Origin of the sequence: Rhizobium sp. BR 317 (genome assembly GCF_047445835.1) — a bacterium.
Classification (GTDB): Bacteria; Pseudomonadota; Alphaproteobacteria; order Rhizobiales; family Rhizobiaceae; genus Rhizobium; species Rhizobium paranaense.
The window spans coordinates 1-57671 of the sequence record NZ_JARWLB010000021.1 but is presented as its reverse complement, the minus strand read 5'-3'; the positions used below and the strand labels follow the sequence as shown (position 1 = coordinate 57671).

The 57671-nt window shown below is 60.5% G+C and carries 52 protein-coding genes and 1 riboswitch (1 of these 53 running past the window's edge); of the genes, 29 read left to right on the top strand and 23 right to left on the bottom strand.

The genetic code is table 11. The annotated features are described in order from the left end of the window. From QD357_RS26025 to QD357_RS25990, 8 genes are all read right to left on the bottom strand, one after another. A protein-coding gene (locus QD357_RS26025) for an ABC transporter permease (RefSeq protein ID WP_183938266.1) crosses the window boundary here: on the bottom strand, positions 1 to 811 show its 5' portion. 17 nt of this gene lie to the left of the window's left edge; only the first 811 of its 828 coding nucleotides appear in the window; it begins with the start codon at positions 809 to 811; its stop codon lies beyond the left edge, outside the window. Next, a complete protein-coding gene (locus QD357_RS26020) occupies positions 808 to 1815 on the bottom strand; it encodes an ABC transporter permease (RefSeq protein ID WP_414125347.1) in 1008 nt (335 codons plus the stop codon). The genes QD357_RS26025 and QD357_RS26020 overlap by 4 nt, the downstream gene beginning before the upstream one ends. A gap of 97 nt (positions 1816 to 1912) precedes the next feature. Next, a complete protein-coding gene (locus QD357_RS26015) occupies positions 1913 to 3502 on the bottom strand; it encodes an ABC transporter substrate-binding protein (RefSeq protein WP_414125346.1) in 1590 nt (529 codons plus the stop codon). 127 nt (positions 3503 to 3629) lie between these two features. Beyond that, the gene (locus QD357_RS26010; RefSeq protein ID WP_414125345.1) at positions 3630 to 4412 is read right to left on the bottom strand and encodes a carnitinyl-CoA dehydratase; all 783 of its coding nucleotides are present in this window, start codon (positions 4410 to 4412) and stop codon (positions 3630 to 3632) included. Positions 4413 to 4417: 5 nt separating this feature from the next. Continuing rightward, the gene (locus tag QD357_RS26005; protein ID WP_414125344.1) at positions 4418 to 6475 is read right to left on the bottom strand and encodes an acetate--CoA ligase family protein; all 2058 of its coding nucleotides are present in this window, start codon (positions 6473 to 6475) and stop codon (positions 4418 to 4420) included. Between the two features lie 4 nt (positions 6476 to 6479). After that, complete coding sequence (locus tag QD357_RS26000) at positions 6480 to 7640, bottom strand: acyl-CoA dehydrogenase family protein (RefSeq protein ID WP_183938261.1); 1161 nt, start codon at positions 7638 to 7640, stop codon at positions 6480 to 6482. A gap of 12 nt (positions 7641 to 7652) precedes the next feature. Further along, entirely contained in the window at positions 7653 to 9143 is a 1491-nt protein-coding gene (locus QD357_RS25995; RefSeq protein WP_183938260.1) for a carnitine 3-dehydrogenase, read from the bottom strand. A gap of 7 nt (positions 9144 to 9150) precedes the next feature. Continuing rightward, positions 9151 to 10053, bottom strand: a complete 903-nt coding sequence (locus QD357_RS25990) for a 3-keto-5-aminohexanoate cleavage protein (RefSeq protein WP_183938259.1) — start codon at positions 10051 to 10053, stop codon at positions 9151 to 9153. Positions 10054 to 10151: 98 nt separating this feature from the next. Between QD357_RS25990 and QD357_RS25985 the strand changes: the two genes are divergently transcribed. Beyond that, positions 10152 to 11147 carry a GlxA family transcriptional regulator gene (locus tag QD357_RS25985; protein ID WP_414125343.1) on the top strand — a complete coding sequence of 332 codons (996 nt, stop codon included), beginning with the start codon at positions 10152 to 10154 and terminating at the stop codon, positions 11145 to 11147. On the opposite strand, the gene QD357_RS25980 is transcribed toward QD357_RS25985, so the two are convergent. After that, positions 11122 to 11997 carry a LysR substrate-binding domain-containing protein gene (locus QD357_RS25980; protein WP_414125342.1) on the bottom strand — a complete coding sequence of 292 codons (876 nt, stop codon included), beginning with the start codon at positions 11995 to 11997 and terminating at the stop codon, positions 11122 to 11124. The two genes, QD357_RS25985 and QD357_RS25980, sit on opposite strands and share 26 nt — an antisense overlap. 116 nt (positions 11998 to 12113) lie before the next feature. Between QD357_RS25980 and QD357_RS25975 the strand changes: the two genes are divergently transcribed. Beyond that, a complete protein-coding gene (locus tag QD357_RS25975; protein WP_414125341.1) occupies positions 12114 to 13022 on the top strand; it encodes a DMT family transporter in 909 nt (302 codons plus the stop codon). 244 nt (positions 13023 to 13266) lie between these two features. Here QD357_RS25975 and thiD read toward each other — a convergent pair whose 3' ends face one another. Both thiD and QD357_RS25965 read right to left on the bottom strand, forming a co-directional pair. Beyond that, positions 13267 to 14070, bottom strand: coding sequence for a bifunctional hydroxymethylpyrimidine kinase/phosphomethylpyrimidine kinase (gene thiD, locus QD357_RS25970; protein ID WP_414125340.1), 804 nt, complete (start codon positions 14068 to 14070; stop codon positions 13267 to 13269). 184 nt (positions 14071 to 14254) lie between these two features. Next, positions 14255 to 14351: riboswitch (TPP riboswitch) on the bottom strand. Positions 14352 to 14398: 47 nt separating this feature from the next. Continuing rightward, positions 14399 to 15874 carry a DHA2 family efflux MFS transporter permease subunit gene (locus QD357_RS25965; RefSeq protein WP_183938254.1) on the bottom strand — a complete coding sequence of 492 codons (1476 nt, stop codon included), beginning with the start codon at positions 15872 to 15874 and terminating at the stop codon, positions 14399 to 14401. A gap of 434 nt (positions 15875 to 16308) precedes the next feature. Between QD357_RS25965 and QD357_RS25960 the strand changes: the two genes are divergently transcribed. The 3 genes from QD357_RS25960 (at position 16309) to QD357_RS25950 (ending at position 21272) form a co-directional block, all read left to right on the top strand. Continuing rightward, positions 16309 to 16455, top strand: coding sequence for a DUF1127 domain-containing protein (locus QD357_RS25960; protein WP_183938253.1), 147 nt, complete (start codon positions 16309 to 16311; stop codon positions 16453 to 16455). Between the two features lie 650 nt (positions 16456 to 17105). Continuing rightward, entirely contained in the window at positions 17106 to 18734 is a 1629-nt protein-coding gene (locus QD357_RS25955; RefSeq protein ID WP_414125339.1) for a hypothetical protein, read from the top strand. 507 nt (positions 18735 to 19241) lie between these two features. Then, positions 19242 to 21272 carry an acyltransferase family protein gene (locus QD357_RS25950; RefSeq protein ID WP_331371114.1) on the top strand — a complete coding sequence of 677 codons (2031 nt, stop codon included), beginning with the start codon at positions 19242 to 19244 and terminating at the stop codon, positions 21270 to 21272. Positions 21273 to 21327: 55 nt separating this feature from the next. On the opposite strand, the gene QD357_RS25945 is transcribed toward QD357_RS25950, so the two are convergent. The 4 genes from QD357_RS25945 to QD357_RS25930 all read right to left on the bottom strand — a co-directional run bounded on the left by QD357_RS25945 (position 21328) and on the right by QD357_RS25930 (position 27516). Beyond that, a complete protein-coding gene (locus tag QD357_RS25945; RefSeq protein ID WP_414125338.1) occupies positions 21328 to 22935 on the bottom strand; it encodes a DHA2 family efflux MFS transporter permease subunit in 1608 nt (535 codons plus the stop codon). A gap of 1 nt (position 22936) precedes the next feature. Continuing rightward, complete coding sequence (locus tag QD357_RS25940; RefSeq protein ID WP_414125337.1) at positions 22937 to 24082, bottom strand: HlyD family secretion protein; 1146 nt, start codon at positions 24080 to 24082, stop codon at positions 22937 to 22939. A 174-nt stretch (positions 24083 to 24256) separates the two neighbouring features. Continuing rightward, positions 24257 to 25642, bottom strand: a complete 1386-nt coding sequence (locus tag QD357_RS25935) for a sigma-54-dependent transcriptional regulator (RefSeq protein ID WP_414125336.1) — start codon at positions 25640 to 25642, stop codon at positions 24257 to 24259. Then, positions 25639 to 27516, bottom strand: coding sequence for a sensor histidine kinase (locus tag QD357_RS25930; RefSeq protein WP_414125335.1), 1878 nt, complete (start codon positions 27514 to 27516; stop codon positions 25639 to 25641). Before QD357_RS25930 ends, QD357_RS25935 begins: the two co-directional genes overlap by 4 nt. Positions 27517 to 27737: 221 nt before the next feature. Here QD357_RS25930 and QD357_RS25925 point away from each other — a divergent pair, with 221 nt between their 5' ends. After that, positions 27738 to 29063 (top strand): dicarboxylate/amino acid:cation symporter, encoded by a 1326-nt coding sequence (locus QD357_RS25925; protein WP_183938248.1) that lies wholly within the window; start codon positions 27738 to 27740, stop codon positions 29061 to 29063. Positions 29064 to 29401: 338 nt separating this feature from the next. Further along, on the top strand, positions 29402 to 29800 hold the full coding sequence (locus QD357_RS25920) for a hypothetical protein (RefSeq protein WP_246451209.1): 399 nt from the start codon (positions 29402 to 29404) through the stop codon (positions 29798 to 29800). Between the two features lie 15 nt (positions 29801 to 29815). Here the strand turns inward: QD357_RS25920 and QD357_RS25915 are convergent, their stop codons facing one another. The 4 genes from QD357_RS25915 to QD357_RS25900 form a co-directional block, all read right to left on the bottom strand. After that, positions 29816 to 29959 carry a hypothetical protein gene (locus QD357_RS25915; protein WP_183938247.1) on the bottom strand — a complete coding sequence of 48 codons (144 nt, stop codon included), beginning with the start codon at positions 29957 to 29959 and terminating at the stop codon, positions 29816 to 29818. 15 nt (positions 29960 to 29974) lie between these two features. Beyond that, positions 29975 to 30307 carry a BON domain-containing protein gene (locus QD357_RS25910; protein ID WP_183938246.1) on the bottom strand — a complete coding sequence of 111 codons (333 nt, stop codon included), beginning with the start codon at positions 30305 to 30307 and terminating at the stop codon, positions 29975 to 29977. 35 nt (positions 30308 to 30342) lie between these two features. After that, positions 30343 to 30705: a hypothetical protein gene (locus QD357_RS25905; RefSeq protein WP_414125334.1), complete on the bottom strand. Its 363-nt coding sequence runs from the start codon at positions 30703 to 30705 to the stop codon at positions 30343 to 30345. A gap of 77 nt (positions 30706 to 30782) precedes the next feature. Then, on the bottom strand, positions 30783 to 31508 hold the full coding sequence (locus tag QD357_RS25900; protein WP_183938244.1) for an MgtC/SapB family protein: 726 nt from the start codon (positions 31506 to 31508) through the stop codon (positions 30783 to 30785). A gap of 134 nt (positions 31509 to 31642) precedes the next feature. Here QD357_RS25900 and QD357_RS25895 point away from each other — a divergent pair, with 134 nt between their 5' ends. From QD357_RS25895 to QD357_RS25845, 11 genes are all read left to right on the top strand, one after another. Beyond that, a complete protein-coding gene (locus QD357_RS25895; RefSeq protein ID WP_183938243.1) occupies positions 31643 to 31870 on the top strand; it encodes a hypothetical protein in 228 nt (75 codons plus the stop codon). Positions 31871 to 32047: 177 nt separating this feature from the next. After that, a complete protein-coding gene (locus tag QD357_RS25890; RefSeq protein ID WP_183938242.1) occupies positions 32048 to 32482 on the top strand; it encodes a CBS domain-containing protein in 435 nt (144 codons plus the stop codon). 36 nt (positions 32483 to 32518) lie between these two features. After that, a complete protein-coding gene (locus tag QD357_RS25885) occupies positions 32519 to 33166 on the top strand; it encodes a protein-L-isoaspartate(D-aspartate) O-methyltransferase (RefSeq protein ID WP_183938241.1) in 648 nt (215 codons plus the stop codon). A gap of 193 nt (positions 33167 to 33359) precedes the next feature. Further along, positions 33360 to 34373: a substrate-binding domain-containing protein gene (locus tag QD357_RS25880; protein ID WP_414125333.1), complete on the top strand. Its 1014-nt coding sequence runs from the start codon at positions 33360 to 33362 to the stop codon at positions 34371 to 34373. 4 nt (positions 34374 to 34377) lie between these two features. Further along, positions 34378 to 34911 (top strand): NUDIX hydrolase, encoded by a 534-nt coding sequence (locus QD357_RS25875; protein ID WP_183938239.1) that lies wholly within the window; start codon positions 34378 to 34380, stop codon positions 34909 to 34911. 291 nt (positions 34912 to 35202) lie between these two features. After that, positions 35203 to 36087: an AraC family transcriptional regulator gene (locus tag QD357_RS25870; RefSeq protein WP_183938238.1), complete on the top strand. Its 885-nt coding sequence runs from the start codon at positions 35203 to 35205 to the stop codon at positions 36085 to 36087. Positions 36088 to 36300: 213 nt separating this feature from the next. Then, a complete protein-coding gene (locus QD357_RS25865) occupies positions 36301 to 37386 on the top strand; it encodes a sugar ABC transporter substrate-binding protein (protein ID WP_183938237.1) in 1086 nt (361 codons plus the stop codon). Between the two features lie 93 nt (positions 37387 to 37479). After that, positions 37480 to 38301 (top strand): ATP-binding cassette domain-containing protein, encoded by an 822-nt coding sequence (locus QD357_RS25860; RefSeq protein ID WP_414125332.1) that lies wholly within the window; start codon positions 37480 to 37482, stop codon positions 38299 to 38301. Next, positions 38298 to 39548, top strand: coding sequence for a sugar ABC transporter permease (locus QD357_RS25855; protein ID WP_183938235.1), 1251 nt, complete (start codon positions 38298 to 38300; stop codon positions 39546 to 39548). Before QD357_RS25860 ends, QD357_RS25855 begins: the two co-directional genes overlap by 4 nt. Before the next feature lie 25 nt (positions 39549 to 39573). Beyond that, positions 39574 to 40302, top strand: a complete 729-nt coding sequence (locus QD357_RS25850) for an SDR family oxidoreductase (protein WP_414125331.1) — start codon at positions 39574 to 39576, stop codon at positions 40300 to 40302. Positions 40303 to 40304: 2 nt separating this feature from the next. After that, positions 40305 to 41918, top strand: coding sequence for an FGGY-family carbohydrate kinase (locus tag QD357_RS25845; RefSeq protein ID WP_414125330.1), 1614 nt, complete (start codon positions 40305 to 40307; stop codon positions 41916 to 41918). A 150-nt stretch (positions 41919 to 42068) separates the two neighbouring features. Here QD357_RS25845 and QD357_RS25840 read toward each other — a convergent pair whose 3' ends face one another. Then, on the bottom strand, positions 42069 to 43073 hold the full coding sequence (locus QD357_RS25840; protein WP_414125329.1) for a LacI family DNA-binding transcriptional regulator: 1005 nt from the start codon (positions 43071 to 43073) through the stop codon (positions 42069 to 42071). A gap of 219 nt (positions 43074 to 43292) precedes the next feature. On the opposite strand from QD357_RS25840, the gene QD357_RS25835 reads away from it, so the two are divergent. From QD357_RS25835 to QD357_RS25795, 9 genes are all read left to right on the top strand, one after another. After that, complete coding sequence (locus QD357_RS25835; RefSeq protein WP_183938231.1) at positions 43293 to 44432, top strand: sugar ABC transporter substrate-binding protein; 1140 nt, start codon at positions 43293 to 43295, stop codon at positions 44430 to 44432. A gap of 80 nt (positions 44433 to 44512) precedes the next feature. Continuing rightward, a complete protein-coding gene (locus tag QD357_RS25830) occupies positions 44513 to 46051 on the top strand; it encodes a sugar ABC transporter ATP-binding protein (protein WP_414125328.1) in 1539 nt (512 codons plus the stop codon). Then, complete coding sequence (locus QD357_RS25825) at positions 46048 to 47043, top strand: ABC transporter permease (protein ID WP_183938229.1); 996 nt, start codon at positions 46048 to 46050, stop codon at positions 47041 to 47043. The genes QD357_RS25830 and QD357_RS25825 overlap by 4 nt, the downstream gene beginning before the upstream one ends. After that, entirely contained in the window at positions 47040 to 48023 is a 984-nt protein-coding gene (locus tag QD357_RS25820; protein ID WP_414125327.1) for an ABC transporter permease, read from the top strand. The genes QD357_RS25825 and QD357_RS25820 overlap by 4 nt, the downstream gene beginning before the upstream one ends. Positions 48024 to 48121: 98 nt before the next feature. Then, complete coding sequence (cobF, locus tag QD357_RS25815) at positions 48122 to 48898, top strand: precorrin-6A synthase (deacetylating) (protein ID WP_414125326.1); 777 nt, start codon at positions 48122 to 48124, stop codon at positions 48896 to 48898. Positions 48899 to 48976: 78 nt separating this feature from the next. Then, a complete protein-coding gene (cobG, locus tag QD357_RS25810) occupies positions 48977 to 50383 on the top strand; it encodes a precorrin-3B synthase (protein WP_414125325.1) in 1407 nt (468 codons plus the stop codon). Positions 50384 to 50385: 2 nt separating this feature from the next. Beyond that, complete coding sequence (locus QD357_RS25805) at positions 50386 to 51018, top strand: precorrin-8X methylmutase (RefSeq protein ID WP_183938225.1); 633 nt, start codon at positions 50386 to 50388, stop codon at positions 51016 to 51018. Then, positions 51015 to 51752, top strand: coding sequence for a precorrin-2 C(20)-methyltransferase (locus QD357_RS25800; RefSeq protein WP_183938224.1), 738 nt, complete (start codon positions 51015 to 51017; stop codon positions 51750 to 51752). Before QD357_RS25805 ends, QD357_RS25800 begins: the two co-directional genes overlap by 4 nt. Continuing rightward, the gene (locus tag QD357_RS25795) at positions 51749 to 52513 is read left to right on the top strand and encodes a precorrin-3B C(17)-methyltransferase (RefSeq protein ID WP_414125324.1); all 765 of its coding nucleotides are present in this window, start codon (positions 51749 to 51751) and stop codon (positions 52511 to 52513) included. The genes QD357_RS25800 and QD357_RS25795 overlap by 4 nt, the downstream gene beginning before the upstream one ends. Here QD357_RS25795 and QD357_RS25790 read toward each other — a convergent pair. Beyond that, positions 52477 to 53247, bottom strand: coding sequence for a cobalt-precorrin-6A reductase (locus QD357_RS25790; RefSeq protein ID WP_414125323.1), 771 nt, complete (start codon positions 53245 to 53247; stop codon positions 52477 to 52479). The two genes, QD357_RS25795 and QD357_RS25790, sit on opposite strands and share 37 nt — an antisense overlap. Here QD357_RS25790 and cbiE point away from each other — a divergent pair. Both cbiE and cobM read left to right on the top strand, forming a co-directional pair. Continuing rightward, the gene (gene cbiE, locus QD357_RS25785) at positions 53231 to 54478 is read left to right on the top strand and encodes a precorrin-6y C5,15-methyltransferase (decarboxylating) subunit CbiE (RefSeq protein ID WP_414125322.1); all 1248 of its coding nucleotides are present in this window, start codon (positions 53231 to 53233) and stop codon (positions 54476 to 54478) included. The two genes, QD357_RS25790 and cbiE, sit on opposite strands and share 17 nt — an antisense overlap. A gap of 16 nt (positions 54479 to 54494) precedes the next feature. Continuing rightward, positions 54495 to 55253, top strand: coding sequence for a precorrin-4 C(11)-methyltransferase (gene cobM, locus QD357_RS25780; protein WP_183938220.1), 759 nt, complete (start codon positions 54495 to 54497; stop codon positions 55251 to 55253). Positions 55254 to 55372: 119 nt separating this feature from the next. On the opposite strand, the gene QD357_RS25775 is transcribed toward cobM, so the two are convergent. Both QD357_RS25775 and QD357_RS25770 read right to left on the bottom strand, forming a co-directional pair. Then, positions 55373 to 56185: a TIM barrel protein gene (locus tag QD357_RS25775; protein WP_183938219.1), complete on the bottom strand. Its 813-nt coding sequence runs from the start codon at positions 56183 to 56185 to the stop codon at positions 55373 to 55375. Between the two features lie 266 nt (positions 56186 to 56451). After that, positions 56452 to 57480, bottom strand: a complete 1029-nt coding sequence (locus QD357_RS25770) for a LacI family DNA-binding transcriptional regulator (protein WP_183938218.1) — start codon at positions 57478 to 57480, stop codon at positions 56452 to 56454. Between the last annotated feature and the right edge of the window lie 191 nt (positions 57481 to 57671).

Below are 57671 nucleotides of genomic sequence, written 5' to 3'. Positions count from 1 at the left end.
CTCCCTTGAGGCTGGAGGTGCGCTTCAAGAGCCAGTCGACCACCAGATTGACACAGACTGCGAGCGCCGCAATCGCGGAGCCCGGCACGAGAGCGGCGGAAATGCCGAAGATGATACCATCCTTGTTGTCCTTGACCATGCCGCCCCAATCGGCTGACGGCGGCTGGATGCCGAGCCCGAGGAAGGAGAGCGTCGACAGGAACAGGATGGAAAAGGCAAAACGCAAGCCGAACTCCGCCAGCAACGGCGAGAGTGTGTTCGGCAGGATTTCGCGGAAGATGATCCAGACCTTGCCTTCGCCGCGCAGTTTGGCGGCTTCCACGAATTCCATGACTGCCACATCCAGCGCGACGGCGCGGCCGAGACGATAGACGCGCGTGGAATCGAGGATCGCCATGACGAGGATGAGCACGACGAGATTCTGCGGCAGCACCGCCAGTACCACGAGTGCGAAGATCAAGGTCGGGATCGACATCATCAGGTCGTTGAAGCGCGAGAAGACCGTGTCGACCAGCCCGCGCGAGACGGCGGCGGTGAAGCTCAGGATGATGCCGAGCGAAAACGAGATGATCGTCGCCGCCAGCGCCACGAACAGCGTGGTGCGGGCGCCGTAGATCAGCCGCGACAGGATATCGCGGCCAAGATTGTCGAGGCCGAAGAAGTATTGCGCGTCGGCGGGTTGCCAGACGTTGCCGACGACTTCGGTTTCGCCGTAGGGCGCGATCAGGGGCGCAAAGACCGCACAGATGAAGGCGAGCAGTATGCCGATGATGCCGACCCAGGCGGTGATGGGGATGTCTCTCAATCTCATCGCGGATGCCTCAGGCGCGGGTTGGCAACGATCGCCAGGATATCGGCAACCATGTTGAGCAGGATGTAGACGGCAGCGAAGATCAGCCCGCAGGCCTGGACCACCGGCATGTCGCGCACGGTAACGGCATCGACCATGTACTGGCCCATGCCGGGATAGACGAAGACCACTTCGACCACCACGACGCCGACGATGAGATAGGCGAGGTTCAGCGCCACGACGTTGATGATCGGTGCCAGCGCATTCGGAGCGGCATGTTTGACGATGGCGCGAAAGGCGCTGAGGCCCTTCAATTCCGCTGTTTCCATATAGGCGGACGACATTACCGAGAGGATCGCGGCCCGCGTCATGCGCATCATATGGGCAAGGACGACGAGCACCAGCGTTGCCGTCGGCAGGGCGATGGCCTTCAGCCGGTCGATGAAGGCCATGCCGTCGTAGACGGTCGCGGGGAATGTCGCGATCCCGAATTTCACGCCGAAAAACAGGATGAGCAGGTAGCCGATGAAGAATTCCGGCAATGAAATCGCCGCCAGCGAGATCACGTTGATGATCTTGTCTGGCAAACGGTTTCGGAAATGCACGGCCAGCATGCCGAGCCCGACCGCCAGCGGCACCGAGATGAGCGCCGCACAGGCCGCAAGGAAAAGCGAATTGCCGAGACGCTTGCCGATCTGCTCGCTGACGGAATTCTTGCTCGCCCAGGATGTCCCGAAATCCCCCTGGACCGCATTCCCCAGCCATTCGAAGTAGCGGGTGGTGACAGGCCGGTTGAGGCCGAGTTCGGTGCGGATATTGGCGACGGCCTGCGGCGTTGCCGACTGGCCGAGATAAGTGGTCGCGAAATCGCCCGGCAAGGCTTCGAGGCCGCCGAAGATCAGGACCGAGACCGCGAAAAGCAGCACGAGGCTGAGCAAGAAGCGCTCGATAATGAGGGACAGCAGCGGAAATCGCTGCTTGAACCGCAATCCGGGCAGCACTGCGCTGGGTTGTATATTGGACATTGCTGATGCCTCGCGCTGAAACGTCAGGAGGACCGCGGAGGTTTTCCGCGGTCCCGGCTCCGTTAGAGATGAGGGCGTTGCCGCCCTGCTTCGGGCATCAGGACTCCAGCCAGACGCGAGTCGCGACGTAGCCGTTCGACATGTCGTTGCCGATGTCGTGAACATAGCCCTTCACCTGCTTGGTGGAGGCGTTCACGAAATCGTTGAACATCGGCAGAATGACGCCGCCCTCGTCGCGGACCATCATCGCCATAGTGTGATACAGCTCCTTGCGCTTGGCCTCGTCCAGTTCGGAGCGGGCCTGAAGCAGAAGCTTGTCGAAGTCCGGACGCTTGAAGCGGGTGTCGTTCCAATCGGCCGTCGAGAGATAGGCGGTGGAATACATCTGATCCTGCGTCGGCCGGCCGCCCCAATAGGAGGTCGAGAAAGGCTGGACATTCCAGACATTGGTCCAGTAGCCGTCGCCCGGCTCGCGCTTGACCTCGATGTTGATGCCGGCCTTCTTGCAGCTTTCCTGGTAGAGCACAGCGGCATCGACGGCGCCGGGGAAGGCCACTTCCGAGGTACGCAGCAGCACGGAGCCGCTATGGCCGGATTTCTTGTAGTGGAAGGCGGCCTTGTCCGGATCATAGACACGCTGCTCGATGCCTTCGGGGAAGAGGGCATAGGTGCTGTTGATCGGGAAGTCGTTGCCGACCTTGCCGTAGCCGCCGAGGATCTTCTTCACCATGGTTTCGCGGTCCATGGCATATTTCAGCGCCAGGCGAAGATCGTTATTGTCGAACGGCGCGGTGTTGCAATGCATGATGAACACGTAGTGCCCGCGGCCGGCGGTCGACAGGATTTCGACATTGGGTGCGCGCTTCAGCAGGTCCACCGTCTTCGGGTCGACGCGGTTGATGTAATGCACCTGGCCGGAAGATAGCGCGGCGATACGCGCGGTCGCATCGTTCATGCCGATGATTTCGACCGAGTCGACGAAACCGCGATCGGTCCGCCAGTCGTCCTTGTTCTTCTCGAACGTCGCGCGCACGCCGGGCTCGAAACTGACGAGCTTATAGGGGCCGGTGCCGATCGAGGCGAGGGGATCGTCGTTGCCGCCATTCGGTTGGATGACGAGATGGTAGTCGGAGAGCAGCAACGGCATATCGGCGTTGCCTTCGGTCAGCGTCAGGACGAGATTGTCGCCGTCGGCCTTGATGTCCTTGATCGATTTCATGACGCCAAGCGCGCCCGATTCCGACTTGCTGTCCGTGTGGCGCTTGAGGGTGGCAACGACGTCGTCGATCGTCATCTCCTTGCCATTGTGGAACTTGACGCCCTTGCGGATCTTGAAGGTCCAGGTGGCGGCGTCCTCCGACGGCTCCCAGGATTCGGCAAGTGCCGGTACGGCGGCACCGGTCAGCGGATGGGATTCGACCAGCATGTCGCCCCAGCAACGGCCGACGCAGAACATGAACTGTGACAGGAATTTCGCCGGGTCCTTGGAATCGGTGGCGGCACCGCCTTCAAGGCCGAGCTTCAGATGGCCGCCGCGCTTCGGTTCGGCTGCCATTGCGCTTTCCGTGAAAAGCTGGTCGGCGAGTGCCAATGTCATGCCGGCCGCCATGGCGCGCCCCATGAATTCGCGACGGCTCAGGCCGCCCGAGGTCACACGGCCTGCCAAGTGTTTTGTGTAATCTTTCATTCCCCTGTTCCTTCTTCTTGACGTGTTGATAGAACGTTCGGGCAAGGCTTCGGATGCGGTTTCCTCTCCGCCGGAAGCTTGATTGCCCGCGATCATGCGGGAAAATAATGCCGTTGTCGCCGCTTTCTCACTTTCCTTTCCAGATTGGGCTTCGCTTCTCTGCAAATGCCCTTGCGCCTTCCAATTGATCCTCGCTCGAATAGAGGGCGTCGACGGTGGCAAACTGCCGTTTGGTGATCTTGTTCATGGCAGTTTGGAACGTCGTTCCCTCCGCTTCGCGGACAATTTCCTTGATGGCTGCGTAGACGAGCGGCGGGCCGCTTGCGAGAAGGCGGGCAAGTTCCCATGCTCGGCTCATCAACCGATCTGCAGCGACGATCTCATTGACGAAGCCCCAACGATGCGCCTCGGCAACGTCAAGCCAGCGGCCGGTCAGGAGCATGTCCATAGCGATATGATAGGGGATGCGCTTTGGCAACTTGATCGATGCAGCGTCCGCGACGGTCCCCGAGCGGATTTCCGGAAGGGCGAAAGTCGCGTGTTCGACGGCGATGATCAGATCGGTGGAAAGGGCAATCTCCAAGCCGCCGCCGCAACAGATGCCGTTGACGGCGCAAATCACTGGCTTGTTGAGATCGCGAAGCTCCTGCAGGCCGCCGAACCCGCCGACGCCATAGTCGCCATCGACCGCATCGCCGGCGGCGGCTGCCTTCAAATCCCAGCCGGCCGTAAAGAACTTCTCGCCGGCACCTGACACGATCGCGACGCGCAGGTCGGGGTCGTCACGGAAATCGCGGAAGATCAGGCCCATCTCGCGGCTTGTCGCAAGGTCGATGGCGTTTGCCTTCGGCCGGTCGATGATGACCTCCAAGATACCGTTGTCACGCCTGGTGCGAATGGGGCTTTGCAACTTCCCTACCTCCTCAGCCGGATAAGGGCGTCTGCGGCGACGACGCCACGATTTTCTGGCAGAACCATCAATGGATTAATGTCCAGTTCCTCAAGCCGCGCGGCATTTTTTACGACATATTCTGCCGTTGATAGGATGGCGTCGGCAACTACATCGAGGCTGCTCTTTGCGCCGCCGCGATAGCCTTCGATCAACTTCCGGACTTTCAGCCGCGAAATGGCTTCCAAGACATCAGCCCTTGTTGCGGGAAGGGTTAAAATGGCAGAATCTTCAACCAATTCAACCAGGATTCCGCCGGCGCCGATCGTCAATGTCAATCCGACGACGGGATCGCGAACGGCGCCGACGATCAGCTCGGCGACGGGGCGCTCGATCATCCGTTCGACCAGGTATCCGGAGGCGACGGAGGCCATGCGCTCTGCCGCATTTCGTACTGCATCCCTATCCCACAAGTTGAGTACGACGGCTCCGACCTCGGACTTGTGTTCGACGCCCAAGGCCTTCAGCGCGACGGGAAAGCCAAGGCGTTGCGCCTGCTCGGCGGCGTCATTCGGGCTGGATGCCGTTGCCCCCAATGGAACGGTGAGGCCGGCGGAGGACAGCTCCGCCTTGGCGACTGCTTCGCTTAGGGTTTCGATCTCGCCCGTGGTCGATGGCATATCAAGCAAGGGCAGTGGCGGCGGGGCGTGCCAGACCGCGCCGATGCGGCTTGCAACTTCCGCTGCGGCAATGGTTTCACTGATGCCGCAGAGGGGCACTATGCCATCCGCGATGAGCTGCGTGGCAATCGCCTCCGGCATGTTTTCCGGCAGCGTCGCCAGAATGCCGGCACGGGCGCCGGTCAGCTTTGCCGCGGCTGCGACCGCGGCAATCGTCGTCATCCAGTCCGCTGCATCGCAACGATCGTCCCGGGGAAAATCGAGGACAATGAGGTTGAGTGCATAGTCGCCCTCGAACATGGCCGTGAAGGCTTCCGTTTGGCGGGAAAGATCGCCCCAAACGAAGGTGTGATAGTCGAGAGGATTTGAGAGTGTGACCATGTCGCCGAGACTGCGCCGCAGGGCGGGCAATTGCTCGGCTTTCAAGGCACGGAAATCCACGGCCCGGCCGGTCGCCGCATCAGCCATCAGCGAGGCCTCGCCGCCGGAACAGCTCATAGACGAGATCGCATTGCTTTTAAGCGGGCCGGTCACATGCAGCAGTTTCAGCGTTTCGATGAGTTCCGGCAGCGTTGCGACCCGGCCAATGCCGAGACGGGCGAGAACCGCATCGGCAACGCCATCACTGCCGGCAAGGGACGCCGTATGCGAAACGGCTGCGCGCTGCGCCTGTTCGGATTTGCCGACTTTCAGGGCGACGATGGGTTTTCGCAGCTCCCTCGCACGCATGGCAAGCTTTTGCAGCGTCTGGACGTTGCCAAAACCCTCGATATGCAGGCCGATCGCGGTCACACGGGGGTCTTCCAGGACGGCAAGGGCGAGATCCGACAGTCCGATTTGCGCCTGGTTGCCGGCGGTCATCAGATAGCTGATGGGTAGGCCGCGCCTTTGCATGGAAAGGTTGATGGCGATGTTGGAGGATTGGGTGAGAATGGCAACGCCACGCTCGACCCGCACCATTCCGTGCTGGTCGGGCCAGAGCAGGGCGCCGTCCAAACCGTTGATCACGCCATAACAATTCGGCCCGATGATCGGCATGTCGCCGGCAGCACTGACCAAAGCTTCCTGCAGTGCAACGCCATCGGCCAGTTCGGCGACCGCTTCGCTGAAGCCGGACGCGTAGCAGACAGCACCACCCGCGCCTCTGGCCGAGAGCGCGCGCACGATGTCGATGGTCAGCATACGGTTGACGCCGACGAAGGCCGCATCCGGTGCGGCGGGCAGGTCTTCCACCGATCGATAGCAGCGACGTCCAAGCACGGCATCCAGCGTCGGATGCACTGGCCAGATCTCACCGGCAAAACCCATGCGATCGCATTGTTCGATGACCCGGCGCGCTTCACGGCCGCCGAAGACGGCGATCGTTTGCGGTCTGATCAGGCGATCGAGGGGGCGTTGCGTCATCCGATCACGCTCCGAATGGCCGCAGCAGATCGCGGCTGATGATGTGACGCTGGATCTCCGAGGTTCCGTCCCAGATGCGTTCGACGCGGGCATCGCGCCAGAAGCGGGCAAGCGGCAGATCGTCCATCAACCCCATGCCGCCAAAGATCTGGATCGCCTCGTCGGTAACGCTGGCAAGCATTTCCGAAGCGTAGAGCTTGGCCGATGCGATCTCGCGATTGGCGGGAAGACCGGCATCGAGCCGCCAAGCAGCGGATAGGGTCAGCAGATCGGCGGCGTCGATCTCGGTGATCATATCGGCGAGCTTGAACGATACGCCCTGATTGGCGCCGATCGGCCGGCCGAACTGCTTGCGCTCCGCCGCATAGGGTAGCGCCAGATCGAAGACACGGCGAGCACGCCCGACACAGCTCGCAGCGACCGTCAGGCGCGTGCCGTAGAGCCACTCATTGGCAATATCGAAGCCGCGATGCACCTCACCGAGCACCTGCGACTTGGGCAGGCGGCAGTCCGTGAAGCTCAGGATGACGTTGTGATAACCCCGATGGGAAACCGAGTCATAGCCTTTGAGGATTTCGAACCCCGGCGTGCCGCGATCGACCAGAAAAGCCGTGATCTTCTTCTTGGTGCCCTTCGCCGTTTCCTCCTCGCCGGTTGCGGCAAAGACGATGACGAAATCGGCGATATCGGCATGGGAAATGAAATGCTTGGTGCCGTTGAGAATGAAATCGTCGCCATCCTGCCGCGCTGCGCATTTCATGCCGCGCATGTCGGAGCCAGCAGCGGGTTCGGTGATGGCGAGCGCGTCGATCTTCTCGCCGCGGACCGCCGGCAGGAGATATCGTTCGCGTTGCTCGCCTTCGCAGGCCATCAGAATGCCGGAAGGACGGCCGAAGAAGACGGTGAGCCCCATCGAGCCGCGGCCGAGTTCACGCTCGACAAGGGTGAAGGTCGCGTGATCGAGGCCGGCGCCGCCAATCTCCTCGGGGAAATTGCAGGCATAGAAGCCGAGCTCGATGCACTTGCGCCGGATTTCCTCGCCAAGTTCGGGCGGCACGATGCCGGTGCGCTCGACCTCGTTCTCATACGGATAGATCTCCGTCTCCACGAAGTCCCTGACCGTCTTGACGATCATCTCCTGTTCTTCGCTGAGCCCGAAATTCATGACCGCTTCCTCCTAGCGTTTTTGTCCAACATGGCGTCCAACGCCGTCAGGCACAGGCAGCTTTACATGGGCCTCGGCAATCAGCCTTATTTTGCTCAGCACCTCCTCCGGTGCGGGAGCGGCTTTTCCGGCCTTGGCATCGACATGCAGCAGTATCTGTTCGGCGGTGGCGATCGCTTCGCCGCGTGCCGTGTCGTAGATCGTGTGGAACACATGCAGCCGCTTTTCGTCAGACCCGAGGATCTGCGCGGTCGAATGAATGGCCTGTCCGAGCTTGGCTTCGCCGAGATGGCGGATATGCGTCTCTACCGTATAGTAGCTATGACCACGCTCGACATAGGCGAGATCGACGCCGATCAGGCGTAGCAGCGCGTCCGACGTGTCGCCGAACACCTGCAGATAGCGGTGCTCGGTCATATGGCCGTTGTAGTCCACCCATGCCGGGCTGACTTTGGTGTCGATCAGCCGCAGCGGCTGCGCGACATCCATCGGCTTTTCGCCGCCGCCGGCGGACGCCCAGAGGTTTTGCTCGAAATCCTTAAGCAGCTTGCCTGCACCCCAGCCCTTGCCGCCATGGCTTCCCTTCAGCGTCTGCAGGATGCCGACGAGGTTTTCATCGCGAATGCGCTCCAGCTCGCGGATCGACAGGCCATCGGCCTGCTCGTCCGACTGCTGGCCGATCTTTTCGACCAGTGCATCGTCGAGATCGACGACATCCATCAGCTTCGTCCAGTTCCATTGCAGGGCCGGGCCGAACTGCGCCAGGAAGTGCCGCATGCCCGCTTCGCCGCCGGCAATGCGGTAGGTCTGGAAAAGACCCATCTGCGCCCAGCGCAGGCCGAAGGAATAGCGAATGACGTCGTCCAGCGTTTCGACGGTGCAGATGTCATCCTTGATCAGCCAGAGCGCTTCGCGCCACAGGGCTTCCAGCAGGCGATCGCCGACAAAGGCTTCGATCTCCTTGGCGATGTGCACGCCTTTCATCCCGATCGGCGGCAGCCGTTCCATCGCGGCCTTGATCGTTTCCGTCGAGGTCTTTTCACCCCCGACGATTTCGACGAGCGGCAGCAGATAGACGGGGTTATAGGGATGGGCGACGAAGAAGCGTTCCGGATGACGCATGTCGCGTTGCAGATCGGTCGGCAGCAACCCCGAAGTGGATGAGCCGATCAGGGCATCCGGCCTTGCTACGGCATCGATCTGCGTCAGGACTTTACGCTTGAGGTCGAGCCTCTCGGGCACGCTTTCCTGAATCCAGTCGGCATCGCCGACGGCCCCCTCAAGCGTGTCCCTGAATGTGAGCTTGCCGCGCGGCGGAAGCGGCGCGCCGGTCAGCATCGCATAGGCCTTTTCGGCATTCGCCAGAACCTCGCCGACGATGCGGGTCGCTTCCGGATGCGGGTCGAAGACATCGACGTCGATGCCGGCCAGCAGGAAGCGGGCAATCCATCCGCCGCCGATGACGCCGCCGCCGATGCAGGCTGCCTTGTTGATCCTGGTCATCGGAGCCTCAGCGCTTTTTCAGTTTCAATTTCTTGCGGACATCCTCGGGGCCGATGATGCGCGCGCCCATGCCCTCGACGACCTGCACCGCCTTTTCGACGAGCTGTGCGTTGGTGGCGAGCAAGCCCTTCCCGGCATAGAGGTTGTCTTCCAGACCGACGCGGACATTGCCGCCGGCAAGCACGGCCGCAGCCGGGTAGGCCATGGCATTGCGGCCGATGGAAAAGGCCGAGAAGGTCCAGCTCGAGGGAACGTTATTGACCATCGCCATGAAGGTGTTGAGGTCATCGGGCGCCCCCCAGGGGATGCCCATACAAAGCTGGATGAGGATGGGGTCCTCAATAAGACCCTCCTCGGCAAGCTGTTTGGCAAACCAGAGATGACCGGTATCGAAGGCTTCGATCTCGGGGCGGACGCCGAGAGTGGTCATCTTCTTCGCCATCGCCCGCAGCATGGAGGGCGTATTGGTCATCACATAGTCGCCGAGACTGAAGTTCATCGTGCCGCAATCGAGCGTGCAGATTTCCGGCAGGCATTCGGCGACATGGCTGACGCGTTCCGTCGCACCGGCCATGTCGGTACCCCGGACGTTCAGGGGCAGGGGGCTTTCAACATCACCGAAGATCAGGTCGCCGCCCATGCCGGCGGTCAGGTTCAACACGACATCGACATCGGCGGAACGGATACGGTCCGTGACCTCCTTGTAGAGATCGTTGCGGCGGCTGGCAGCGCCGGTTTCCGGATCGCGGACATGGCAGTGGACCACTGCCGCCCCAGCCTTGGCGGCGTCGATCGCGGATTCCGCGATCTGCTTGGGAGTGATCGGAACATGGCTGGATTTCGAGACCGTATCGCCGGAGCCGGTGACGGCGCAGGTGATGAAAACATCGCGGTTCATCGCAAGAGGCATTTTCGTTCTCCCTCGTATTGAGGACATTACGAGGCAAGCGGCGCCTTCATGCTTTGCATTATCGGAAACAAACGATACATTATCGGAAATACCGGAGAATGCCTGTGCTCACCTCGTCCAACACGCCGCTCGATATCGATCTGCTGGTGCTTCCGGAAACGAACCTGATCCTGATCGCGTCGGTGATCGAACCCTTGCGCGGGGCCAATCGCATTTCCGGTGCGGAGATCTATCGCTGGCGCTTGTTTACGCCTGACGGTTCGCCCGTCGAAACGACGAGCCACGTCCCGGTTCCCGCGTCCGGCGGCTTCAAGCCGACCGACTCCGCTCCGCTCTTCGTGCTCGCGAGCTACAATTGGCGGCGCAGCGCGACGCAGGCGCTGAAAATGCAGATATCCCAGGCGGCGCGCTATCGTTCGATGATGGCTGGCATCGAATCCGGCAGTTGGCTGCTGGCGGAAGCAAGCCTCCTCGACAATGTATCGGCGGCTGTCCATTGGGAGGATTTCGACGATTTCGCGCTGGCCTATCCGCAGGTGCGTGCCGTCAAGGACCGTTTCGTGATCGACGGCAAGCGCATTACCACCGCCGGCTCATTGCCGACCGTCGACCTGATGCTGGAGATCATCCGGCGCCGACAGGGCTATTCGCTCGCACTCGAAGTCAGCCGGCTTTTCATCTACGAGCCAGCCAATACGCAGAGCGCAGCAGAACTTTCGCCGTCGACCGCCGGCTTGCGTATGCGCGATCCGCGCGTCGCACAGGCCGTGCGGCTGATGGAGGAAAATATCGAGCAACCGCTGATCCTGGCGCGCCTTGCACGACGCGTCGGCCTCAGTGCCCGTCATCTCCAGGGGCTCTTTCAGGAAAGTATCGGCGCGCCTCCGCATGTGCACTACCTGGCTCTCCGGCTCAACGCCGCGCGACGCAAGGTGATCGAGACGAAGGAGTCCTTCGCAGAGATCGCTGCGGCAACAGGTTTCAACTCGGCCTCGGCCTTTTCCCGCAGCTATCGCGCCAGCTTCTCGGAAAGTCCCTCGGGCACGCGGCGGCGCTTGCGCGGGCGCTCTACGGCTGCAGCGGAGCCGACATAGGCTGAAAGGCTTCGCGCACCATCTCCGCGAGCTCCTGGATCGCCTCGCTGGAATGATAGGGATTGCGGCGAAGCACGACGCGCGAGGAATCGACCGGCGGAAAGCCGTCGTCGCTCGTCAGCTCCCGGCAACTGTGCGGAATGTTGCTGCGGGACAATGTGGTGACGGCGAGGCCGGCGGAGACGGCGTTTTTCAGGCCGGAGCTGGTATCGGCAATGAAGGCAATGCGATAGGGCCGCGCCTGCTGCTCCAGGGATCGCAGGGCAAAGTCGCGCGCCCAGGTCGAGTTGCGGTATGTCGCGATGGGCAGCGGTGTCGCGTCATGCAGGCGATGCACCAACGATGTCACCCAGACGGTCGGATCGATGCAAAGCACCTCTCCCGTGGTCTGCTTGCTCCAGTCGAAGACCACGGCAAGATCGAGTTCGTCCTTCTCCAGGGCGGCAAGATTGCGAGCGGTGTAATCGCAAGAAACGGTCACTTCGACGGCAGGGTGCCGGACAGCGAAGGCGGCCAGCGCCGCCGGCAGGACGGTCTGGCTGTATTCTTCCGGAATTCCGATCCGGACAGGTCCGTTCAACGGCTTGGTGCGGATGGTCGCAGCAGCCTCATTCAACAGATCGACGATCCGTCGAGCATAGGGAAGCAACTGATTTCCGGAGCGGGTCAGCACGACCCCACGGGCGCTTCTTTCGAACAGCGCCCCGCCGACAATTTCCTCCAGGCGCTTGATCTGGGCGCTGACGGCCGATTGGGTGCGGCCGATGCGTTGCGCGGCAACGGAAAAATTCAACGTCTCGCTAATGACGAGGAACGTCCGGAGCAGATCGCTTTCGATGGGTTCGCGCATGGGCAAGCCACAAAAATTTCCGATGGCACATATCTCTACTATTCGTTTGTCTGATGTCAAATATCGGCGCACACAAGTGTAATCCGTCCAGGTGCTTCGTTCCCGAGATACCGCACATGACCATTCAGACCCCGGCTCGATCCTTCGCCGCCAATGAATACGAAAAGGGCGTCGCTCTCGTCGTTGCGGCAACGCTCGCCTGGAGCGCCAGCGGCGTCTATACGCGGCTGCTGACGACGGATATCTGGACGGCGATCGCCTGGCGCTCCCTGTTCGGCGGATTGTTCCTGCTGATCCCGAGCTTCTTTCTCGAAGGCGGCTTTTCGCGTCGCCAGTGGAGCTCGATCTTTCACCCGTCTGGGCTTGCGATGATCGCCTGCCAGACCTTCAGCCAGGCCTGCTTCATCGGCGCGCTCTATAGGACCACGGTTGCGAACGTGACTATGATCTATGCCACAGCGCCCTTTATCGCCGCCTTGCTCGGCTGGGCGATCCTGAAGGAGCGTGTGCCGAGGCGAACCCTTGTTGCCGGCGGGATCTGTTTGGTCGGCGTGGCGATCATCGTCGCTGCCTCGATCGGCGGCGGCACGGGCCTCGGCGATCTCTTGGCGCTCGGCATGACGGCTTCGTTCGCCCTGATCATCATCATTCCGCGCATCGATCGCAGCGCACCGAGCCTGCCGCCAACCATCGTCAGCGCCTTCCTGACGCTCGTTATCTTCGCGCCGTTCAGCTCAGTTGGGTCGCTCGATCTGCACAATTGGCTGGTGCTTGCCGCCTTCGGGGCAACCAATTTCTCCTTTGCCCTCGTCCTGTTTCTTGCCGGCGCGAAGCGCATGCCGCCCGCGGAAGCGGCTCTTATCGGCACCATGGAAATCGTGCTGACTCCTTTCTGGGTTTGGCTGTTCTTTTCCGAAAGGCCGCCGCTTGCGACGTTTTTCGGCGGCGCCATCATCCTTGCGACGGTCCTCTGGCACACGTTCATCGACCTCAGGCATAGCCGGCGCAGGCACGAGCCGAGCTAGAGCAAGCTACCCATAAAGCCCATATTGTAACGAAGATATTCGCCTATAGGCTGCATGTTATTCAGCTATCGTTCATTTAGTGGAAGGCAAATAAACAATCGCCGCAACGCCTTGCGGTTGATTGAGGCTCGGTCACCGATACAGCTGCACGAGGCAGGTGGCCGGGCCTCTCAGGTCTCCCGGGGAAGGCGTTGCCAGCGAAGCAGATAGGCCGACTATGGATCTGTCCGCTCCCGTTCCGCACTTATGCTGACCAAAGCGCGTAGAAGTGCTGGACCGGTCCGTGACCGGTTCCGACCGACAGCGTTTCGGCCGCCGCAACCGCGCCTGCGAGATACTCTTTGGCTGCGGCGACGGCTTTCGGTAGCGTCGAGCCCTTGGCAATCTCCGCCGCCAACGCGCTGGAAAGTGTGCAGCCGGTTCCATGCGTATTTCTGGTCGGTACACGGCCGGCCTCGAACCAGGTCAGGCCCTCCGGGCTTGCGAGCACGTCCGGGCTTTCATCGCCGGCGAGATGCCCGCCTTTGACCAGAACGGCCCGCGCGCCGAGCCTTACAAGGGCTTCCGCCTGCCGGGCCATTGTCTCGCGATTTTCGGCCTCCGGTTCATGCAGAAGTGCGGCAGCTTCCGGCAGATTGGGCGTCAGCAGCGTGGCCAATGGAAGAAGTCGCTCGGTCAGGATATCGACGGCATCCGCGGCAAGCAATGCAGTTCCGCCTTTGGCGATCATGACTGGGTCGAGCACGATCGGAACGCCTTCATGGGGAGTGAGCGCATCGGCAACCGCTTCGGCGATTGCGGCATTGGCAATCATGCCGATCTTGACGGCATCGAGGCGCACATCGGCAAATATGGCTCTGATCTGTTCGGCCACGAACTCCGCAGGAACAGGGTGGACGCCGGAAACGCCCTGCGTGTTCTGGGCCGTCAACGCGGTCAGCGCTGCCATGCCGTAGACGCCACGGGCAGAAAATGCCTTCAGGTCGGCCTGAATGCCGGCGCCGCCGGAAGGGTCGGAGCCGGCGATGGAGAGGACATTTCGGATCATGGGCGTGCCTTTCTGCTCCAGCCGATGGACAGTGCACCGGAGATCGCGGCGAAGTTGGTGATGCATCGCACCAGCGGAGGGTTTGGCCGCGTGGTCGTTAGCAGCGAGCCGGCAATGGTGTTGTTTTTGCATATCGCGCCTTTCGGGCGGGGTGAGACGCGAAGGGATGACGGTAAGAGCACGCCGAGATCCCCGAGCGACTTCCTCCGCCAGCATTATCTGGTTCAGGTTCAAAGGGTACTTCTCAGCCCATCATGCGACGGGCGCCCCTGTCTCTCATCGCCATCTTTCTCGCAGAGAACGGCCACCCTGTCATCAGCTAATCGTTCTAGTGGTGGTGCCCCATATCCGGCCCGTGTTCCTGCTTCCTGATAAACAACGCCGCTACGATCGCTCCCAGTGAGATGACCATCCCGCAGAGAAAGGCGGCCTTGATCCCGCCGGTCGTTGCGGCAAGCGCACTGGCGCCGGCGGCGGAAAGACTGGTGGCTCGCAAGGTCATGATCGCGACGAACAGGGCGGTGCCGGCCGCGCCGGCGACCTGTTGGGTGGTGCCGAGCATGGCGCTGCCGTGCGAATAGAGGTTTGGCGGCAGCGATCCCAGGCTGACGGTGAACAGCGGCGTGAACATTAGTGCGAGACCGATGCTCAGCACCATATGGGCAATCAGCAGCATCCAGAACGGCGTATCCTGCTGTATGAAGACCAGCCCGCCCATTACGGTGCTGAGGATGATCGCTCCTGGAATGATCAGCGGCGCCGGACCGTATTTGTCGAAGAGACGCCCGACCGTCGGCGCGCAAAGGCCCATGATCAGCCCGCCGGGCAGCAACAGCAGCCCGGTTTGCAGGGTCGACAATCCCAGCACGTTTTGGAGATAGATCGGCAGCAAGATGAAGACGCCGAACATCGACATCATCAATATGGCCATCATGGCCGCGGCGATCGTGAATGTCTTTGTGGTCAAGGTGCGCAGATCGAGCAGCGCTCTCTCCTGTTTTTGCAATTGCAACTGCCGCACGATGAAAACCGCGATGACGACGGCGCCGGTCAAAAGCGGAATCCATGGCGATACCGCCGGCGTATGAAGCGCTGCTTCGCCCAATCCGCTAAGGCCGTAGACGAAACCGCCGAAGCCGATGGCGGAGAGGAAGATCGAAAGAATATCGATCGGCGCCGTGGTTGGAACCGTCACGTTCTTGATCCGCGAGGCGCCGAGCGCCAATGCAGACAGGGCGATCGGCAACACCAGGAGGAACAGCCAGCGCCATTCCAGCGCGGAAAGAATGAGGCCGGAAATGGTTGGCCCGATGGCCGGAGCCACCGATATGACGACCGAAATATTGCCCATGGTCCTGCCGCGCGATTCCGGCGGCACCAAGGTCATCACCGTCGTCATCAGCAGCGGCATCATGATTGCTGTGCCCGAGGCCTGCACGATGCGGCCAATGACAATGACGGCAAACCCCGGCGCCAGCGCCGATATCAGCGTGCCAGCGCTGAACAGCGACATGGCGAGAATGAAGACCGGTCGCGTGTTGAGCCGTTGCAGCAGGTATCCGGTGACCGGGATGACGACGGCCATGGTCAGCATGAAGGCCGTGGTCAACCACTGAGCGGCACTTGCGGTAATATCGAGATCGGCCATCAGATGCGGCAGCGCCACACCCATAATGGTCTCGTTGAGAATGACGACAAAAGCCGACACCAATAGCAGGGCTATGACGAGTTTGTTACGGGCACCATGGTCTTCCACGGTTGGGACATCCTGTTCCGCATCGGCAAAAGTCTCGCTGTCGGTCATAATCGTGCTGCCTTGGGTCGAATTTGGACGGAACAATTGATATTGCCCGGGACGGCAAATCGCTTGGCTTTTTCATATGACGAGCGGCTGCGTGAGATTACGACACGGGCAGCGAATTATTTTCGCGCTGGCGACTGGCAGAACGATCTGCGCAGTTGCAATTCTCCAGTTCGCTCACGCCCAAGAATGGCAATGTGTTGACGAAGGTCAACCCCAAAGACGTTTCGAAGGGATCGGCAGTTGGCTGTCTGAGATTTCACGCTGCGCCCGAAAGGTTAAGATCCCGCTGAATAACCCATGCGCTACCTGCATGGGTGCAGTGATACCTTGGCGCTGCAATATCAGAAGGTCCCGTATTATATACAAGCCATCGAAGCGAAGGGAGCGCCACGGACGGCAGCTCAGCTTCGAATGCCCAAGGAAAGGGGATCATTATGAACGTAGCACGCTCTTTCAACAACTGGCGCAAGTATCGTCAAACGGTCGCCGAACTGGGCCGTATGTCCACGCGCGAACTGAATGACCTTGGCATCGGCCGCGGCGACATTCATAACATCGCTCGCGGAGCGGTCGTTCGCTAACGGCTCACAACGCCATCCATACTTCGACATTTCGACAGCGCCTGCTTCCTCCCGAGCGGGCGCTTTTGTTTTGCGCTTTTCGCAAGCGGCTCCCACCCTTCCAATGAAGGCCGGTCCCGATAGAGCTTCCAGCTTTTCGCATAACGCATGCCTGCCCTGCAAAGAAATGCCTATGAACTGAGCAAATAAAAAGTATGATGTATTTATCGAAGCGATGCACCTCCTCCCGCATCCTTCGAAATGCAGATGACCTACTCCTCCTCCCAAGGTCGTCTGCGGGAACAGTAGCACTCCTCCTCCCAGCTACTGTTCGGTTCTTTACGAAAGCCTGCCGCACCTCCTCCCGCGGCAGGCTTTTTCGTTTAGGACTCAAGCAGGCCAGATGAGCCGGGCTGATCGATTCTCGCTTCATTCATGACGTCTGCGAATTTCCTGCCGGTCGAGAGACGGCGCTACACGCGCCGGACGACCCATTTGTTGGGAAAATCTCGAACAATTGTCGGCGCCATCATCCCTATCCATCGCCAAGTCAGCTTCGCTCCACCTTATTTGTCCTAATGTTCCATGCCCGAAACCATCTCGCGGGCGAAATGGAGGTCGCGGCGCTCAAAAGCGCTTCGATTTCAGGACCGTAAGAGGAATGTTTCCGCATGCTGAAGACCCTTGACGACTGCGCCCCCGGCCTTGCCCCGAACGGCAAAATGGCTGTGACCGAAGGTGGGCCGTTGAAGGTGTCCGGCGCGGGCAGGGATGCACTTCTCAATTGCCTGATCTCCGGTGGAGACGAGAGATTGGAGTGCGAACCGGCGACCGGCCTCAATATGTATGGCCACGGGCCATCGCCCCGGCCGCGGGACTTGGCCTTCGGCTCCTCGACGGCATCGACCATTTCCGCACCGGCTTTCGCGGCAGTCGGCGCGTACCATGCTGACCTTGTGCGGGAAATGGAAACACGGCCTGCGGCCGAGATCTACGCGCGGGAGATCGCGCGGATGCGCGCGAAACTGCTGCGTCTGCTCGGCCTAGATCGGAGCGCAGGGCCATCGCAGGTGGATGCCATCATGGCAACGTCCGGCACCGATATCCATCTCTTCGCTGCGTCGCTGCTGGCACGGCAGGACGATCGGACCTTGATGACTATCACGCTGATGGGCAACGAGACCGGGAGCGGGGTGATGACCGCTGCATCCGGGCGCCACTTCATGAGCTGCGTCGGTGGCCATCGTCCCGTTGGCAAAGGCGAAGAACTGAGCCCTGGACATGCCACGCGCAATACGACGGTCGCGGTGCGTAATGCCGACGGCACGTTGCGGAGCGAAGACGAGATAGAATTGGAATTGAGAGGGCTGATCGAACTCGCCCGCGCGGCTGAACTCAGGTGCCTTTTGGTCGTTACGGATGTTTCCAAGACCAGCCTGCTGGCACCGAGCCTCGAAACGGTCTTTCGCCTGAAAGAACGCTTCGGCGCCATGCTCGATATCATGATCGATGCTTGCCAATTTCGCGTTTCCGCCGCAACGATCCGCGCCTATCTGGCCCATGATTTCCTGGTGGCCGTCACCGGCTCCAAATTCCTGGCCGGTCCGATTTTCAGTGGCGCGCTGCTATGTCCGCCTCGAATGTCGGATCGCCTGAAGCAGCGATCCTTGCCGCCGGCGCTTGCCGATTATTGTGCGAAAGCGGATTGGCCGGAGGGCTGGATGGCCCGGGATGTGTTGCCGGATCACGCCAATTTCGGCCTCTTGCTGCGATGGAAGGCGGCGCTGTTCGAACTCGAGCGCTTTGTCGGCTTGTCCGAGGACAAGGTGATCGCCGTGCTCTCCGCTTTCGCCGAGGCGGTTGGAAAGCGGCTCAAGCAGGACAGCGCCTTCGAGATGCTTGACAGTCGGCCGATCGACCGGAACCGCCTGTGGGGCGAACGGCAGGCTTCGCGCTGGGATGAGATACCCTCGATCTTTTCGTTCTATCTACGCAATCCTCATCGAGGCGGCATTCTGACGGCGACGGAGAGTGCAGCGGTCTACGAGAACCTAGCCGTCGAGCAGGGCGGCCTTGTGCCGGTACGTCTCGGTCAGCCCGTTCGCTGCGCCGATTTCGGCGACATGCCTGCTAGCGCCTTGAGGATATGCCTGAGTGCGCCGTTGATCGCTGGGGCCTGTGAAAGTGCCGATGCTCTTGATGGCATGATCTCACAGGCAATGACCGTGCTGGATCGAACCGCTGACATGGCGGCGCAATTGACATCGCAGCCGAGCATCGCCCGCGCCTCGGGCGTCTAAAGTCAGCATCCCGATCGCGGCATAGGCCGGCAATCTCAGGCGGCGGCGCTATGCTCGCCTCTGATTGCCGTCCAGACCTCGCGTGCGGCGTCGGCGTTCATGGCGGCGATCAGGTTCGGCTAGGCGGTAGTCCAGACAAATGTGGTCAGGAGACCGGCTGCGGTGCTGAACCGATGGACAAGGGCACCACAAACTCGACACAGAAATAAGCGAGCTTGAAAAGCGTCATACGTTTGACGACGTTGCGGAGTGTAATGCCCGCTCTCTCCTCGCCGACCGTGCTTATCAGAAGCTATCAGGTCTCCCTTGCAACTCGCTGACATCAGCTAAACCGCAGCTCTGCGACCGAAAAAGGCGAATACAGGCTGGACCTAAGTCCTGGCGGCCTATTTTTCAGCCCAGCGTCAGCTCACCGCTATAACTGCTTGGCTAGACTAGCCCCAGAACTCTCGTGGCTTTCGGAGAATAAGTTTGAATCTTATATTGCGTAATTCTCCTTCGGAGCTCGTGCACCGACTTACTCCAGGCCATTTAAGGTATCGAGCCGACATTGACGGGCTTCGCGCCTTGGCGATCCTGCCAGTCGTGCTCTATCACGCCGGCATTGCGGGGTTCAGCGGCGGCTTTGTCGGGGTCGACGTTTTCTTCGTCATCTCCGGGTTTCTGATGGCCTCGCTGATTTCGGGTGAAATCGCAGAAGGCGATTTCAGCATCCTGCGCTTCTATGAGAGGCGAGTGCGACGCATTTTCCCGGCGCTCTTTGCCGTTCTCGCGGCCTCGTCCGTGGCGGCATGGCTGCTTCTGATGCCGGTCGAGCTGGAATATTTCGCCCGCAGCCTGAAGGCGGCCGCATTGTTCACCTCGAACATCCAGTTCGAGAAGGAAAGCGGCTATTTCGACATTGGTGCGCAGTTGAAGCCGCTGCTGCACACATGGTCGCTCGCGGTCGAAGAGCAGTTCTACATCCTGTTTCCGCTGCTGCTGTTGGTGATCAGCCGGTTCGCGCGACGCTATGCGGTGCATATTCTGCTGGGCCTGTTGATCGCCTCCTTCGCGGCGAGCGCTTGGGAGGTTTTCCGTACGCCTGCCGCGGCATTCTACCTGCTGCAGTTTCGCGCCTGGGAATTGCTGCTTGGCGCCTTGCTGGCTTTCAGTGTGATACCGAGGCCAGCCCGGCCGGTGATGCGGGAAGGCCTTGCCACCCTCGGCATAATCCTGATCGTCATCGCCGTATTCGGTTTCACCGATCATACCCTATTTCCCGGCCCGGCCGCTTTGCTGCCCTGCCTCGGTGCGGCCCTGGTGATCTATGCGGGCGCCGAATATGGGCTGGCTGGGCGGGCGCTGCGGGCGAAGCCCTTGGTGTTCGTCGGGCTGATTTCCTATTCCCTCTATCTCTGGCATTGGCCGATCATCGTATTCAGCCGTGAAATCTTCGGTCGCGAGCTTTCCCCGGTCCAGGGTGGCTTGATTGTTGTCGCCTCGCTGGCTCTCGCAGCATTTTCGTGGCGGTTCATCGAACGGCCGTTTCGCGGCCGTAACAATCGTTTGGGGCGGAGGCCCTTGTTCGCGGCGGCGGCGGCGGTCATGGTCGCCGTGGTCGGATTCGGGAACTATGTCATTCGCGACAGCGGCGTTCCGAGTCGCCTCCCGGCCGATGTGCAGAAGGTCTACGCCGCAACATACGACATCAGCCGCTTCGGCCTGCCGCCATGCTTTGCTGACTCCGACACCACAGGTCCGTCTCTGTCTGACATACGAGCCGGAAAACTTTGCCCGCTCGGCGCCGAAGCATCGAACACGCCTTCCTTCCTCGTTTGGGGAGATTCGCATTCCGGAGCCATGTCCCCGGCGATCGACGAGGCGGCGAAACAGGCTGGCGTTTCCGGTCTGTTTGCAGGGCACGCATCGTGTCCGCCATTGCCGGGCGCACAGCTTTCAGCTCGCGGCGACGTGAAACGATGCGGTGACTTCAATGCCGCCGTCCGCGACCTCGTCACATCGAGGCACATTCCGCTGGTGTTCCTGATCGCCTACTGGCCGAAATATGTGCATGACGCCGAGCTGCCGAATGAGGGCGTCTACTTCGATCCGTCGTTGCCGCCGCCATTGCAGGACAAGTCCGCGTCGGTGACGGCATCCCTGGACCGCCTGATGACGGAGCTGACGCAGCAGGGAACTAAAGTCGTATTGGTCATGGATGTGCCGGAAATGGGCCGCTATATGCCGGAAGCCGTCGCCAAGGCTGTCATGACCAAGACATCGACGGAAGTTGCCCCGCCGTGGGATTATGTTGCGAAACGCCAGGCACTCTCGCGCACTATTCTGACTGGTTTCGCGACCAAATATGGGGCCGCCATAGTCGACCCTCTGCCTGCGATCTGCCACGATGGGCATTGCGACGCGACACAGGATGGCATGCCGCTCTATAAGGATGCCGATCACATCACGGCCGCGACCTCGAAAAGGCTCGGTTACCTGTTCTCTCCTATATTCTCAGCCCCGAAGCGAGCATCCGCTGCCTCCGGCAACTCATAACGGTTCGGCGCAAGGCTTCGCTGGTGCAAAGTCGCTTCAAAGATGTCTTGACCCTTCAGTGCATTCCGCCGCCGCCTTCTCCGAGTTTGATATTGCTGAGGATCAGGGCAAGCGGGATTGCCGAGAGCGCGATCATGGTCAGTACGTAGAAAACGTCGATATAGGCCAGATAGCTCGATTGTATCTGCACCTGTTGCCCGATCCAGGCAGTGGCCTGCGCTTGGGCCTCGGCCATGGTCGCGCCTTTCTGCGCAAAATAGTGCGACATGGTCTGAAGGGTTTCATGGTAGGCCGGCGAGGACGGCACTATGTGCTCCACCAGCCGGCTTTGGTGCCATTGCTGACGATGCGCCAGAACATTCAAGGCGATGCAGACGCCGATCGAGCCGCCGATATTGCGGGCGGCGTTGATCATGGCGGAGGCCTGATTGGTCTGGTCCGGCCTCAGGCCATAATAGGAGGCCGAGGTGATCGCGATGAAAATCAGCGGCAGGCCCAGTCCGATATACAAGCGAGACCAAACGAAGAATGCGAAATTGAGGCCTGGATTGAGCTGTGTCAGCCACCACATCGAGCCTGCGATGATCAAGGCACCGGTGGCGATCATATATTTCGGCTGGACCACCGAAGTGAGGCGACCTGCGACGAACATCATGACCATGGTGACAAGACCACCCGGCGATAGCGCCAGGCCGGCCCATGTGGCGGTGTATCGATAATCCTGCTGCAGGACCTGCGGAAGGAATTGTGTCGTTGCGATCAGGATCGCACCCGTTGCCATCATGACGATGAAGCAGGATCCGAACTGCCGGGTTCCGAGCAGCCGACCATCGATGATCGGGTTCGATTTCGTCAGCACCCAAGGAATTGCCAGTGCAAAGGCCAGGACACAAAGCGCGGTCATGGCGATGATCAGATTTGAGTCGAACCAATCTTCCGTCTGACCGCGATCGAGAACCAGCTCGAGCGAACCGAGGAACGTTGCGACAAGCAGGAAGCCGACAATATCGAAGCGGACGCCTTGGCTGCGGAGTGCCTGCCGCTTTCGCTGCATCTCCTCTGATCTCTCCACCAGAAAATAGACGAGGATGAAGGCAAAGACGCCGACCGGACCGTTGATCAGGAAACACCAGTGCCAGGAATAATTATCCGAGAGATAGCCACCCAGTGTGGGGCCGATCACGGGCGCCACCACCACGGCGACGCCGAACATCGCGAAGGCCTGGCCGCGTTTGGCCGGCGGAAATGAATCGGCGAGGATCGCCTGCGAGGTCGGCACCATGCCGCCGCCGGCGAAGCCTTGGATCATGCGAAAGGCGAGAAGCGATTGAAGATTCCATGCCAGCCCGCAGAGAACGGAGGCGATCGTGAAGGTCGCAAGGCAAACGAGATAGAAGCGACGCCTGCCATACCGTTCGGCAATGAAGCTGCTGGCGACCAATATGGTTGCGTTGGAAACGAGGTATGTCGTCACCACCCAGGAAGCCTGATCCGCACTGACGGCAAGACCGCCCGAAATGTAGCGCAGCGCCACATTGGCGATCGTCGTGTCCAGGACTTCCATGAAGGTCGCAAGCGAGACCACGACCGCGATCAGCCATGGATTGGTGGCGCCCGCGGCGGGCACGGTCGCTCCGCCGGCGGTTGTGTTGGCGCCGCTCATGTCAATGCCTCGGCCGGACGGTGACCGTGGGGACTACGGACATACCCGGCCCGATCGGGAGATCCGCCGGCCAAGTGTCGACGACGATCTTCACCGGTACGCGCTGCGTGACCTTCACATAGTTGCCGGTCGCGTTCTCGGCGGGAAGCAGCGAGAACGCCGTGCCGGAACCGGGTTGGACCGAGGCGACCTTGCCGTGCAACAGGTGATCCGGATAGGCATCGATCGTCACATCGACCGGCTGGCCCGGCCGCATGTCGGTCAATTGCGTCTCCTTGAAATTCGCGGTGATCCAGATTTCGTCGGGGACGAACATCGAGATTGCCTGCCCGGCCTCGATATATTGTCCTTTGGCGCCGGTCAGGCGGACGACACGGCCGGGCTGGGCTGCGACGATCGTCGTGTATTTGAGGTTCTGCTGCGCCTCTTCGGCCTGTGCCTGCGCCTGGCTCAAACCGGCGGCGGCACTCGCCTTCTGGGCTTCGGCAACCGCCTTGTTCTTTTGCGCCGAGGTTATGTTTGCCTCTGCCTGTGCCAGGCTCGCCTGGCTCTGCTGCAGATTGGACGTTGCCTGCTGTACTGCCTGGACGCTGCCGGAGCCGCTCTTGACCAGTTGCTGCTGGCGCGCAGCCTCCTGCTCGGCATATTGCAGCGCTGCCGCCGCCGAGTTGTGCTGCGCCTTTGCGACATCGATCGCGGCGCTTGCGGCGTCGATCTGGGCGCTGGCGCTTTGGAGCGCGGCGGCCGCAACATTCACCTGTCCATTGGCTTGGTCGAGGGTGATCTGATAGTCGCGTGGATCAATCCTCAAGATGACTTCGCCGGTCTGGACATGCTGATTGTCGGTCACCGGAACATCAGTAACATAGCCGGAAACCTTCATGGCGAGCGAGAAGCTGCGAGCGTCGATAAAGGCATCGTCCGTCGACTCATAGGGGTGAAAATAAATCTGCCAGGCGAACCATCCTGCGACGGCAAGGGCAGCGACAACGATCACACCAAGCAGGATCCAAAGGGGATGCCTGCGGATGAATGATTGACGCTTTTTCTCCACCCGGTCAGTCTGGTGATCATCGCCGGGATGAATACGTTCTATCCGAGGTTCGGTCTGGTTGTCTCTCTGAACGAGATGCTGATTATCAACCACGGCACAACTCTCATATCTGTTGGCCATAGGGTCGGTAACGTTTGGGTAGAAGATCAGTTCCTGACGGCTTTGATCGGCGCCTCGACATGGCGGTTTTGTCGCAGGGCCGAAAACCTGCCCTTAAGGCCGGATGATCGCCAACGGTGGCCTATTGGTGATGTCTCAAGCATCCCGCTAATCACCTACGCGCGGGCGTCGGTCGTCTCCGTCGAATCCCGCAAAATCTCCCCGGACGATGCCGTGGCGCTGAAGTTTGTCGTAGAAGGTCTTCCGCGGGATGCCGAGGGCCTCGATCGTGCGGCGGACATCGCCGCCGTTTTGGGCAAGGGTCTCGCGGATAAGGTCGGCCTCATAGCGCTCGACGCGGGCGGGCAGGGGTAGTGCTGTATCAGCGGAGAGGATTTCATTTATCTTCGGTGCGGCCGCCCCCTCCAGGCCGAGAACGAAGCGCTCCGCAAAATGCGAAAGCTCGCGAACATTGCCCGGCCAATCGTGGCTCTGCAAATGGTGACGGATAGCGGCGGAAATGGCGGGTACTTCGCGTTTGAAGCGGCTGGCGGCGCGGTCCGCAAAGTAACCGAAGAGCAGGGGGATATCCTCTCGTCGGTCTCGTAGCGGCGGGATGGATATGGTGACGACGTTGAGGCGGTAATAAAGATCTTCACGGAAATCGCCGCGTTGGCGCGGGTCGCCGAGATCAACTTTCGCGGCGGCCACCACGCGCAGATCAACCGGACGCACTTCGTTGGTGCCCAGCGGTGTTACCTCTCGCATTTCCAGAACACGCAACATCTGCACCTGTATTGCCGGCGGCATGCTCTCGATTTCATCCAGAAACAGTGTACCGGCGCTGGCGTGCTCGATGCGGCCGACGCGTTTCTTCTGCGCGCCGGTAAAGGCGCCCGGCTCATGGCCGAAAAGCTCGCTTTCGATGACGGTCTCCGGCAGTGCGCCGCAATTGAGGGCCACGAAATTGCCCTTCGCGCGCCGGCTCCAGCGATGCAGCAGGCTTGCGACCACTTCCTTGCCGCTGCCCGTCTCGCCGGTCACCAGCACATCGACGTCCGTATCCGCGATCTGCCGCAGCGTATGGCGCAGCCGTTCCATCGCCGGCGTCTGGCCGATCAAGGGCAGATCGCCTTGCGCCTGTTCGGCCGCAATGCGGAGCGCGCGGTTTTCCAGAACGAGGCGACGCTTTTCCGCTGCCCGCCGCACGCTTTGCACCAGCCGGTCGGTGGCGAAGGGTTTGGTGATGAAGTCATAGGCGCCGTCCTGGATCGCCTTCACCGCCATCGGGATATCGCCATGGCCGGTGACGAGGATGACCGGCAGGTCCGCGTCCTGCTCTTTGACGCGGCTGAAGAGCTGTTGTCCGTCCATCTGCGGCATGCGGATATCGGAGACGACCACGCCGGCAAAACCGGCGTCCAACGCGCCGAGCGCATCGGCCGCGGAGGAGAAGGCTGAGACAGAAAATCCAGCAAGTTCAAGTGTTTGTTTCGTTGCCTTCAACAAGTCCTTGTCGTCATCGATCAGGAAGACGGGGGAAACGTCGCTCATGAAATTGCCTTGCGCAGATGAATGGTGAAACGGGTGCCGCTCTCGCTGCTCTCAACCTCGATGCGGCCGCCATAGTCGGCGACGATGTCCTTGGAGATGACAAGACCGAGGCCGAGGCCCTTTTCCTTCGATGTGTTGAAGGGCGTGAATAGCGAATGCAGGATCGCCGGCGGAATGCCGGGGCCATTGTCGGAGACGATGACGTCGACGCCATCAGTCGTTTCCCGCGCTAAGACCTCGACTTTCGCCTGCTCGCGGCCTTCCAGCGCTTCGAGCGCATTTTGGAAAAGATTGATCAATACCTGCTCGAGCCGAACGCGTGTGCCGACGACTGTCAACTCGGCGGGCGGAAGATCGATCGCAAGTGCGTCGAGGCGACCGGCAAAGCGGCTTCTGAGCAGGATCACGGCGCCTTCGATGGCGCTCCTCAGTTCCACCGGTTCCGGTGCGGTCCGCCCTTTGCGGGCAAATGCCTTCAACTCGTCGGTAATCGTGCCGATCCGTTCGGTGAGCGCCGCTATGGAGGAAAGGTTTTCCTTTACCGGCGCGATCTGCTTCCGCTCCAGAAAGATATGGGCGTTGTCGGCATAGGCGCGAATGGTGGCGACCGGCTGATTGATCTCGTGGGCCACGCCGGCGGCGACTTGCCCGAGGATCGCAAGACGATTGGCCTGCACCAGATCCTGCTGCACGACCTGCAGCTTCGCCTCCGTCATCCGGTGATCGGCAATTTCCGCTTCGAGACGATCGCGGGCGCGGCTGAGATCCTCGGTGCGCTCCAATACCCGCCGTTCCAACTCCTCGCGAGCAATCCTGCTGACTGCGATCTGCATTGCGGAGACGTGGCGCCGCCTCAGCAGGAAGGCGGCAATCGCCAAGATTGGCAGCAGCACGGTGAGCGCAAGGAAGCGCGTTTCACGGACAGTGGCGGAAATTGCCTGGTCCGTCGGGACAAGATAGTCCAACTGCCAGGGCGTCGACGGGATTGCTGTCGTCAGGCGCAGATATTCCGCAGCGCTGCTGCCCGGCAGGACGGCGCGCACGATCGAGACATCCGGCCCGATTGCTTCGGGCTGGGCGATCGGCAGAGGTGTCAACGGCGCATCGCCGAATTGCAGGCTCTTGCGGATGGCGGCCAGATTGTCGGCAGATAGCGGCGATGCCGTCATGAAGCGCCAGGAGGGAATGCTGGTGATCAGCACGACGCCATGCTCGTCGGTGACGTAGGCCGGACGGCCGGCTTCCCGCCAATCGGCTTCGAGCTGGTCGAATTCCATTTTGACGACCACGACACCCAGGGCGTTCAAGGCATCACCGACACGGCGGGAAATATAAAGCCCGGGGCGGTTGCTGACATTGCCAAGCGCGAAATGTTCCGCGGTTCCCGCCTCCATCGCCCGGCGGAAATAATCACGGAAAGAATAATCATTGCCGACGAAGCTCAGCGGTTCGCGCCAGTTGCTCGACGCGATCGCCACACCATCCTTGCCGGTGACGTAGAGCACCGAGGCTTTGGTGCCGGAGACGAGGCTCTCGAGCTTACGGTCGAGCGTAGCGACGGCATCGCCCTTCGCCGCCGCGAGCGCGTCGCGCACCTGCTGGTCGTCCGCCAGGAGAAGCGGCAGGGCGCGGGGACGCTCAAGGACGGCTCTCAGTAGAGCGACCTTCAGGTTCGCGTCAGTGCGACCCTGGCCTTGCAATGCCTCGATTGCGGTCACGCGGCCGTAAACGCCCGCGCCATAGAGCGCGGCCGTAATGACGATCGCGCAGAAAATCGCAAAGACCAACCAGACCCGGCGAGAGCGCCGGCCTAGCTGCTCTGGCGTCGAAAATCGTTCCATGGTGGGCCGCTGCAGCATCATCATATTGTGCATGATTTCGCGCGGACCGCAATTCGATCTGTGCGGATTGCCGCACAGATTCGGAGGCTTAACCGCAGGCTCCAATAAAATCTGTTTTTATATCAACGGATTATTGGGAAGTCCTTCATCTGGCACGCCCGTTGCACGGATAAGGCAAACAGTCGGAGGCTGTTGAAGTTTTGTAGTCGTTGCCCGGAGGGCCGAAGGATCGGTTGGGCATAACGGAGGATATCATGATTGCACCCGTCGTTGCCGAGACACACGGCAAACTTCCCTTCTACCGGCATCTCTATGTGCAGGTTCTCACCGCCATCGCCGCCGGTATTCTGCTTGGACATTTCTATCCGCAAATCGGCGCATCGTTGCAGCCGCTTGGCGATGCCTTCATCAAGCTGGTCCGCATGGTCATCGCGCCCGTCATCTTCCTGACGGTCACCACGGGCATCGCCGGCATGTCGGACCTCAAGAAGTTCGGCCGCGTCGTCGGCAAGGCGTTCATCTACTTCCTGACCTTCTCGACGCTGGCGCTGATCGTCGGCCTCATCATCTCGAATGTCGTCCAGCCCGGTGCTGGTATGCACATCGATCCTGCAACGCTGGATACGAAGGCCGTCAACAATTATGCGGCGCAGGCCCATGATGCGACGGTGGTCGGCTTCCTGATGAACATCATTCCGGACACGATCGTCGGCGCCTTCGCCAAGGGCGACATCCTCCAGGTCCTGTTCTTCTCGGTCGTCTTCGGTATCGCGCTCGGCGCTGTCGGCGAGCGTGGCCGTCCCGTGCAGGACTTCCTGCAGGCACTGACAACGCCGATCTTCCGCATGGTCGCCCTGCTGATGAAATTCGCGCCCATCGGTGCTTTCGGCGCCATGGCCTTCACGATCGGCAAATACGGCATCGGCACAATCGCCAACCTGGCGTTCCTGATCGGCACCTTCTACGCTACATCGCTGCTGTTCGTGCTCGTCGTTCTCGGCGCCGTCGCCCGTTACAACGGCTTCTCGATCCTGGCGCTGATCCGCTACATCAAGGAAGAACTGCTGCTCGTTCTCGGCACCTCGTCGTCGGAAGCAGCGCTTCCCGGCCTGATGAACAAGATGGAACGCGCAGGCTGCAAGCGCTCGGTCGTCGGTCTCGTCATCCCGACCGGCTATTCGTTCAATCTCGATGGCACCAACATTTACATGACCCTGGCGGCGCTGTTCATCGCGCAGGCGACCGATACATCGCTCTCGCTCACTGACCAGATCTTGCTGCTGCTCGTAGCCATGCTGAGCTCCAAGGGAGCTGCCGGCATCACCGGCGCCGGCTTCATCACGCTGGCCGCTACCCTTGCCGTCGTGCCTTCGGTTCCGATCGCCGGCATGGCGCTCATCCTCGGCATCGATCGCTTCATGTCGGAATGCCGTGCTCTGACGAATTTCGTCGGCAACGCGGTTGCTACGATCGTGGTCGCCCGTTGGGAAAACGAACTCGACCAGACCAAGTTTGCCGCCGCCATGGCCGGACAATTGACTAGCGACTTGGAGACGCCTGCGTTGCAAGCGGCCGAATAGCAACGCTATCGGTCTCTCCGGAAAATGTGAAAACGGCCTCCTTTCCACGGGGGGCCGTTTTTTATGTCTACGGTTCCTGTCAGTCACCCCTACGCCTGCGCTGGTTCGCTGATTTCGTTATTTCATCGCCACTGATCTGAGCTTGGCCTCTCGAATCAAACGGAACATCGGCCGCCACCAGACGTTAGCCATTGACATTGTAGGCCGTGCCAAACGGACGTGATGGTGCTGAAGAACATGGAGATTTTTCCGTTTTCTCTCCATGGCCGACGAATTGGCAGACGAGCTTCCCATCCATCCGGTCTGCAATCCCCGCACTTTCATCGATGGAGAACACCATGGACGAGAGCTTCAAGCTCTGTCGGCCAGTTCCGATCGCGACAGCCGGCAATCCCGACGCACCGCACCGGTCGCGTGGACGGGTTCTGCTGGTGGCGGCTGCCCTGGCATTTGCGATGCCAGGAGGCATATTCGCGCAACAGCTACAGAGGCCGAACAGCGACAACTGCAGGGCTCCTGCCACCAGCAAGCAGACCGAAGGTGAAAGCCAGACCGCGCTGCAAGGTTCTCAGGATAGCGCTGCGAATAAACTTTCGGACTGTGGCGGTGTGCTGAAGCCGCCGACGACTGGAGATAGCGCAATGGAAAAGCCAGCGCCGCGTGGCGGCAAGATGCCGGTTATTCCGCCTAGCGCCGTGCCGGGCCAGCAGGAGCAGAAGACCCCGGAAGCCAAGTAGTCTGCTATGGCAGCTTTAAGGCTTCGGTTCCGGCTGCTCGATGGTCTTTTGTGCGACAGTCGAATCCCCGTTCTTTCCGGTCACGAACGGCTTGATGACAAGGATGCTGAGGATCGAGGCCACCATCAATGCGATAACGATGATCAACAATGCGCGCATGCCTGCCTACGCTTTCTATCGCGGCTTACGAATACAAAGGTTGCTGTCGTGGCCGCTGATGCCGCTCACTTGACGTGAATGGGTCTCGATGCGTCGCTTGATCTCGTCGTTTTCGACCGATCCTTCGATGAGGACACGGCCACTGCTGACGGTGATAAAGATGCCGGAGATATCCAGCAGCGGGTCTTCGCTCAATTTCCTTTGGATTTCGGCGCGGATTTCCGCATCGGGCCGCCATTGCGATTCAGACGCCTTGAACGGATTTTTTGTCGACGCATGTGGCGGGTGCTGACGTTGCATGACGCCCTCCTTCTCTGGGCTCATGGAACGCAACAAGAAAAACGCCATAAGGTTCCATCCCGCAGCCTGCTTTCGGAAGCCGCTTATCGGCCCGTAATAACCCCGTGCAGCAAAAAGCCGGCGAGGCCGCCGATTGCCAGCATCGCAACATTGCGCATTGAACGGCTCTCTCGCGGTCGAGAAGCTCTGACCGCCGCCGCAATTCGGCCGGCAGCCGCATCCAGGGCCTGCTCGCGTTGCCTGTCGCAATCCGGAGTATCGGTCGATCGCGAGTCGTCGGACCCCGGTTCCGAATAGGTGAAATTCACGTCCAGCGTCTCCACGCCGGGCGTACGCGTATCGATCTCTCCGGCGCCGCCCGCAGCCTGATCGAGCGCCTGCTGCGTACGAATATCTGCACCAGCGGAGGCAGCGTCGTGCGTTTTCATCTCTCTGGTTTTGACCATGGCATCCTCCTTTCGTTCGAAGGGCAAACCCTCTCCGGGCGAGAATGTTCCCCGTGGCGTTCTGGGGTGCCTCATGGTCATGTGGTCGTTGTCATCATCTCGAACGACACAACCTTATAGCGCTCTTCGACAGCAGCCAGGAGGTCCGACGCACCGCCGCTGACACTTCCATGCTTCCATCGCACTTGATAGGCGGCATGAACGGCAGCATCGGGTTCGTTTATCGACTTGCTGACGAGATGGAAGGAATAGCCGAGTGGGTCGAACGCGGTTTCGATCTTCGCGATATCGGCGCTGCTAAGAAGCTCGATCACCACATGCGCCTTTTGCCGATGCGATATCAATTCATCGAACAATTTGAATGGTGAAAGCACGATGAAAGCCACAATGGCTCCCGCGGACCCGACCACCAACTGCCCGCCACCGATGCACAGGCCTATTGCCGTCATGATCCAGAGCGTTGCTGCCGTCGTCACACCCGTGACCAGATCGCCGCGCTTGAGGATGGCACCGCCGCCGATAAAACCGACGCCGGTTAGTATGCCGAGCGGAAAGCGCAGGATGTCCATGCGGACGAATGACTGGGGCGTTTTGCCCATCGTGGTGAGCAGTAGGTTGGCCTGGATCATGGCCAGGCATGCCGCCAAGCCCACCAGGATCGTTGTCCGGAACCCGGCGGCATGCCCGCCGGCCTCGCGGTTGAGGCCAATCAGCGCGCCGGCTGCGATGACCAATACAAGGCGCATCGCGATGTCCACCCATGTGGGGCTCAAAGGCATGAGTTCGATCACCGTGCTTGGCATCGTACCCTCCTGACATCCATTTCATGGCCGATCTCCAATGCCGGAACAAAGCTGGAGGGATTTCGTTCCGCCCTTGAGGAGATGAACGGGCTCCGCCACGATCCCGCGCCCCAAGAAATCTCAGGAGAATGCACATGACCATGACCGCAAAAGACATCGTCTCCGTTCTTGGACCTGTCGATGAGACCCTCATGGCCGATATCTCCGCGACCGGCGCTACGCTGGGGGAGCTTGCGGAGGCCTGGGCCTGGGTCAACAATGACGAGGCTCTGATCGGCGAGGGCAGGACGCTGCCGAGCGGCAAGGTGGCTGAGCTTGTCGATCTGCTTTCTGCCGGTGAAGACGACGAATTCGAGATGTAATTTCGATTATCCGCGCCGCAGATGGGAACAGATCGCCGCTTCGCCTGTTGTTGTAGCGGGCTCTCAATGGAGGGTGCCGCGACCAGTGGGGAACCGGGCGCCGCCCGATCTAAGGTCGCTGGAAAGATTGCCCTGTGCCCAAGGGCCGGGACGAGGCGTCCGCTCATGGAGGAACCAATGAAAGTTCGAGACGCCATGACGCACGACGTGCGCATCACCAATCCTGACGAGACAATCCTGCAGGCCGCCCAAACGATGGCGGATCTCGACGCCGGTATCCTGCCCGTCGGCGACCATGACCGCCTGGTCGGCATGATCACCGATCGCGATATCGCCATCCGTGGCATCGCCCAAGGCAGGGGGCCGGACGCGAAGGTCCGCGATGTCATGACATCGGAGGTCAAATATTGCTTCGATGACCAGGAAATCGATGAGGTCTGCCGCAACATGGGCAGCATCAAGGTCCGACGCCTGCCGGTGCTGGATCACAGCAAGCGGTTGGTTGGGATTCTCTCGCTCGGCGATATCGCCCTGGCGCAAAGCAACGGTAGCGCTGGCAAAGCGCTGAGCGGCATCTCGCGCCACGGCGGAGAACATAGCCAGACGGCTTGAACAACGGCGTGTTCCGGACGGTGGAGGCAGCCGACCATGCACGAGCGTCTTCGTATGGTGGAAAAACAGATCGCCGGGCGCGGCATTCGCGACCCGGCGCTGCTGGATGCCATGCGCCTGGTGCCCCGGGAAAAATTCGTCGAGAAGGGCTTCGAGATATTTGCCTATAACGACTGTCCACTGCCGATCGGCAAGGGGCAGACGATCTCCCAGCCCTATATGGTTGCGCTGATGATCGAGGCAGCCGAGGTCAAACCCGACGATACGGTTCTCGAAATCGGCGCGGGACTTGGCTATGCGACTGCTATCCTCAGCCGCATGGCAGGCCATGTCTTTGCCGTGGAGCGCCACGCCTCTCTGGCGGCGGGAGCGGCCGAACGACTGCAACGTCTCGGCTACGACAATATCGATTTGCGCTGCGGAGACGGCTCAAAGGGATGGCCGAAAGCCGCTCCCTTCGGCGCCATTATCGTCTCGGCCGCCGCGCCGGAAGTGCCGCAGGCCCTGAAAGAACAGTTGGCCACGGGCGGCCGGCTGGTCATCCCTGTGGGACGGGAAGAGTACAGACAGACGCTCCTCAAAATCGTGCGAAAAGGCCCGGATGATTTTACCACCCAAACTCTCGGTGCGGTGATTTTCGTGCCGCTGATCAGCGAGCGAGGCGGAACTGAAGATTATAGTTGATCACATCGCTTTCGCCGCGAAGCACGCACTACCAACCATGTCGTATCCCTTCATCTTGCAAGCGCGTGCAAATGCCGCACTGTCCTGCCGTGCCATCAACAGCATTCTTCATAAAACTGTCACGGCAGTGGCTCAGAGGATGATGCACGCAATTGCAAAATTGAGTAAGTTCGCATGCCGGCTGGAGAGAAGCGTGCCGCAGAAAGTGTTCGTGAGCGCACAGGAAGTAGCGGACCGGGCAGGGGTTTCCCGCTCGGCCGTTTCGCGCACGTTCACGCTAGGGGCGAGCGTGTCGCCGGAGACGCGCCGGAAGGTGATCGAGGCAGCCGATGCACTCGGCTATCACGTCAATCATCTTGCCCGCGGGCTGATGCGCAATGAAAGCGGCATCGTCTGCTTGATCGTCTCCGACATGGCCACGCCGCATCGCTCCGCCCTGGTCAAGGCGCTGGCGCAGGAGCTGCAGCACAGCGGCAAGATTGCAATGCTCGTCAACACCGACCTTTTGGACGGCAGTGTGGATCTGGCGTTGCGCCAGGCGATCCGCTACCGCGCCGATGCCTCGATCATCGTCTCGGGGATGCCTGACGAGTCGATCACGCAACTCTGCCTGAAGAACGGCCAGCGTCTGGTATTGATCAATCGCGACGACGAGCAGGAAGGGCCTCTGCGGATCAATCTCGACGATGAAGAGGCCGCCGGTCGTGTCGTCACGGCCTTCCTTCGTGCCGGCCGCCGCAGGCTCGCCTTCGCCAATTCTGAGGCCGGCACACCGAGCCTCATGGCGAGGGAGCATGGCTTCGTCGCGGCGGCCAAGGCGCATGGTCTGGAGGTCGTCGTCGAGCGTTATGGATGGACGAGCTATGAGAGCGGCAGGGTTCTTGCCCAGCGGCTTCTCACCCTTTCCGAGCGGCCGGATGCCGTCTTCTCTGCCACCGACCTCCTTGCCTGCGGCTTCATAGACGCCGCCCGCCACCAGTTTTTCATCCGTGTTCCCGACCAGCTTTGCGTTGCCGGTTTCGACGACATCGAACAGGCCTCCTGGGCATCCTATCAATTGACGACCTTTGCCCAGCCGCTTGCTACGATCGCGCGGGAGGCGGTCTCATGGCTGGAAAGCAATGAGACCGCAAAGCCTGAAGGACAGGCCCACGCCATCCGCCTTCACGCCGATCTCGTTTGGCGTGGCTCGATCAGGGGCGGCTGACGGCATGGCACCATTGATCCCAGGCCAGCCGAAATTTTCCGGAACAACGGAAAGATTTTTGTCCGATCTCGCCTCCCATGCGGATGCGCTGTTCCATGGTCCGGTATACGAACAATATGCGGCGATCTGTTACCGGAGAAACCGGGAGCTTGGTGCAGCGGAAGTGCTTGTCGTCACCAGCCGCGAAAGCGGGCGCTGGGTTATGCCCAAGGGCTGGCCGATAAAAGGGAAAAAGCCGTACGAAGTGGCCGAAATCGAGGCCTTCGAAGAAGCCGGCGTTCGCGGCAAGATCAAGAAGAAACCGTTCGGCTATTTCACCTACCTGAAGCAACTCGCCGACGACAACCGCGTTCCCTGCATCGTGCAACTGCATCTGCTCGAAGTCGAAAGATCCTGCGAAAATTTTCGGGAAAAAGGCCAACGCCTCACTGAATGGGTCTCCTTCATCGAAGCCGCAGGCCGCGTGCGAGAACCGGAACTCAAGGGCCTTCTCCTGGCGGCTGAGCAAAAACTACGCCGGTTGAAAGGGAAGAAGTAGCATTTGGCTACGCGCTTCACTTATCCCGTAAGTCCGGCCTAGCGCCCAGCCTTATCAAGAAGACCAAAGCCATAGATCAGCAACTATCCATTGCGGATGACTGCCTCTACTCCTGTGCGATCGGGCACAAATCGGCGCAGAATTGTCAAAAAAGTATCAGTCTGGCGTTCATGGCGTAGTAGCGGCGGTGGATGTCCACGCGTAAAGTCGGATCGTTGGAAAAGAACAATGGCCTCTGGGAGGAGGTGCCGGTGCGGGAAAAACCCGGCCGCGGGCAGGCAGGAGGACGACATGAATCCAGATTTGGAAGTGGTCGCGATCGGCAGCGCCGAGTCCTTCAAGGCGTGGGAACACGGCTATCCCTACCGCACGGTCCGCTGGCATTTCCATCCCGAATATGAAATCCACCATGTCGTCGCAACGACCGGACAATATTTCGTTGGCGATTTCATTGGCGAATTCGAGCCGGGAAATCTTGTGCTGACAGGTCCGAACCTGCCGCACAACTGGGTGAGTGATGTGCCGCCGGGCACCTGCCTGCCGCTGCGCTGCCGGGTCCTTCAGTTCTCCGAATCCTTCTTTGCCGACGCAAACCGGGTTTTTCCCGAGCTTTCCGGATGCATCGATGTTCTGGAGATGAGCCGCCGTGGCGTGCTGTTCACGCCGGAAACGGCGGCGGTCGTCGGGCCGATCCTCGGTGAACTGGTCGAAGCCAAAGGAATTCGCCGTATCGAGCTTTTCATGAATGTGCTGAATGCATTGAGCAGCGCTGAGAACGCCAGCACGCTCGCCAGCACACGCTATCATCCCGATCCTTCGGGGTTCATGTCGGCTGGCGTCAACCAGGCATTGGCCTACGTCAACACCCATCTGACGGAGCCTTTCAGCGAAGCCGATCTTGCGGAATTGACCGGCCAGAGCCCGAGTGCGTTCTCACGCAGCTTCCGCCGGCATACCGGCATGGCGCTCGTTCAATATGTCAATCGGCTGCGGATCAACTTCGCCTGCCACCTGCTGATGAGCAAAGCGGAAATGTCGATAACCGACATCTGCTTTGCCGCCGGCTTCAACAATATCTCGAATTTCAATCGTCGTTTTCTGGATCAGAAGGGCATGGCGCCCTCGCGCTTCAGAACATTGCTGGCACAGAACGTAAGAGCGGTGGAGGCCGCCTAAAAGAGGAGGACCGGGAGGAGAGACCAGACAATCGGGGGCAAGATGGAGCGGGCATGAGAATGGCCCGAACGGAGACTCTTGTCCGCGTGTCAGACCCAAGAAGCATGGCCGCAGGGCCTGCTTTGGAGGCTGCACCACGGAACAGGCATCGAGCTCAAGACATGAGCCTGAGGCTTCATCAACACAACTATCATTTGGAGCGGAGGAATTCCAATGACTCAATTCGCATTGAAACTGGCAGGCGCTGCAACACTCGCTATCGGCCTTCTGAGCGGCACGTCCGCATTTGCGCAGTCCGCGAAAGTGACGGACGCGACGGTTGCTTTCCTGATGCCCGACCAGAGCTCCACGCGCTACGAGGAGCATGACTATCCGGGTTTCCAGGCGGAGATGAAGAAGCTCTGCGCAGGTTGCAAGGTGATCTATCAGAATGCAAACGGTGACGCTTCGCGCCAGCAGCAGCAGTTCAATTCCGCGATTTCCCAGGGCGCGAAGGCAATCGTCCTCGATCCGGTCGATTCCACGGCGGCAGCGTCTCTCGTCAAGATGGCGCAAAGCCAGGGGGTAAAGGTCATTGCCTATGACCGTCCGATCCCATCGGCGGTAGCTGACTACTATGTCTCCTTCAACAACGAGGAAATCGGCAAGATGATCGCCAAATCGCTTGTCGATCATTTGAAGGCGAAGAACGTCAAGACTGGGGATGGCGGCCTTCTGGAAATCAACGGTTCGCCGACCGATGCGGCGGCAGGCCTGATCAAGAAGGGCATCCACGCCGGTCTCGCCGATAGCGGCTATCCAGTACTTGCCGAGTTCGACACGCCGGAATGGGCGCCGCCGAAGGCACAGCAATGGGCAAGCGGCCAGATCACCCGCTTCGGCAAGAAGATCCTGGGCGTTGTCGCCGCCAATGACGGCACCGGCGGCGCGGCCGTTGCAGCCTTCAAGGCCGCCGGCATCGATCCGGTACCGCCCGTCACCGGCAACGATGCGACGATCGCCGGCCTGCAGCTCATCATCGCTGGCGACCAGTACAATACGATCTCCAAGCCGAGCGAGATCGTTGCTGCGGCAGCGGCAAATGTCGCGATCCAGTTGCTGTCGGGCGAAGCGCCGAAGGCTGATACGAAGCTCTTCGATACGCCGACGCAACTCTTCGTGCCGGCGCTCGTTACCTCGGAGAATCTGAAGGCTGAGATCATCGACAAGCAGGTCAACGGCAAGCCGATCCAGACTGCGGACCAGCTCTGCGGCGATCGTTATGCGGAAGGCTGCAAGACGCTCGGCATCACGAAGTGACTATCTCCTCCCGCCAAATTCCCCGGTCGCTTGAGGGCGGCCGGGGAACCGGGAACCCATCCTGCTGCATTCATACAGAAAGGCTCGCGACATATGACTGACGCTCCCGACCAAACAGCCGCGACAGGCGAGTTGGTGCTCAGCCTGCGAGGCGTCTCCAAACATTTCGGTGCCGTATCGGCGCTGACTGATATCGATCTCGACGTGCATGCGGGCGAAGTCGTCGCTCTGGTGGGCGACAACGGTGCCGGCAAGTCGACGCTCGTCAAGATCCTTGCCGGCGTCCACCAGCCGAGTGCCGGCACGATCACCTTTCGTGGTTCTAAGGTGACATTGAGCGACCCGAGCACCGCGCTGCATCTGGGCATAGCCACCGTTTTCCAGGATCTCGCCTTGTGCGAAAATTTGGATGTCGTCGCCAATATCTTCCTCGGGCGGGAACTCAGCCCGCTGAAGCTTGACGAAACCGCGATGGAGGTCCGCGCCTGGACCCTTTTGAACGAGCTTTCGGCGCGTATTCCGAGTGTCCGCATTCCGATCGCATCGCTCTCCGGCGGGCAGCGCCAGACGGTAGCGATCGCGCGATCGCTGCTTCTGGAGCCGAAACTGATCCTGCTCGACGAGCCCACGGCACCCCTTGGCGTCGCCCAGACGGCCGAAGTTCTGAACCTGATCGAACGCGTTCGCGACCGCGGGCTCGGGGTGGTCATGATCAGCCACAACATGGAAGACGTCCGGGCCGTGGCGGATCGCATCGTCGTGTTGCGGCTCGGCCGGAACAACGGAATTTTCTATCCCGATGCATCCAATCAGGAATTGGTCAGTGCCATTACCGGCGCCAGCGAAAATGCGGTTTCGCGCCGCGCCGGGCGCCGTCAGGCGCAACAGCAAATAGGGCAGGAGGGTCAGATATGACCAGCGACATCAAACAGGCGGGAGCGCTCCTCGACCGAAGCGATATTCGCGTCAAGCACGAAGCCGGTCTCGGCGGCACGATCCGTTCGTCGATCGACAAGGTGCGCTCCGGCGATCTCGGCTCACTGCCGGTGGTTGTCGGCCTGATCATCATCTGGACGGTCTTCGGCACTCTCAACCCGACCTTCCTTTCGAGCAACAATCTTGCCAATCTCCTCTTCGATGCATCGACGGTCGGCGTCATCTCGCTCGGAATCGTATGCGTCCTGATGGTGGGCGAGATCGATCTCTCCGTCGGCTCGATCAGCGGCTTTGCCTCCGCCATGGTTGGCATGCTCTGGGTCAACGAGGGCTGGCCGGTGGCCGTTGCCATTATCGCCGCACTCGTCGTCGGCGGATTGATCGGATCGCTCTACGCGTTGCTTTTCAACCGGCTGGGAATGCCGAGCTTCGTTTCGACGCTGGCGGGCCTACTGGCGGTCCTAGGCATGCAGCTTTACCTGCTTGGCGCAACGGGTTCGATCAACCTGCCCTATGGGTCGGCCATCGTGAATTTCGGCCAGCTCATGGTCATCCCGCGTCCGCTCGCCTATGTCTTCTCATTGCTTCCCGGCATCGTGATGCTGGTTTCTGGCTATCGCGCGGCTCTCCGCCGCCGCGAGGCCAATCTTTCCTCCCGGTCGATCGGCGGTCTTGTGGTGCGCGCCATTGCGATCACCGTCGCGCTCGAATTCGTCGCCTTCTATCTCAATCAGGATCGCGGTATTCCATGGATGTTCGCGCTCTTCGTCGCGCTGGCCATCATCATGGACTATGCGCTGACGCGGACCCAGTGGGGCCGGTCGATGGCTGCCGTCGGCGGCAATCGCGAGGCGGCGCGCCGTGCGGGCATCAACGTTCGGCGCATCTATACAAGCGCTTTCGTTCTCTGTGCAATGTTTGCAGCACTCGGCGGCGTGCTCGCGGCGGCGCGTCTCGCATCGGCGAGCCAACAGGCTGGCACGGGCGACGTCAATCTGAACGCGATCGCCGCTGCCGTCATCGGCGGAACGAGCCTCTTCGGCGGCCGCGGCAGCGCATATTCGGCGCTACTCGGCATCATCGTCATCCAGTCGATCGCGAGCGGGCTGACGATGCTCGATCTGTCCTCTGCCCTTCGCTACATGATCACCGGCGCAGTTCTCGCCATTGCCGTCATCGTCGACTCCCTGGCACGCCGATCGCGAGTTTCGCACGGCCGAGCCTGATATAACGACCAAGGTAAGGAATGATATGAGACAGGAACTTTCTGGAAAGGTTGCAGCGATTACCGGGGCCGCCTCGGGGATCGGTCTTGAATGCGCCAAATCACTATTGCAGGAGGGCGTGAGCGTTGCCCTCATCGACAGAGCCGAAGAGTCTCTAAAGAATATATGTTCCGAGCTTGGTCCGGAGGCTTTTCCTCTGGTCATCGACCTCACTGATCCCGCCAGCGTTGCGACGATGATGCCGCAGATACTGGAGAGATTCGGAAAGCTCGATATCTTCCACGCCAATGCCGGTTCTTATATCGGCGGTGAGGTCGTTGACGGGGATCCCGACGCCTGGGACCGGATGCTGAACCTGAACATCAATGCGGCGTTCAGATCGGTTCGGGCGGTATTGCCTCACATGGTGGAGAGGAAGACCGGCGATATCATCGTGACCAGTTCCATCGCCGGCATGGTTCCTGTCGTATGGGAGCCGATCTACACGGCTTCTAAGCATGCGGTGCAAGCCTTCGTCCACACGGTGCGCCGGCAGGTCTCGAAACATGGCATTCGCGTGGGAGCCGTTGCTCCCGGCCCGGTGGTAACAGCTCTGATTAGCGACTGGCCGAAAGCGAAGCTCGACGAAACGATTGCGGCGGGCGGATTGATGGAGGCGACGGAGGTCGCGGAGGCGGTGTTGTTCATGCTGTCCAGACCGCGCAACGTCACCATCCGCGATCTCGTTATCCTGCCGAACAGCACGGACCTCTAAAGATGGCGCGATATTTCATCGGCGTCGACGTCGGTACAGGCAGCGCTCGGGCAGGGGTCTTCACGGAGAATGGCAATCTGCTGGCTTCGGAAAAACGCCCGATCACGATCTGGCATGAGGCCGGCAGCATTGTCGAGCAATCCAGCGAACAGATTTGGAAAGCGGTTTGCGGCAGCGTCAAGGAAGCCATTGTGTCGGCCGGAATCCCGGCCACGGCCGTCGCAGGCATAGGTTTCGACGCGACCTGCTCCCTCGTCGCCATCGAAGCTGATGGTGCTCCGGTGGCAGTCGGTCCGTCCGGTAATCCGGATCGCAACATCATCGTCTGGATGGATCATCGCGCTGCCGGCGAGGCGGCCGAGATCAACAGCGGCGATCACGATGTTCTGCGTTACGTCGGAGGCAGTATCTCGCCGGAAATGGAAACGCCGAAGCTTCTCTGGCTGAAGCGCAATCTGCCGCAATCCTTTGCCGCTGCTGATCACTTCTTCGACCTTGCGGACTATCTGACCTGGCGTGCGACCGGCTCACTGAGCCGGTCGGTCTGCACCGTCACCTGCAAGTGGACCTATCTCGCCCATGAGAAACGCTGGGATGCGGAATATTTCAAGGCCATCGGCCTGGAAGAGCTGGCGGCGGAAGGCTTTTCCAGAATCGGTACGGATATCGTCGAACCCGGCACGGCGCTGGCGAATGGGCTGACCGAGGCCGCAGCCTTGGATCTGGGATTGCCGATCGGAACCGCCGTCGGAGCGGCCCTGATCGATGCCCACGCGGGCGGTGTCGGCACGCTCGGAGGAGATGGCGGATCGAGAGTGCAAAACAGGCTCGCCTACGTCTTCGGCACCTCGGCCTGCTCGATGGCTTCGAGCGAGAATCCCATTTTTGTCGGGGGCGTATGGGGCCCATATTACTCGGCGATGATACCAGGGCTCTGGCTGACGGAGGGCGGCCAGTCGGCTGCCGGAGCCGCCATCGATCATCTGGTTGCGATGCATCCCGCATCTGCCGAAGCGCGTGCGAAGGCGGAGATGGGAGGTCTCTCCCTCGTCGCATGGCTTGACCGTAAGGCCACCGAATTGTGCCCCGACTTGGCGCGTGCCGGTGAGCTTGCAAGGTCGATCCATGTCGTTCCGGAGTTTCTCGGAAACCGGTCACCCCATGCCGATCCAGATGCTCGCGCGGTGATCGCCGGCGTCGGACTTGAGATCGAGATCGCTGACCTGATTTCGCTCTATGTCGCCGGTCTCTGCGGTATTGGCTATGGCCTGAGGCAGCTTTTGGAGACGTTGTCACGAGATGGCATCGAGATCGGTATGATCGTCGCGAGCGGCGGAGCCGCGCAAAGCAACCTCGTCCGACAGCTTTTGGCCGACACGACGAATACCCCGGTCGCGATCGCCAATACCGAGGAGCCCGTATTGCTGGGCGCGGCGATGCTGGGCGCCGTTGCCGCAGGACACCATCATTCGCTGCTGGAAGCGATGAAGGCGATGTCGAGCCTCGCGACAATCTTCTCTCCCGCGGGTGGCGCTACCCAGTTGCTGCATGAGAACCGCTATCGCGCTTTCGAGCTGCTGCAGTCCGCGGACCGGGAAATCCGTCGGTTGCTGTAACGGGTAGATGAGCGCCTGCGTCGCTTGAACTGCATCACGCGGTCATCGATTGGGAGCGCCATATGACGGCGGCGTCGATGATTCCGCGATCGTACATGGCGCAGCCTCCGCAGTGGTGATGCTCGGCGCGCTATTGTGGACGAGGCGAATTCAGCCGCTAGTGCTCTCGCGGGGCAACAGTGCAAATCCGAGGTCCGTTTGCTCCATGTCGGGCTTGGCCCCCGCTTCTAGCGCCGCAAGAACTTTCTCCGCCGCAAGCTTTCCGGTTTCATAGCGTCGCGTCGCGATGGAGGAGAGCGACGGGGAAACGCAGGCTGCAAATTCGAGATCGTGAAACCCGATAATCGATATGTCGTCCGGCACCCGGATGCCACGCTTGCGGCATTCCTGCATCGCGCCAAGGGCCAGGCTGTCATCAGTGCAGAATATGGCCTCGGGAACATTGCCGCATTCATGCGCCATGGCGAAGAGTTCCGATCCCAGCGCAACTGAGCTGTGGCGCGGCTTTGGGGCGATGATTTCCGCGCTTGGTAGGTCTGCATCTCGCATGGCCTTGTGATACCCATCGAAACGCGACTGGGCGCGGTGGTCGAGATTGCCGGTGAGAAACGCGATCCGACGAAAGCCACGCTCGATAAGATGGCGGGTCGCCACGTAGCCGGCATGTTCCTGAGACATGCCGATGTTGAGATTTATCGGGTCGTCGGAAAGTTCGAAGGTTTCGACGACCGGCAGGTTTGCTTGAGTGAGAAGCTGCCTCGAAAGCGCGGTGTGGTGAATACCGGCGATGATGATCGCTTCGACCCTTTGCCCCAGCAGCGCTTTGATGGCGTTTTCCTCTTCGATTTCGGAATAGCGGCTGTTGACGACCAGTACCTGGAAGCCGGCATCGATCAGAACTTCATGCAGGGCAAAAAGGTATTCGGCGAAGATCACGTTGTAGAGGGTCGGCACGATCACCCCGATCGTGTGGGTGCGCGACGAGGCAAGTCTGCTTGCTGCAACATTCGGGACATAACCGAGTTGGTTTACCGCCGCATGGACGCGCAGGCGCAATCCCTCCGACACCGCCCCGGGCTTTCTTAGAACGCGGGATACGGTGATGGGGCTGACGCCAGCCAGGTTTGCAACATCATCCAAGGTTATTCGGCGCATCAAGTATCGTTCACATGTTGTTGAATTCGAGTTCTCCAGAATAAGAATATCTATAAATACTTCATGGATGACAGCGCTAGCAATTAGAATTTGACAGCGCTGTCAACCATGTTACGCTTCGACAAATCCGGAAAGGATGGGATGGAGCCTTTTTCCGGATTCAATCATGCCGATCAAAAATAAAAGGGCGGGTCAATTCGCCCGAGGAGGAGGACTTCTATGCCGAAAGCTATCAAAGTAAGATCCGCTCGGATCGCCGTGTTTTCCATACCGTTCATTGCGTTGCTTAGTGGCGTCGCCTATGCAGAACCAAAGGTCGTCTCCGGCCCCGCGGGCGATCCGAAATGCATGACGCCCTGGGCAGCCGATACGCAGTTTCTGCAATTCCCGAAAAAACAAGGCCCCTACCGGATCGCACTCGCCAACGGCTATATCGCCAATACCTGGCGCATTCAGATGGTGCAGACGGCCAAGGCTTATGCGGCGCAACCCGATGTTGCAGCCAAGCTGAAGGAATTCAAGGTCGTGTCGACGGGCGAAGACGTTCCCGCCCAGATATCGGCAATCAACAATTTCATAGATGCAGGCTACGATGCTATCGTCGTGGATGCGCAGAACCCGACCGCCTTCGGCCCTGTCATCAAACGAGCCAAGCAGGCCGGTGTCATCCTGGTTGCCTTCGACAACATCCTCGATACCAAGGACGCCATCAACGTCAATGTCGACCAAAAGGGTCTCGGTGTCATCTGGGCCGATTGGCTTGTGAAACACATGCCCAATGGCGGCAAGGTTCTCGAGGTGCGAGGGGTTGCCGGCACCTCCGTCGATACCGATCGCCACAACGGCATCAAGGAGACGTTGGATGCGTCCGGCAAGAAGTTCAATGTGACGGAAGTTGTCGGCAAATGGGATGACGGCGTCGCGCAGAAGGCGACAGCCGACGCCATCGCCACCAACGGTCCCTTCGACGGTATCACGGCGCAGGGTGGCGACACCGGCGTCGTGCAGGCAATGATGGATGCCAAGCATCCCTTCGTGGTCTTCGGCGGCGAGACGGAAAACGGCTTCCGCAAGCTTTGCGCTGCACATTCGGCCGACGGCCTGAAATGCGCATCGGCGGGAACCGGACCGGCTCAGGTTGCGGTTGCAATCAAGACAGCGATTGCTGCTCTGGAAGGTCAAGTTATCCCCCAGGCCGTGAAGCTGCCGACCGCTCTCGTCTCTGATCCGGATTTCAAGGAAGGCCAGGATTATTATCCCAAGCAGTCCGATAACTTCTTCGTCGGCAATTCCTTCCCAACCTGCGGGATCAATTTCACGGCTCAGGAGATCATGGGGCAGACAAAGGAAAATCAATAGTTACCTTTGTTTCCGACGCTTGACTGCGGACCATCGTGTCCGCAGCCTCGTTCTTGCGGCACCCGATGGGAGGTTGGGGCGTGAGTTTATCCGAACCGTTTTTCCGGATGGAAGGCATATCCAAGCGCTATGGCGGTGTCGTCGCGCTGAAAGAAGCCAACATCGTCATTCGGCCGGGAGCCATACACGCCGTTCTCGGTGAGAATGGCGCAGGCAAATCGACCCTCATCAAGATCATGGCGGGAGTCGTCGCCGCGGACGAGGGGCGTATGGTGTTCGACGGCAAAGAGGTGTCTTTTTCCACGCCTGCCGCGGCCAACAGCGCAGGCATCGTCTGCGTCTTCCAGGAGTTGTCGCTGGTCCCGGATTTGTCCGTGGCCGACAATGTCGTCATCAGCAATCCGCCATTGCGGTTCGGTATGATTGACCGTCGCAGGCAGCGGCAGATCGCTGAAGAAGCCCTGGCGCGTGCCGGCGCTTCCGATATCCACCCGTCCTCTCTCGTCAAGGATTTGCCGCTCTCTCGCCGCCAGATGGTCGAGATTGCCAAGGCGCTCGCTCGTAAGCCGAGGATCATGATCCTCGACGAAGCAACGTCGGCATTGACCCAACCCGACGTCGAAAAGGTGTTCAGCGTGCTGAAGCGGCTGCGCTCCGAGGGCATGGCGCTCATCTATATTTCGCATCGCATGCATGAGATTGCCCAACTGGCGGATGAGTGCACCGTCTTTCGCAATGGGCGTAGCATTGAATCCTATCCGGCCGGGACGAAGAGCGACCATCAGGTGATCGAGCTGATGATCGGACGCGAATATACGAGCGTCTTTCCACCGAAACACGCAGCCGAGAACGGACTTGCACCGATCCTTTCCTGCCGGGATCTTTCCTGGGGCGATCGGCTCTCCGCCATCAGCTTCGATGTCCGGCCGGGCGAGATCGTTGGCCTCGGCGGACTGGACGGGCAGGGGCAACGGGAGCTGCTGCTGGCGCTGTTCGGTGTGCTGCGCGACGTACGGGGCGATGTGCAGATTGCGGGCCGAAGCGTGACGATGAAAAGTCCGAAACAGGCAAAATCCGGCGAAACGTCGATCGCGCTGATCCCGGAAGACCGCAAGACTGAAGGGCTGATGTTGCCCATGACCGTGCGCGAAAATCTGTCGATTGCAGCACTCGACAGCGTGTCGAGCAGGGGCGTGATCGACCGCGCCGCTGAGGCCAGCAGGATCGACGAACTCCTCAAGCTGCTGGCGATCAAGGCCGCGACCATCGACATGCCGGTCGGAGCGCTTTCCGGTGGAAATCAGCAGAAGGTTGTCATTGCCAAGTGGCTGATGAACCGGCCGAAGATCGTTTTGCTGAACGACCCGACGCGAGGGATCGATGTCGGTACCAAACAGGAGATCTACGTCTTGCTCCGCAAGCTCGCGGAGGCCGGCGTCGCGCTCATCTTCTATTCCACCGACTATGACGAGCTGATCGGCTGCTGCGATCGAGTGCTGGTGATGTACGACGGCAGTATCGTCCGGGTGCTGGAAGGCTCTAATATCAATGAACGCGAATTGATTGGCAGTGCGCTCAACATCGGAGCACACCTGACAGAACAGAAGGTCGGCCAATGAAAGAGATACCACACGGCGAATGGCGCTTCTGGTATGCGCAACACAAGGGGACGCTGTTGGCCGCGGCGCTCTTTGCCGTCATGTTCGTGATTTACGTCTCGAACCATCCGGCGGGATTTACCCCGAATGTCGTACAGACCGCGTCGAACAAGGCGGCATTGCTGGCCTTCGTCGCGATGGCGCAATGTTTTGTGGTCATTACTGCCGGCATCGATCTTTCGGTCGGCATGATCCTCATTCTCTGCAATTGCCTGGCCTCGTGGCTTGTCGTTGGAACGCCGTTTGAGACTGCTTTGGGCGTTGTCGCCGTTCTTTTGACGGGGCTCGCCTGTGGCATGCTGAACGGGCTGATCATCATCTTCGGGCGGCTGCAGCCGATCGTGACCACAATCGCGACAAGCGCAATCTTCTTTGGATTGGCCCTGATATTGCGTCCGACGCCCGGCGGTGCGGTGAACGAGACGCTGGCTGATGCTTTTACCTCCAAGCTTTTTGATGTCTTTCCTGCAAGTCTGGTCGTGCTTGCCGCCGCCCTTTTGATCTTCTGGATCCCGTTCAGCCGGTCGATTTTGGGCCGCGCTGCCTATGCAGCAGGGTCCGCCGAAAACGCCGCCTACATGTCCGGCATGCCGATCAAGCGTGCGAAATTCGCAGCCTATGCACTGGCAGGATTGATGTCCGCCATCGGCGGGCTCTACCTGACCTTCTTTTCCTATACCGGCGAAGCCGCATTCGCGAGCGGCAATGCCTACACGCTTTATTCGATCGCCGCTGTAGTGCTTGGCGGCGTTTCGCTGGCGGGTGGAAAAGGTGGCGCAGTCGGTGCCGTCTTCGGCGCATTGGCTTTCCGGACGATCGGCGATCTACTGTTCGTCTTCGATCTTGACCCTCTGTGGCAACCCCTGTTCCAGGGCGTGGTACTCATGCTGGCGATCAGCATCGGCTGCATGGGTCTGGCCCGGGTTCGCAACCGCCTGGAGTGGTTTCAATGAGCGAGGATGTGTCTCTCATGCAGCGATCCAGCATACCCGCGCGCTTGCGTCGCATCGATCCGGCGGTGGCAATCGCTTTCGGTTGCATCCTGCTGCTGCTTCTCGGCGGCTCCATCTATTCATCGAATTTCCTGTCGCCGGACTATCTGCTGCAGCAATTGAAGGTCGCTTCGTTTCTCGGCGTCATAGCGACCGGCATGATGATGGTCATTCTCATCGGGCAGATCGACCTCTCCGTTCCCTGGGTCGTTGCCGCCGGGGCGATGATGGCTTGCGCGGCAACTGCCTATGGCAGTGTCGGATCTTTTTTTGCCATTCCGTTCGGAATCCTGTGCGGCGCGGTGATCGGTGCGGTCAACGGCCTCGCGGTTGCCTACTTGCGCATCCCGTCGATGATTATCACGCTTGCGACGAACGCGGTCGTGCAGGGTTTGATGGTCGTCTACACCGGCGGGTTCGCGCCCCAGGATGCGGCGTCGCCGGCGATGCGTTTTCTCGCAACCGGCTATGTCATATCCCCAATTCCGAATGGTGTGCTTGTGTGGCTGGTTGTCGGCCTTTTCGCCGTTTTCCTGCTTGTGAGAACCACATTCGGCCGTTCGCTATATGCGATCGGAAACCGGGAGAGAGCGGCCTATATGTCGGGGATCGACACGCGCCGCATCACTTTGCTGGCATTCTTGATGTCCGGCGGGCTCAGCGCCCTGGGCGGTGTGTTGCTGGCCGGCTACGCCTCCAAGGCGTCGCAATCGATGGGGGACGCTTATCTTTTGCCGTCGATTGCGGCGGTGGTCCTCGGGGGTACGCATGTGCTCGGCGGCAAGGGATCGTATCTCGGAACCGTCGCCGGCGTCATCCTGATTACCCTTCTCCAATCCATCCTCTCCGTCATGCAGATCGAAGAAGCCGGACGGCAGCTCATCTATGGCGTCGTCATCATCTGCATGCTGCTGCTCTATGGGCGACAAAAGCTGAGTTAGAAATGCACGTTGTCGCCTATCGCGGCCAACTTGATTGCCACCACACTTGAAATGCCCTTCCGCTTCCGGCAAACAGCCGGAAGAACGAGGGCGAGGAAATGAGACACATCTATCTTGTCGGCATCGGAACGGGCAATCCCGAGCATATGACCGTGCAGGCCATCAATACGCTGAACAATGCGGATGTCATTTTCATTCCCAGCAAAGGTACGGCCAAGGCTGAGCTTGCCGATGTGCGGAGAGACATATGCCAGCGCTATGTTACGAACAAGGCCGTCCGCTTTGTCGACTATGCCGTGCCGGTGCGCCAGACCGCGGATCGCAGTTACGTACAAAGCGTCGATGACTGGCACGCCGAAATTTCGTCGACCTACGAACGGCTATTCCAGGACCATATGGCGGAGCAGGGAAGCGCCGCCTTCCTCGTCTGGGGCGATCCTAGCCTCTATGATAGCACGATCCGTATCATCGAGCGGGTCAAGGCACGGAACCGCGTTGCACTCAGCTATAGCGTCATCCCCGGAATCACTAGCATCCAGGCTTTGACAGCGAGCCACCGGATCCCGCTCAACCTTGTTGGAAAGCCGGTGCAGATCACTACGGGCCGCCGGCTGGCCGAGAGCTTTCCAGGTGTGGTCGAGACGGCCGTCGTCATGCTCGACGGCGAGCAGGCGTTCAGCAAGATCGACGATCCCGATGCCTATATCTACTGGGGTGCCTATCTCGGCACCGAGGATGAGATCACCATCGCCGGTCGGCTTGCCGACGTGTCTGACCGCATCATGGCGACCCGGGCGGAGGCGCGGGCGAGGCATGCTTGGATCATGGATATCTATTTGCTGCGCAAAGGCCAGGATTTCGACGATCAGGCATGAGGTACTCTGCCGCGGCCAAATTGTTTGCCCGCCGATGAGGATTATGTAAAGGACATCTCCTTCGGGAAGGATGGTCGGATGACGGTGACCGAGAGGCAGATGATGGCAGGGCATAATATTCTCTCAGGGGAGAATATCGACGCTATTGCCTGCGTTCCGGACGCACAATCGATGGCACGCGGCGCTTGCCCCTCACTGAGTGCCCCGATGATCACCGGTGACGGACTGCTCGTGCGGCTGCGTCCGAAGACGCCGGGCCTTACGATCGAGCAATTCCGAGCGCTCGCCCAAGCGGCTGAGAGGCATGGCAACGGACTGCTCGAAATCACGGCACGCGGCAATCTTCAGCTACGCGGCATGACCACGGAAAGCATGGCTGGCCTCGCTGCGGATATCGCTCATGCCGGCATCATCCCCGAAACAGGCGTCACGATCGAGACCCCGCCGCTCAGCGGATTGGACCCACTGGAAATCGCCGATGCCCGCAACTTGGCTGCTCTGCTTCGCCAGCAGATCGCCGCGCTCGATCCCCAGCCGGCATTGGCACCCAAGCTGACCATCATCATCGATGCCGGCGGGCGGCTGAACCTCGATGCAATCTCCGCGGATATTCGGTTGAGGGCGGCAAGAGCCGCTGATAATTCGACCATATGGGATCTCGCTGTCAGTGGCACGGCACAAACGGCGAAGGTCATCGCCTCTTTTCCCGTCGAACAATTGGCCATCATCGATCTGCTGAAAGCGCTGGCCCTTCTCGGGCCACGCGCGCGCGGCCGTGATCTCGATGTGGACAGCCTGCGAATGAAATACCGCTCGCTTGACGTTAGCGCACTCGGCATTGCCGAGCAGCATGTTTCGCCGATTGGTATCCATCCTCTCGGCAGCGATCATCTCGCGCTCGGCCTGCACCCATCTTTCGGGCAAATCCAGGCGAAAGACCTTCTTCGTTTCATCGCCATCGCCGAAGCTGCCGGAGCAAGCGAAATCCGCACTGCGCCGGAACATGCGATGTTGGTGCTGGGTCTCGGTGTCCAGGCGGCAGAAGCCGTTCAATTGGCTGCAGCAGATTGCGGTTTTCGAACGCGCGCCGATGATCCGTCGAATCACATGGACGTCTGTGCCGGGGCTGGGGCTTGCGCTTCCGCCTTCTACGCAACGAAATCCGCAGCAGCGGATCTTCTCGACCTGGCTCCCGAGCTGCTCGACGGCTCGCTCACGATCCATCTCTCCGGCTGTCGCAAAGGCTGCGCCCATCCGGCCAATAGTGCCATCACCATCGTCGGTGCGCCAATGGGCTATGGGGTTGTCGTAAATGGGTCCGCATCGAGCGAGCCTGTGGCCTACATCGGAAAAGAAGAGCTAAAATTCGCCCTGGCTGAGATGAACAGGCGGGTGCGGAACAACAAAGTTGCTGGCGAATCGACGAAGGAGTGTCTTACACGGCTCGGCACCGACGCGATCGTGACAGCGCTACGACAGGGGTAGGAATGCCTGATTATGATTATATCCGCGAGGGGAATGCGATCTACGAGCGCTCCTTCGCAATCATCCGCAGCGAGGCCGATCTATCGCGGTTTTCGGATGCCGAGGCTGATGTTGCCGTGCGCATGATTCATGCCTGCGGCCTCGTCGAAGCATCGGAGCATTTCGTGTTCTCTCCCGATTTTGTTGCGGCTGCCCGCACGGCGCTTGTCAACGGCGCGCCGATCTTCTGTGATGCCGAGATGGTCGCCCACGGCGTTACCCGCGCACGCCTGCCGGCGGCCAATGAGGTGATTTGCACGCTGCATGATTCCCGCACAGCGGAACTGGCGAAGACGACCGGCAATACCCGCTCGGCAGCGGCAATGCATCTCTGGAAAGATCGTCTGGCGGGCGCAGTCGTTGCCATCGGCAATGCGCCGACGGCGTTGTTCCATCTCCTCGAAATGCTGCGCGACGGCGCACCGAAGCCTGCCGCCATCATCGGCATGCCCGTCGGGTTCGTAGGCGCCGCCGAATCCAAGGATGCGCTGGCGGAACATTCCTATGGCGTTCCCTATGCCATCGTTCGTGGCCGTCTTGGTGGCAGCGCCATCACCGCCGCCGCGATCAACGCTTTGGCGAGGTCTGGACTATGAGCGCGCATTCCACTGGCCGGCTGATTGGCGTCGGCACCGGGCCCGGCGATCCGGAACTGCTGACCATCAAGGCCGTCAAAGCCCTGGAGAAGGCGGAAGTCGTCGCCTATTTCGCCAAGCAGGGGAAAAATGGCAATGGTCGCGCGGTCGTCGGGGATGTGCTCAGAACCGATGTGACCCTGCTACCGCTCTACTATCCCGTGACGACGGAAATCGACAAGAACGAGGGGGACTACAAGAGCCAGATTACCGATTTCTATGATGCCTCCGCCGAGATGGTTGCCGCCTATCTTAAGGATGGCAAGACGGTCGCCGTTCTCAGCGAAGGCGATCCGCTGTTCTACGGTTCGTATATGCATCTGCATGTGCGGCTTGCCGATCGTTATCCGACGGAAGTCATCCCTGGCGTGACAGCGATGTCCGGCTGCTGGTCATTGGCGGGCCTGCCGATGGTGCAAGGGGACGATGTTCTATCCGTGCTCCCGGGCACCATAGCGGAAGCCGAACTTGCCCGTCGCCTCGGCGATACGCAGGCGGCCGTCATCATGAAGGTCGGCCGCAATTTGCCTAAAATTCGGCGCGCTCTTGAAGCTGCCGGCCGTCTCGAGGAGGCGCTCTATGTCGAGCGCGGCACGATGGCGAACGGCGCGATGACGCCACTCGCGGAGAGAGGAGACGCCGAAGCGCCCTATTTCTCGCTGATCCTTGTTCCCGGTTGGAAAGACAAGCCATGAGCGGTCGTCTCTATGTCATCGGTACCGGCCCCGGAAACCCGGCGCAGATGACCCCGGAAGCGCTGGCGGCAGTGGCCGACGCGACGGAATTTTTCGGCTACGGCCCCTATCTCGATCGCTTGTCGCTGCGGCCGGATCAGATCCGCCAGGCCTCCGACAATCGCGAGGAGCTGGATCGCGCCAAGGCAGCGCTGGAGCGCGCGATCACCGGCGTCAATGTCTGCGTCGTCTCCGGCGGCGATCCCGGCGTTTTTGCGATGGCGGCAGCGGTGTGCGAGGCGATCGACAATGGGCCGAGCGAATGGCGGGATGTCGATCTTGTCGTCGCGCCGGGCATCACCGCCATGCTTGCCGTCGCAGCTCGCATCGGCGCCCCCCTGGGGCACGATTTCTGCGCCGTCTCGCTGTCGGACAATCTAAAGCCCTGGGATATCATAGAAAATAGGCTGCGTTTGGTGGCGGAAGCAGGGCTTGTGATCGCCCTCTATAATCCCATCAGCAAGGCTCGTCCCTGGCAGCTCGGCAAGGCTTTCGAAATCCTGCGCGACGTTCTTCCCGCCGAGGTTCCCGTTATTTTCGGTCGTGCGGCGGGCCGCCCGGATGAGCGCATGACAGTTGCAAGGCTCGCGGATGCCGACGCGTCGAGCGCCGATATGGCGACGTGTGTCATCATCGGTTCGGCCGAGACGCGCGTCATTGCTCGAGAAACAAAACCCGATCTGGTCTATACGCCACGCTTCATCAAGGACGCGGCAAGATGATCGATGCGACGCTGCGCATCCTCGATAGTCTCGACTGCCGGCATATCGGCGGCGGGTGCGCGCTCGATCATGATCACTTCGATGCCGAGCTGTCGCGCCGCCTCGATTTTCGCGTAGGTCGCACTGCCGCCGCTGTTCTTCGTCACGATCACGTCGATCCGATATTGCCGCAACATGGCGAGCTCGTCTTCCAGCCGGAACGGACCTTTGGCATGGATGTAGGTAACGTTGGGCACCGTCAGCGGCGGCTCGACCGGGTCGACGCTGCGTACCCAATAGTGATGAATGGGCGCCGCATTGGCCTGATGCGCCTCTTGTCTGCCGATCGCCAGAAAAACGTGGCGAGGCGAGGGGCCGAGCGCCGCAATGGCCTTGGAAACACTTTGCACCGAGTGCCAATGATCGCCCTCAGCAGGCAGCCAGGCGTGCCGGCGAAGTGCGAAGGCAGGGATATTGCTCAAGGCAGCGGCTTCCGCGGCATTGGCGGAAATGCGGGCGGCGAAGGGATGGGTTGCGTCGATCAACAGATCGATCGCTTCGTCCGTCAAGTAGCGTGCAAGGCCCTCTGCGCCGCCGAATCCACCGTTACGCATGGGAACCGGCTGCGGAGCCGGATCGACGGTTCTGCCCGCCAGCGACAGCACGACGTCGAGATCGGCGCGCGACGCCAACGCCTCCGCCAATTGACGGGATTCCGTCGTACCACCCAAGATCAGAATGCGGGTCTTGCCCATGTCTGAGATGCCTTCCCCTCAACGCTGGCTCACTCTTATCGGCATCGGCGAAGACGGTCCAGCGGGGCTTGGCGACGATGCCAAACGGTTAATTGCTGCCGCGCCCGTCGTCTTCGGCGGCACGCGACATATCGAACTGATGCAGGCTCTGATCAAGGGCGAAGCGCATAGCTGGCTGAGCCCCTTCGAAAAATCCATCGAAGCCGTACTGGCTCGGCGTGGAATGCCGACCGTTGTTCTGGCCTCCGGCGATCCCTTCTACTATGGGGTCGGTGCGACGCTCTCGCGGCATGTTCCTGCATCCGAGATGACCGTTATTCCCGCCCCCTCTTCTTTCAGCCTTGCCGCATCGCGCCTCGGCTGGCCGCTGCAGGACGTGACCGTTCTTTCCCTGCATGGCCGGCCGCTGGACCTTGTCCGCCCGCATCTTCATCCCGGCCGGAAAATTTTGGCCCTGACTTCGGATGCCCAAGGTCCCGCCGATCTGGCGCGCCTGTTGCAGGAGGCTGGGTTCGGTCAATCAACGCTCACTGTTCTCGAAGCGCTGGGCGGACCACATGAACGAGTTTCGACGCAGCGGGCAGCCGATTTCAGGCTCTCCGGCATCAATGATCTGAATGTTTGCGGCATCGAAGTCGCCGTGGCGACGGACGCACGCATCCTGGCGCGCAGCGCCGGCCTGGACGACAGCCTGTTCGAGCATGACGGTCAGATCACAAAGCGGGAAATCAGGGCCATGACCCTGTCGGCGCTGGCGCCACGTCATGGTGAATTGCTGTGGGATATCGGCGCCGGCTCCGGCTCCGTCGGCGTGGAATGGATGCTGGCCCACCCTTCGATGCGGGCCATCGCGATTGAATCTTCAGGCGAGCGCGCTGCTCGTATCCGCCGCAATGCGGCAAATTTCGGTGTTCCAGGGCTGACCATCGTCGAAGGACAGGCGCCGCACGCTCTTGCCGGTCTGCCGGCACCGGACGCGATCTTCATCGGCGGCGGCGGCAGTGATGGGGGCGTCATGGACGCGGCCATTGCCGGGCTGAAGGCAGGCGGGCGGCTGGTCGCCAATGCGGTGACGATCGAGATGGAAGCGATGCTGCTCGCCGAACATGCCCGCCGTGGCGGGTCGCTGATTCGGATCGATATTGCCCGCGCAGCACCCATCGGCACCATGACCGGCTGGCGGCCGGCGATGCCGGTGACGCAATGGTCCTGGGTCAAACCATCAGAATGAGAAACGAGGTATCGGAATGACGGTGCATTTCATCGGAGCGGGGCCGGGGGCTGCGGACTTGATCACCGTGCGTGGCAGAGATTTGATCGGCAAATGCCCGGTCTGCCTCTATGCCGGCTCGATCGTCTCGCCGGAACTCCTGCAATATTGCCCGCCTGGCGCCCGTATCGTCGATACCGCGCCGATGTCGCTGGACGAGATCGAGGCCGAATATCTAAAGGCCGCAGCATCCGGCGAGGATGTCGCCCGCTTGCATTCCGGTGATCTCTCCGTTTGGAGCGCCGTCGCCGAGCAGATCCGCCGCCTGGAAAAGCACGGCATCGCCTATACGCTGACCCCCGGCGTTCCGTCCTTTGCGGCGGCAGCGTCCGCCCTCGGGCGTGAGCTGACCATTCCTGCCGTGGCGCAAAGCCTTGTGCTTACCCGCGTATCCGGCCGAGCCTCGCCGATGCCGAACAATGAAAGCCTGGAAAAATTCGGCGCTACGGGTGCGACGCTCGCCATCCATCTGGCGATCCATGCGCTCGGGCAAGTGGTCGAGGAATTGACCCCGCTTTATGGTGCAGATTGCCCGGTCGCTATCGTCGTCAAAGCTTCCTGGCCGGATGAGCGCATTCTCCAGGCTACCCTCGGCACGATCGAGGCAAAGGTGGCGGCCGAACCGATCGAGCGCACGGCGCTGATCTTCGTAGGCCCGTCGCTTGCCGCCAGCGATTTCCGCGAAAGCTCGCTCTACGATCCCGCCTATCAGCGCCGCTTCAGGGGCAGGGAATAGAAGCGGCCTGCGCTTCGGAAATTTGCATATTATTCCGTCAGAGCATGGCTGGCATAGCCATCAGCCGCGCTTGCGCGATTGACCAACGAGACCCCGTGGCCCCGTTGGTCAATCGGTCATTAAACGTGCGCGGCCAGATATGCCATGCTTTCCTTCAATGCCTCAACCGGCTCCTTCAGCGCATGCACTTCCGGCGCAAAGGGTTCGAAGGAGAAGGGGCCGGCATAACCGGCTGACACCAGCGCCCGCATCTGTCCGACATTGTCGAGACGGTCGCCGGCATCGACCAGAACGCGATGCGGATCGCGCATATCGGAAACCGACACTGCGGCATCGCTGACACCGGAGATGTGGACCAAGCCGGTGAGATCCGGGAAAGTAGCTGCCTCGCCAGCGAGATGATGATGGAAGGTGTCGTGAACCAGACGGAAGGTCGATTGCGCGCCGAGGTTTTCGATCGCAGCAGCAGCTTCGGTCTTTGAGCGCAACGAGCAGATCTCGAAGCCAAGCGGTTCCACCAGGCCAATGATCCCGGCGGCATCCAGCATCGGCTTCAGCGCCGTCAATGCCGTTACGAGGTTCTGCTTGCGCACCTCAGGCTCGCGGCCGCTGCCGTCATTGACGGGGACGAGGACCAGCGCTTTTGCACCGCAATCCCGCGCATAACCGATGAGTTCTGCCGCCTCCTTGGCGCGCGCCTCGTTCCACTCGTTGAAACGCTGCAGCGCGTTGATCGAAATGATCGTCAGCCCGTAACGTGCCGCAAGCTCCTTGACCGCTGCCGCCGGCGTGCCGTCCAGGATCGCATTGCTGGCCAAATCATTGCGGATTTCGACGCTGTCGATGCCGAGGCTTTTAGCCGCGGCGAAGAACGATTCCACGCTCAGGGCCGGGGTGGACATATGATTGAGCGCGAAACGAATGGAACTCATGGCAGGCATTCCTCCTCTTGGCGGCCGGCCTGACGGGATGTCGACCGGCCGTGCATATGTGCGAATGACTAGCGAGAATCATGCAGTTGATCCACAGGCAAGCGCCGGCTTCTCCCATCATCCATGATAGAAATATCCCGCCCGATGATGTGATTTCATCACGCTAAAGCTCGTCGCGATCTTTCAGATTCGCTCCCACGCTTTAGAGCTCCTTGTTTTTGCATGTCGTTTTCGCAAAACCGCCGCACACTTTTGCGCGACATGCATTAAATGTTCTCCGAGACAAAAATGTCGAAGGGCAGAAAGGATTGTCCTGGGATTGCGGCTTCGCCGCGCTCGATGGCGCCGATCATCAGATTGAACAGCTCCTTGCAGAGCGAGGAGAGAGGGGTGCCTATAACCATCGTGACGACATCGTCGGCGAGTGCTGCCTTCGATTCCGGTGTCAATTCGTTGACGACGACGATGAGCTTGCCGGCAAGCCCTTCCTCGCGAATGGCGGAAATCGCGCCTTCCATGCCGCCGCCGCAGACATAAAAGCCGATGAGATCGGGATGTTTCTGCAGCAGGGTGAGCGTCGCCTCATGGGTGATTTCGGCAGTGTCCAGATTGATCAGCGTATCCAGCACCTCGAAATCGGAAGCGTTTTCGCGAAAATAGGAGCGAAAGCCGATTTCGCGCAGTTCGTGGCCATGAAAGCGGTGGCTTCCGACGAAGCAGGCGACCTTGCCGCGACGATGGGCAGACCTGGCGATCGTCCAGGCAGCGGTGCGCCCGACCTTGCGATTGTCGACGCCGACATAGGTTTCGCGCACACCTGTCGCGAAGTCGGATAATAGCGAAAAGACCGGTATGCCTTTTTCCTTCAGTTCTTCCACCGCCGTCGTCACCGCGGGATAATCGGGGGCGACGAGGGCGATCGCCTGGTTCCGCGTCGCCATGGCTTTCAGCTTCTCGACAATTGCCGTCGGTGTCGACGCGGCGACGAAATCAATCTGTGCATGGACGCGCGCGATGGCGACCGTCTGTGCAGCCGTGCCAATCTCCTTGGCAAACGACTGGTAGAAGGGTTGGAACGGTTTCTGCAGCAGGAACCCCAATCGATATTGCGGCAGATCCTCAAAGACACGCTGCCGCAGCAAGCCGACCGCATGGTACCCGATCGATTGCGCTGCCTCATAGACACGCTTGGCCGTTTCCTCCCGTACGCGATGGCGTCCGTTCAGTACGCGGTCAATGGTTGCGACACTGACGCCGGATGCTTTTGCGAGATCGGAAATAGTTGGTCGGCGCATGGTGGGGTCCTGAGGTATTCCATCATGAATGAGATGGCGTGGTGATGGAATATGATAGATTCCATCATCGCCGCATTGAGGCAAGCGAAAACTCGACCTATCCTCTTCGTCATCAGAGGCGGTGCGGCGTTTGCGCATCGCGGGGAGGCAGGAAGCAGCCATGAGCGAGAGCATCAAGCGCGATTACAGCC

Excerpts from the sequence above, each read along its gene's own strand:
- QD357_RS25980 (WP_414125342.1), bottom strand. The coding sequence starts at position 11,997 with ATGCGCGAACCCATCGAAAGCGATCTGCTCCGGACGTTCCTCGTCATT.
- QD357_RS25955 (WP_414125339.1), top strand. The coding sequence starts at position 17,106 with ATGCTGAAGACCCTTGACGACTGCGCCCCCGGCCTTGCCCCGAACGGC.
- thiD (WP_414125340.1), bottom strand. The coding sequence starts at position 14,070 with ATGATCCGAAATGTCCTCTCCATCGCCGGCTCCGACCCTTCCGGCGGC.
- QD357_RS25935 (WP_414125336.1), bottom strand. The coding sequence starts at position 25,642 with ATGAGCGACGTTTCCCCCGTCTTCCTGATCGATGACGACAAGGACTTG.
- QD357_RS25890 (WP_183938242.1), top strand. The coding sequence starts at position 32,048 with ATGAAAGTTCGAGACGCCATGACGCACGACGTGCGCATCACCAATCCT.
- QD357_RS25930 (WP_414125335.1), bottom strand. The coding sequence starts at position 27,516 with ATGCACAATATGATGATGCTGCAGCGGCCCACCATGGAACGATTTTCG.
- QD357_RS25910 (WP_183938246.1), bottom strand. The coding sequence starts at position 30,307 with ATGGCGTTTTTCTTGTTGCGTTCCATGAGCCCAGAGAAGGAGGGCGTC.
- cobG (WP_414125325.1), top strand. The coding sequence starts at position 48,977 with ATGACGGTGACCGAGAGGCAGATGATGGCAGGGCATAATATTCTCTCA.
- cbiE (WP_414125322.1), top strand. The coding sequence starts at position 53,231 with ATGCGGGTCTTGCCCATGTCTGAGATGCCTTCCCCTCAACGCTGGCTC.
- QD357_RS25965 (WP_183938254.1), bottom strand. The coding sequence starts at position 15,874 with ATGACCGACAGCGAGACTTTTGCCGATGCGGAACAGGATGTCCCAACC.
- QD357_RS25795 (WP_414125324.1), top strand. The coding sequence starts at position 51,749 with ATGAGCGGTCGTCTCTATGTCATCGGTACCGGCCCCGGAAACCCGGCG.
- QD357_RS25825 (WP_183938229.1), top strand. The coding sequence starts at position 46,048 with ATGAAAGAGATACCACACGGCGAATGGCGCTTCTGGTATGCGCAACAC.
- QD357_RS25865 (WP_183938237.1), top strand. The coding sequence starts at position 36,301 with ATGACTCAATTCGCATTGAAACTGGCAGGCGCTGCAACACTCGCTATC.
- QD357_RS26015 (WP_414125346.1), bottom strand. The coding sequence starts at position 3,502 with ATGAAAGATTACACAAAACACTTGGCAGGCCGTGTGACCTCGGGCGGC.
- QD357_RS25905 (WP_414125334.1), bottom strand. The coding sequence starts at position 30,705 with ATGGTCAAAACCAGAGAGATGAAAACGCACGACGCTGCCTCCGCTGGT.
- QD357_RS25990 (WP_183938259.1), bottom strand. The coding sequence starts at position 10,053 with ATGCCTCTTGCGATGAACCGCGATGTTTTCATCACCTGCGCCGTCACC.
- QD357_RS25975 (WP_414125341.1), top strand. The coding sequence starts at position 12,114 with ATGACCATTCAGACCCCGGCTCGATCCTTCGCCGCCAATGAATACGAA.
- QD357_RS25985 (WP_414125343.1), top strand. The coding sequence starts at position 10,152 with ATGCCTGTGCTCACCTCGTCCAACACGCCGCTCGATATCGATCTGCTG.
- QD357_RS25855 (WP_183938235.1), top strand. The coding sequence starts at position 38,298 with ATGACCAGCGACATCAAACAGGCGGGAGCGCTCCTCGACCGAAGCGAT.
- QD357_RS25790 (WP_414125323.1), bottom strand. The coding sequence starts at position 53,247 with ATGGGCAAGACCCGCATTCTGATCTTGGGTGGTACGACGGAATCCCGT.
- QD357_RS25945 (WP_414125338.1), bottom strand. The coding sequence starts at position 22,935 with ATGAGCGGCGCCAACACAACCGCCGGCGGAGCGACCGTGCCCGCCGCG.
- QD357_RS25960 (WP_183938253.1), top strand. The coding sequence starts at position 16,309 with ATGAACGTAGCACGCTCTTTCAACAACTGGCGCAAGTATCGTCAAACG.
- QD357_RS25915 (WP_183938247.1), bottom strand. The coding sequence starts at position 29,959 with ATGCGCGCATTGTTGATCATCGTTATCGCATTGATGGTGGCCTCGATC.
- QD357_RS25925 (WP_183938248.1), top strand. The coding sequence starts at position 27,738 with ATGATTGCACCCGTCGTTGCCGAGACACACGGCAAACTTCCCTTCTAC.
- QD357_RS25860 (WP_414125332.1), top strand. The coding sequence starts at position 37,480 with ATGACTGACGCTCCCGACCAAACAGCCGCGACAGGCGAGTTGGTGCTC.
- QD357_RS25850 (WP_414125331.1), top strand. The coding sequence starts at position 39,574 with ATGAGACAGGAACTTTCTGGAAAGGTTGCAGCGATTACCGGGGCCGCC.
- QD357_RS25840 (WP_414125329.1), bottom strand. The coding sequence starts at position 43,073 with ATGCGCCGAATAACCTTGGATGATGTTGCAAACCTGGCTGGCGTCAGC.
- cobF (WP_414125326.1), top strand. The coding sequence starts at position 48,122 with ATGAGACACATCTATCTTGTCGGCATCGGAACGGGCAATCCCGAGCAT.
- QD357_RS25845 (WP_414125330.1), top strand. The coding sequence starts at position 40,305 with ATGGCGCGATATTTCATCGGCGTCGACGTCGGTACAGGCAGCGCTCGG.
- QD357_RS25835 (WP_183938231.1), top strand. The coding sequence starts at position 43,293 with ATGCCGAAAGCTATCAAAGTAAGATCCGCTCGGATCGCCGTGTTTTCC.
- QD357_RS25800 (WP_183938224.1), top strand. The coding sequence starts at position 51,015 with ATGAGCGCGCATTCCACTGGCCGGCTGATTGGCGTCGGCACCGGGCCC.
- QD357_RS26000 (WP_183938261.1), bottom strand. The coding sequence starts at position 7,640 with ATGAATTTCGGGCTCAGCGAAGAACAGGAGATGATCGTCAAGACGGTC.
- QD357_RS25820 (WP_414125327.1), top strand. The coding sequence starts at position 47,040 with ATGAGCGAGGATGTGTCTCTCATGCAGCGATCCAGCATACCCGCGCGC.
- QD357_RS25885 (WP_183938241.1), top strand. The coding sequence starts at position 32,519 with ATGCACGAGCGTCTTCGTATGGTGGAAAAACAGATCGCCGGGCGCGGC.
- QD357_RS25900 (WP_183938244.1), bottom strand. The coding sequence starts at position 31,508 with ATGCCAAGCACGGTGATCGAACTCATGCCTTTGAGCCCCACATGGGTG.
- cobM (WP_183938220.1), top strand. The coding sequence starts at position 54,495 with ATGACGGTGCATTTCATCGGAGCGGGGCCGGGGGCTGCGGACTTGATC.
- QD357_RS25995 (WP_183938260.1), bottom strand. The coding sequence starts at position 9,143 with ATGACCAGGATCAACAAGGCAGCCTGCATCGGCGGCGGCGTCATCGGC.
- QD357_RS26020 (WP_414125347.1), bottom strand. The coding sequence starts at position 1,815 with ATGTCCAATATACAACCCAGCGCAGTGCTGCCCGGATTGCGGTTCAAG.
- QD357_RS25870 (WP_183938238.1), top strand. The coding sequence starts at position 35,203 with ATGAATCCAGATTTGGAAGTGGTCGCGATCGGCAGCGCCGAGTCCTTC.
- QD357_RS26005 (WP_414125344.1), bottom strand. The coding sequence starts at position 6,475 with ATGACGCAACGCCCCCTCGATCGCCTGATCAGACCGCAAACGATCGCC.
- QD357_RS25770 (WP_183938218.1), bottom strand. The coding sequence starts at position 57,480 with ATGCGCCGACCAACTATTTCCGATCTCGCAAAAGCATCCGGCGTCAGT.
- QD357_RS25805 (WP_183938225.1), top strand. The coding sequence starts at position 50,386 with ATGCCTGATTATGATTATATCCGCGAGGGGAATGCGATCTACGAGCGC.
- QD357_RS25920 (WP_246451209.1), top strand. The coding sequence starts at position 29,402 with ATGGACGAGAGCTTCAAGCTCTGTCGGCCAGTTCCGATCGCGACAGCC.
- QD357_RS25775 (WP_183938219.1), bottom strand. The coding sequence starts at position 56,185 with ATGAGTTCCATTCGTTTCGCGCTCAATCATATGTCCACCCCGGCCCTG.
- QD357_RS25895 (WP_183938243.1), top strand. The coding sequence starts at position 31,643 with ATGACCATGACCGCAAAAGACATCGTCTCCGTTCTTGGACCTGTCGAT.
- QD357_RS25875 (WP_183938239.1), top strand. The coding sequence starts at position 34,378 with ATGGCACCATTGATCCCAGGCCAGCCGAAATTTTCCGGAACAACGGAA.